Below are 57,671 nucleotides of genomic sequence, written 5' to 3'. Positions count from 1 at the left end.
GCATAGATAATCCAGCCCTACCGTTATACTCTTCTTGCACAGTTCGATTATAGGAATCTGATAATAAAATAAAGACAGGGACATCCGGACCCTTCAACCAATTTTTCAATTTATCATACTCCAGGCTCAACTCTTTCCAAATTTCCTTTTCCTCTAATTCTTTAATTTCCTTTTCCCCACGCATGACCGGACGATACATCCCTTTTGAAATTAAAAAGCGATACAACCTTTCTTTTGGCAACGGAATATACTTCGTAAATTTCTCACAAAGTTTTTCTGGCCGTCCATAATATAAATGTAGCCATTCAGCTGTTTCAATAACCCCCATCTTTATCCCTCCTTTTTTCTTATGTATATGCTACAGGAGAAAAAGACGTAAAAATAAATAAGGAGTTTTTTCGCAATATATTGCGGAAAAACTCCTTATTTCATCTATTATTTATACGATTTAAATACTAACACTGCGTTATGACCACCGAATCCTAATGAGTTACTTAATACTGCATTTACTTCTTGATGTCTCGCTTGATTCGGTACGTAATCTAAGTCACATTCTGGATCTGGTGTCTCATAGTTAATTGTTGGAGGAATTACTCCGTCTGTAATTGATTTAATAGAGAAAATCGCTTCAACAGCACCAGCTGCTCCTAATAAGTGACCTGTCATTGATTTCGTTGAGCTAATTGCTACTTTATACGCGTGCTCACCGAAAGTTTCTTTAATTGCCATCGTTTCATATTTTTCATTCGCATCCGTACTTGTACCATGCGCATTAATGTAATCAATATCTTCTGGCTGTAGGCCTGCATCAGCTAAGGCTTGACGCATTGCACGCACTCCGCCTTCACCACCAGGAGCAGGCATTGTAATATGGAACGCATCTCCAGTTGCACCATAACCAGCAATTTCCGCGTAAATGTGAGCACCGCGTGCTAATGCGTGCTCTAATTCTTCAAGAATTAGAATCCCTGAACCTTCACCCATTACGAAACCGCTACGGTTTTTATCAAATGGACGGCAAGCCGTTGCTGGGTCTTCATTAAATGTTAATGCTTTCGCTGAGCTAAATCCTGCGAATGCCATACTTGTTAGCGGTGCTTCTGCTCCGCCTGTAATCATTGCATCAGCATCACCACGCTGAATTGCTTTAAATGCATCACCAATTGAGTTTGCACCAGATGCACAAGCCGTTACAGAACAAGTGTTAATTCCTTTTGCTCCTGTTGCGATTGATACTTGACCTGCTGCCATATCTGGAATCATCATTGGCACGAAGAATGGGCTCACGCGGCGCGGGCCTTTCTCAGTAAAAATCTTAAATTGTTCTTCGTATGTTTCCATACCGCCAATACCAGATCCAATCCATACACCAATTCGAGGTCCGTTTTCTTCTGTAATTTCAAGCTTTGCATCTGCAACTGCCATTTTCGCTGCTGCTACTGCATATTGTGTAAAGCGGTCCATACGGCGCGCTTCTTTTTTATCAATATATTTCTCGACTTCAAAGTCGTTAATTTCCGCTGCTACTTTTGCTGGAAATAGTTCTGGATCAATTCTTGTAAGTCGCCCGATTCCAGATACACCCTTTTTAATGTTTTCCCATGCTGTTTCAACATCTGTTCCGACCGGTGTAACAGCTCCTAGTCCTGTAATTACGACCCTCTTTTTTTCCATACAAAATACACTCCTTTTTTCTCTCAGTCCTTATTTACCCCAACGAAGAGCGACTGCTCCCCATGTTAATCCGCCGCCAAAACCAACAAGTATAATTAAATCACCGTCTTGAATACGTCCGTTTTGCAATTCCTCTACCATTGCAATCGGAATTGAAGAAGCTGATGTATTACCGAACTTCTCAATTGTCATACTCATTTTTTCTTGTGGTAAATTTAACCTCTCTCTTGCAGATTCCATAATACGAATGTTTGCTTGATGCGGTACTAAGAAATCTACATCTTCTTTCGTAAGACCAGCTTTATCTAAAACGCGAAGACAAGAATCACCAAGTTGACGAACGGCAAATTTAAACACTTCTCTGCCATTCATCATAACATACTCGTCTTGATAAAGGTGCTTGCCGCCACTTCCGTCTGCTCCTAATTCAAAAGATAGAACGCCTTTACCTTCTGAAACAGCTCCCATTACGATAGCACCGGCTCCGTCTCCAAATAGTACTGCTGTATTTCGATCGTTCCAGTCTACAATTTTAGATAGTTTATCACTACCAACTACTAATACATTTTTATAAGTTCCTGTTTGAATAAATTGCTGCGCTGTAATCATTCCGTACATAAAGCCAGCACATGCTGCACTTAAATCCATTGCAGCTGCATGTTTCGCTCCTATTGCTTCTTGAATTACACAAGCAACTGCTGGAAAAGCACGATCTGGTGTTACTGTCGCTACTAAAATCAGATCGATATCCTCTCCGTTAATTCCTGCATCTTCAAGTGCTTTTTTAGAAGCCTCTACGGCCATATATGAAGTATCTATTGTATCATCGGCAATGCGTCTTTCTGCAATTCCCGTTCTCGTACGAATCCATTCATCGGATGTTTCCATTATTTTCTCTAAATCGTGATTTGTGACTACTTTTTCTGGCACATATCTTCCGATCCCTAAAATGCCCACGTTCACATCGCAGCCCTCCGTTTTATATCAATTATTATGACTTGGTACTAATTTTAAAACATAAATGTATTTTTGTCTAGAATATATTTCGCATAAAACAGAAAGCTAACGCATTATCCACTTTATTTTTCATTAAAAGAAACAGAATCATACCTTTTCGTATTTCATTCCAAATAAAAAGGCCCGAACCGCTTCTACTCACGATTCGAGCCTCTCCTCCATCAAAAAAGACGGATTTTATTCTTTATCTGCTTTCCCAAGCTCATAAGCTTCGTTCATAACTTTCATTAACAACTCTAACACCGGCTGTGCCTTCTCCATATCAAGTGCAATTCCGTTATCATCTAAAATTGCCTTTGCTTCTGGTAAATGCTTCATTGCGATTTGTAAAAACTGCATGCTTTTTTCGTTCATATTATACTCTTCCTCTCCATTAAAACTTTCACATACAATAGTGTAACACGCGTGCTACTCTTCGTATAACTCTTTATATTTTTTCATGTGTGCCAGTTGCTTATTTAAACCGTATTCTAACGGAGTATTTCTTTTTATCGAAATGACTTCAATAGCCTCATCTCTTATTTCATTATTATTTTTATTTACTTTATCATCCGCGCGTAAAAGATTCATACCTTTTTCCCATAATGACTGTTTACCACTAAGTAAATTGTATATACCAAGATGCGCCCCGTTCGTTCCATTCTCCCATAAGTATTCACATACATCTTCAATGTAAAGCAAATCACTTCCTTTTTCCTCACTCGTACAACGGCACTCTTTCTCGTCTAATTCTGATAAAATGAGCTGATGATACATCATAAAGGATGGTTGCCACGGTCCATATAATGTAGGAACTCGAAATACACTATATTTTAAATTCCCTTTTTTCAATCCTTCTTCTACTTTCAAAAATAGGCGCTTATTTTCGGATTCACCTGTACTACTTACTTCAATAGAAGAAATTAAATTTAACTTCACTTTTTGTTCTTCACACATTCTTATAATTCGCTTTAAATATTGTAATATGACTCTTTCATTCCGAAATCCACATTGCTGATTTGGCTCATATAAGCAAAAGTAGACAGTATCGAATCTCTCTTCCTCTACCGATCTCCATCCATCTTCATCTCTTATCGAATAATACGTAAATAACGCATTTCGCCCAATTAACAATAACTTCTCTTCATTAATTTTGGTCATACTATCGAATTCATCAAAATCAAGACCATACACTTCTACTTCTTCTGCGATCATTTTATTCACAAGGTGATAACCTACAAACGTAAGTGCACCTATTATCAGCACGCGTTCCATACCACCAACCCTTTCCCTCTGAAGCAAATAGCTCCTCATTTATGTATATGGGAGCTTCACAATTCTTCTTCATATTTTTTAAAGAAATCGGTCGTTTGCCTAACCATTTTATATTTCACATCTTGCAGATGGAACAAGACAGAAGTATCACATTGATTTAATTGCCTCATTTTCTCATATTTACGCAACTGTTGTTTTCTTCCTCTTTTTTCTTGCGTTGATACAAAAATTTTAACAGGTACACAAGATGGAAGAAGCGTAAATGATTTCTTATTTATTTTTAATTCTAATCCTTCTTCTTTGGAATCATACGCCAAACTTAATTCCTTCACGAGTCTCTTGTAAAAAAACTTATGCTCTTTCTCAAAACTCACATATTCTGGTAAATCTAAACACGGATTTAACATAACAACAGAACGAATACATTCAGGATATTTGTTCATCATTTCAAGTGCCACAAGCGCTCCCATACCATCTGCCATAATGTGCATTTTCGCATTTAACGTCTCTTTTCTCAAAACAACATCATATAAACGTTTTGCCAGACGAACAGATTGATCGTTTCCCCAATGTCTTCCGTATAAATTAGAGGAAAAGACCGTGTAGCCTTGCTCAATAAGACCATGTAAGAAATAAGATTTACCCGCATGTTGCGTCCATAAACTTGTACCATTCTCAATAAAGTAGTTATAATCACCGAGGAGCATAACAGAAAATCCATTTGGCTTCTCCGGTAAATAAATAACACATGGTTCTTTTTCTAAGTAAAAAAAACGTTCCGTAATACTCATTTTTCCCCCGCCTTATTTTCTAAACATATAAAACCACTCTTTTATAATGTATGAACGGAATGCAAATTTGCGTTGAAAAATCTACAAATATTTTTCTATATTCTTTTTTCAATTGTGTTACAATAAGGACAGATTGAACGAATAGAGGTGTAAAATATGCGTTTCATTTGGGCATTAATTTGGTCGTTCTTACTTGTACATATGATGAGCTATGTAATCGGCTCTATGACTGGCGGTACATACGACTTTAACCAAGCGTCTATTTTCTCAGTTGTTCTTGCTGTATTAGTACTAGCAATTTCAGCTGCAATTCCAAACGAGCCAGTAGAACAACACTAAAAAAAGAGTCCGGATTTTATCCGAACTCTTTTTATTTTTATTTCACATGAACGACTAATTCGTTATTTTCTACATCAACAACTACGTGACAATTGTCAGTAATTGTTCCTGCAATTAATTCTCTTGCTAATTTCGTTTCCACTTGACGTTGTACGTATCGTTTTAACGGACGAGCTCCGTACATTGGGTCGAAACCAGCTTCTACAACAAATTCTTTTGCTGCATCTGTTAATTCTACTGTAATGTGACGGTCAGCTAGACGACCTTGTAATTCTTTTACAATTTTATCAACAATGCCTTTAATTTCATTCGTTGTAAGAGGTTTGAATAAAATAATTTCATCAACACGGTTTAAAAATTCAGGGCGGAAATGTCCTCTTAATTGCCCCATTACAAGGTCTCTTGATTCCTCTTTAATCGAACCATCTTCTTCTAATCCATCTAGTAAATGAGCAGATCCAATATTTGAAGTCATAATAATAACTGTGTTTTTAAAGTCCACTGTACGACCTTGCGAATCTGTAATGCGTCCATCATCTAACATTTGTAATAAAATATTGAATACTTCTGGATGTGCTTTTTCAATTTCATCTAATAAAATAACGGAATATGGTTTACGTCTTACCGCTTCTGTTAATTGACCGCCTTCTTCATATCCTACATATCCAGGAGGTGCACCAATTAGGCGTGACACTGCGTGTTTCTCCATATACTCAGACATGTCAATACGAATCATTTGCTCTTCACTATCGAATAAAGACTGCGCTAACGTTTTTGCAAGTTCTGTTTTACCAACACCCGTAGGGCCTAAGAAAATGAAGGAACCAATTGGACGATTCGGGTCTTTAATACCAGCGCGAGCACGAAGAACCGCGTCTGATACTAAGCTTACTGCTTCCTCTTGTCCGATGACACGCTCTGATAAGATTTGCTCTAAGCGTAGTAATTTCTCGCGTTCTCCTTCAACAAGTTTAGCAACAGGAATACCAGTCCAGCGTGAAACAATATCTGCAATTTCTTCTTCACTTACTTCCTCACGTAATAAACGATTTTCTTGTTTATTATGCGCGCCCATTTCTTCCGCTTCTTTTAATTCTTTTTCGATTGCAGGAATTTTCCCGTGACGAAGTTCGGCTGCTTTATTTAAATCGTAATTACCTTCTGCTTCTTCTAATTCACGGCGCAAACGTTCTAAATGTTCACGTAAGTCACGAACTTTGTGAATGTCTTCTTTTTCTTTCTCCCATTTCGCTCTCATACCACTTGCAACTTCTTTTAAATCCGATAATTCACGTTGCAATGTTTTTAGGCGCTCTTGGCTACCACGATCCGTTTCTTTTCCAAGAGCTGCTTCCTCAATTTCTAACTGCATAATACGACGCGTTACTTCATCTAATTCTGTCGGCATAGAATCAATTTCTGTACGAATTGTTGCGCATGCTTCGTCAACAAGGTCAATTGCTTTATCCGGTAAGAAGCGATCTGAAATATATCGATCTGATAAAACTGACGCTGCTACAATCGCTCGGTCATGAATATTTACACCGTGATAAATTTCAAAGCGTTCTTTTAATCCACGTAAAATTGAGATTGTATCTTCAACAGTTGGTTCTTCTGCTAATACTTGTTGGAAACGTCTTTCTAGCGCTGGATCTTTTTCAATATATTTACGATATTCATCTAACGTTGTCGCCCCGATACAATGCAGTTCACCACGCGCAAGCATCGGTTTTAACATATTCCCTGCATCCATTGCACCTTCTGTTTTACCAGCACCAACAATTGTATGAAGTTCATCAATGAATAATAAAATGCGTCCTTCACTCTTTTTAATTTCATTTAATACAGCTTGCAGACGCTCTTCGAACTCACCACGGAATTTCGCACCAGCTACGAGCGCACTCATATCTAACGCAAAAATCGTTCTATCTTTCAATCCTTCAGGTACATCCTTTTTCACAATACGCTGTGCTAATCCTTCAACGATTGCTGTTTTACCAACACCTGGCTCCCCAATTAAAACAGGATTGTTTTTCGTTTTACGTGAAAGAATGCGGATAACGCGTCGAATTTCACTATCTCGGCCGATAACAGGATCAATTTTCCCGGCTCTCACTTCTGCCACTAAATCACGGCCATATTTTTCTAACGCTTCATAAGTTGCTTCTGGATTTTGACTAGTCACTCTTTGATTCCCCCGAACTGTCATTAAAGACTGTAATAAGTTATCTTTCGTAATATGCAATGTTGTAAATAATTGATTTATATCGCCTTTTTCTTCAGAAAAAGCAAGCAATACATGTTCTACTGAAATGTAATCATCCTGCAGTTTTTCTGCTTCTTTCCCTGCTCTTACAAGCAGTTGTTGCAGAGCGCTCGTTACATACAATTTTCCAACTTCTGCACCGCTTCCCGTTACAGAAGGTTTCTTTTTAATTAAGCTTTCAGCACCTTGCTTTAACGCTTCTATATCAACATTCATTTTTTGAAATATACGTACCGCTAATCCATCTTGCTCTTCTAATAATGCAAGTAATAGATGAACAGTATCCACCTCTTGGTGATGATGAGATACCGCTAAAGATTGGGCACTCATAATCGCCTCTTGTGTTTTTGTTGTCATTTGATTTAAGTCCATCTTTACAGCCCTCCAAAAGTTTGACTTTCTTTGACCTTTGATTTGATTATACGCCAACTGACTTTTTTATACAATAATTTTGCCTATGTATTTTCAAACTTATTATTGGAAAAAGAAAACAGGAACATTCATTACGCTGCTCAAAACAGTGCGGTAAATGAAATTATAATGTGTCATGACAAAAAAGCCGCAATAAAGATTGCGGCTTCTGTTACGGTTTTCTTTTATATGTCCACTGACGGTTATGATTCGTATTATCTGGAAACTTTTCACCGGCAGTTAATTGTACCATTTGCGGATTTTTCACCATACTTCCCGTTTCACCAATTTCTACATAAACCCCATCATTTGGCGCTTTTTGTCCAGAACGAAACCTGCGATTTTGTCCCATTTTCATTCTCCTTCCATGACGTCTTTGCCTCATTAGTATATCCATTTTAAAAGAAAGCTTTTCTGTCATGTTTAGGAAACAGTACTACATCTCGTTCTTGTACATATATATGAATGACACAAGCGTAAGCAGGGATTTCTTTCCTACTTGTAGAAAAAAAAGAAACCAACCTACTCTAGGCTAGTTTCAAAGGAGAGTCAAACATATACGAGAAGATTACATGTTCATTATAAGTCTCATCACACGGGCAATGTAACCCTTTTCACAATTTGTACATAATGAAAGAAACATTGTTTGAACTTTCTAAAAAGATGTTGACTTTTCTTAATTTCCAACGAGAAATAGTAGACACCGCAGCACTTTGAGACGTAAGATGGATATATAGTGAAATTTTCATCTATGGTCATTTCACCAGGTCTAACCTCTTATTTCTGCATATTAAAGACGGAAATACAGATAGAAATAAAAAAATTATTATAAGAGGTGAAATTATGAACAAACAACATTTAATCGCATTAGACTTAGACGGCACTTTATTAACAGACAACAAAATAATTTCCACTCGAACGAAACATACAATTGCAAAAGCAAAGGAACAAGGACACGTTGTCGTTATTTCAACAGGACGTCCATTCCGCGCTAGTTATGATTACTATAAAGAACTCGGTCTGAATACACCTATCGTAAACTTTAACGGTGCGTACGTACACCATCCTCTTGATTCAAAATGGGGTATACATCACTCCCCTCTTGAGCTAGCAACAGCGCAAGAAATTGTACGAGCTTGCTTTGATTTCGGCGTGAAAAATATATACGCTGAAGTTATGGACGATGTGTATGTTCGTGAAATTGATGAAGATAAAAAACATATTTTCGAATTCGGATCTCCTAAGATTTTTACAGGAGACTTATTAAATATTTTAAACGATCATCCAACCTGCTTATTAATTGATGCACATGACGAGCATTCCACTGCAATTCGTCAACATTTAACGGATATGCACGCGGAAGTAATCGACCATAGAAAATGGGGCGCACCTTGGCCGATTATTGAGATTGTGAAAAGCGGATTAAATAAAGCGGTTGGATTACAAAAAATTTCTAGTCATTACAACATTCCACAAGAGCGAATTATCGCTTTCGGTGATGAGGATAATGATTTTGAAATGATTGAATTTGCTGGTCACGGCATCGCAATGGGAAATGCCATACCTGAATTAAAATCACTCGCAAACCATACGACGTTAACGAATGAAGAAGATGGTATTGCTTTATATTTAGAAGAGGTTCTTGGGTTGTAATCTAAAAATTCCCTACTTATAGTTTCCTGCCAAATGTCCATACTATAAGTAGACGCATGAGACATCGCGTCGATTGTTTTCAGCTAAATAAAGGGGGTTTTTCAAATGGGTAAAAAGAACAAATCAAAACGTTTTATCCAACAAGGAGCCGATGCTGTTATGAAGCATGATGCAAGATTCCCGTACAGAGGTACATTAGCTGAGGCAGAAAAGGCAAGAAGTAACTCTTCTTTTGGAGGGGTTTAAATGGGGAACTTACTATTCCAACAAGCTAGAGATGCTGTTGAAAATGCCGTATCTTGTTCAAGCGGTACTGAGCAACAAGATCTCGTGTATAGAGCAAAAAATGCTTTGCAATCCGCTTACGCAAACTCTTCAACTGCTGAAAAAGTTCAGCTCCGTGAAATGCAAGAGCAATTGCAAAACATTACGAATGTACATTAAAAAAGAGGACCAACTTTGGTCCTCTTTAATCTTTCCGAAACAATCCGAACACCCCAACTGTTTGCAGTATATTTGTAAATGCACTTGGGTCCACTTGTTTAATAATCCTCTCTAATTCGTATAACTCATAACGAGTAATAACCATCATTAACATTTCTTTATTTTCATTCGTATAAGCACCTGTTGCTGGTATCGTTGTAATCCCTCTTACTAATCGCGAGTGAATCGCCTTTCTTACGTTCGCCCCATTCTTCGTAACAATTAATGCTGTAATCTTTACATGACGAGTATGAATCGCATCAATAATTCTCGTTGATACATATAAAGTCACTAACGTATATAACGCTTTTTCCCATCCATATACATAGCCAGCAGCGATAATGATAATTGCATTAAAAAAGAAAAAGTATGTACCGACAGGCTTATCTTTTATTTTCGATAAAATCATGGCGATAATATCTAATCCACCTGTAGAAGCACCCCACTTTAAAGCAATCCCTACTCCAATTGCCGAAATAATCCCGCCAAAAATCGCATTTAATATGATATCATTCGAAACCGCTCTAACAGGGATGATTTCTAGAAACAAAGTCATAAATATAACACAAAGAAAACTAAAAAAGGTGAAGGCCTTTCCAACCTTTTTCCACGCTAAAATAACGACAGGAATATTAAATAAGCTAAACAATACTCCTGTAGATATGTGAATCGATAAAAAATCACCTAATATTTGTGATAATAATTGAGACAATCCAGCAAAGCCACTCGCATACACTTTCGCTGGCGTTAAAAATAAATTCATCCCAATCGCGTTTAATAAACCTGCGATGATTACAACGATTAACTTCTTTATAAGTTCAGTATAATTCAACTTCAAATCCATTTCGAATCCACCTTTACCCTTCATAAATGCACCGCTATACATAGTCTTTACGAAAAAGGAAATGATAAACGTACAACGTTTAGAAATGGAGTTGATACATATGCCACATACGAGTGATAACGACAAAAAAGCACGCGATAATAATGCAAAACGCACACAAAAAAATGAGCAAGAACAAAAAAATATTCAGCAAGGTAAACGTGCATACTCTAAAAAGACCGATCACCTTTGATTCCATCGTACATCAACAATTATGTTGATGTACTTTTTTACATTTTAAAGGAAAAAAACATTAAAAATTCACTTCATGTTCACTTCTATATTCTACAATAGCGATAACATATTCGGATGAGGTGTTGGCATGAGAGGGAAACATATTTTCATTATTACTGCACTAATAAGTATATTGATGCTATCTGCTTGCGGACAAAAAAACGGATCAGCTACAGTGGCCACAGCAACAGACTCGACTGTTACGAAGGACGACTTCGAAAAACAATTGAAAGATCGTTACGGAAAAGACATGCTATACGAAATGATGGCACAAGACGTCATCACAAAAAAATATAAAGTACCTGATGAAGAGGTAAATAAAGAAGTAGAAAAAGTAAAAAAACAATATGGAGATCAATTCAAAAAAGTATTAGAAAACAATCGTTTAAAAGATGAAGAGGATTTCAAAAATCAAATTAAGTTCAAACTTGCTATGAATGAAGCGATTAAGAAAAGCATTACAGAAAAAGACGTAAAAGACCACTATAAGCCAGAAATTAAAGCGAGTCACATTTTAGTAAGTGACGAAAATGAAGCGAAAGAAATAAAGAGTAAACTAGATGCTGGTGCTTCATTTGAAGAATTAGCAAAACAAGAATCACAAGATCTACTATCAAAAGATAAAGGTGGAGACCTTGGATACTTCAATTCAGGTACAATGGCTCCTGAATTCGAAAGCGCTGCCTACAAACTAAATGTTGGACAAATTAGCAATCCCGTAAAATCATCAAACGGTTATCACGTTATTAAATTAACTGATAAAAAAGCTTTAAAGCCTTATGATGAAGTAAAAAACTCTATTCGCAAAAACTTAGAGGAAGAACGTACTGCTGATCCTACATTCAGCCAAAAATTGTTACAAGATGAATTAAAAAAGGCAAATATTAAAATAAATGATAGTGATTTGAAAGATACATTTACTCTTGTTTCACCGCAAGGAAATTAAAAAAAGCACAACCTTATCTTTTTACATAAGGTTGTGCTTTTTAATCTTTCATCAATATTTTCAACTGTTTCTTCAAGCTTTTATAATGCCAATTGATGTGATCTAATTCTATCTCCACTTCAATTAACGCATCTATTAAGTCTTCTTTAGAATGTTTAGAATTAATAATATTTTCAAGCATTTTTTCAAACCTTTCAGCACTCTCATATATATCATGTAAATCAACTGCTGCTATTTCGCGTTCTTTTTCAAGGGATAATACTGAGAGACTCTTTATTAATTGTTCCAGTACATTATCTTGCATTTTCGTACCTCTCTTTCGATATCTCATCTATTCTCTCTCGATCACTTGTAACTAAAAGTATACAAAATACATCAGAAACTATTAAAACATTTCCAGTTTCATGTTATTACACCAAGGGAAAAAATCAATAATCCTGAAATGTAGGCCAAACTTATTTACATATTGTTAATTTTTTTGTGATCCCCGCAATCATACAACTTTTATTGATAAGTTCTCTATCATAAGAAATTATAAGATATACGGCATTATAAAATTTCATATGCTCACCTCTTTGTCAAAGCGTATTACACTCACTTTCGTTTGATAATTCAGATATCTACTTCCAGATAACCTCTAAATATTAGGGCATTCATTCAAGCACATTGCTTATTATCATACTTCCAATTACCTATAAAGTTTCTATTTCACGGATGCTCTCTAGTTTCTTTATATTCATCAATAATATACCCTGAATAAGTAGTAGCCTGCCTCTCATATCCAATTCTCGTTAGTTTTATATCATTAATCCATTGGAAATAATGCGTTAGTTCATGCGCAATAGTAAACAAATATCCTCCCAAAGCATCATCTTTTCCTCTTTTCTCTAGCTCATCACAATAATCTCCTGTCGAAATACGAATATACGGCTCATCATTCCGATTAAATGGTTCAAAGAAAGTACCATAGACCAACTCACCATCCATCGCCTTTATTTTATATGAAGATTTTACATAAATAGGTACTCTAATCGGGAAAAAATATTCTCGGCGTATCCATTTGCAAAACTCTTTAATAGCTCTTCTCACTTCAGGATCAACATCTTTATCGAATTTTAATCGTAGTCCCATGCGATGACTCTTCTCTTCTAAATTATAATATTTCCGCCAATTTGTTAGTGTCCAAATATGCATATAATCATCCTAATTATTTTATATTTTTAATACTGTCAGCGTTGTAAAAATTCAAAACATAGTGTAAAAGCTATCAAGATTTTATACATAAAGTGAAACTTTAATCAGTGAGGATCTTACTGCCCGGTGAATAGCGGGATAAACAGTACAAACACTGCGATAAATCTCTTATGTTCTTATGTTCTTATGTTCTTATGTTCTTATATTCTTTCATCCTTTTTAATGAATCACATAAGAAATACTACAATCAAAATCTTACTTAAAAAACTATATAATAATTAACCATATATTTTTAAAATTTTATAACATACCTCTTCTATAACTTTAGCTTCCATCCTGCCTACTTCTTTCAATGTTTACCTTATAGAGCGAATACATTATTAAAAATAAAAAGAACTATCCCTTCTCTTAAAAATTCAGAGAAAGAATAGTTCTTTTTTCATTTACTTTATTTTTTAAAGTAAGTCCAACCTTCTTCTTGGTAAACTTTTTCTTCTTTCATCAACTTACCAAGTGCGCGCTTAAATGCAGCTTTACTCATGTTAAAGCGTTCTTTAATATCTTCTGGATGGCTCTTATCCCAAAACGGCATTGCTCCGCCTCGTTCTTCCATATATGCATAAATTACTGCCGCATCGTCTTCCATTCCTTCTTCTTTACGAGGAAGAAGTGAAATGTTAATTGTACCATCATCTTTCACGTCAATAATACGGCCCGTTACACGCTCCCCGATGCGGACTTGTTCTTTTCTTTCTGTATGGTGTAAGAAAGCACGGAAATGCTCATCAGTTAGTACGAATGAACCAACTTGAAGCGAACGATATACACGTCCATTTACGTTTTTATTACGCATAGATGGCGTTGCATCTACGATAATTTCTTGCATATCACTGTCTCTTGCCGGAAGAGCAATTAAACGATCACGATTCGTTAATTTTAACGTACAATATAATTCGTCGCCTACTTCTGGCCATACTGGCATATAAATCGGGAACTCATCAGCTGGAATTAGTATATCTTTTGATACACCAATATCAACAAACACACCTAAACTAGGAATGACTTCTACAACCTTTACCCAGTTCCAATCATACGTTGTAATAATTGGCTCCTTCATTGTTGCTGAAATACGATTTTGGTGATCAAGGTATAAGAATACATCAATCGTATCGCCTTCTTCAATTTCTCCAGCTACTTCGTTTTTATGTAGGAAAATTTCTTCTTCTTCATTCCCAACCATATATCCAATTTCCGTTTCGCGTAAAACAGTTACCTGTTCAATCGATCCTATTTGCAAATACATATTTTTTAATTCCCTTCTATATATATAAAATTATCTTTTTTATCATTCCAAACAAAAGTTAATTATAACATGATTTTTCCTGTATTTGTCCAACTGCCCAAAATTCACTATAATAAAGTGAGGTTACATGAATATAAGTATGAAAACACTTAAGTCTAGACTCGTTTTCAGCTATACTTTAGTATGTACAGTACATAACAAGATTAGAAATTTATTTGGAGGTGCTAACTATGGCAAAAGATAGTTCTTTTGACATCGTTTCGAAAGTAGAATTACCTGAAGTAACAAACGCAATTAATATCGCATTAAAAGAAATCCAAAACCGATATGACTTTAAAGGAAGTAAAAGTGATATTAAATTAGAAAAAGAAGTACTAGTTTTAACTTCTGACGACGAGTTCAAATTAGACCAAGTAAAAGACGTTTTAATTTCTAAACTTGTAAAACGTAACGTTCCAATTAAGAACTTAGATTACGGAAAAGTTGAAGCTGCAACTGGCAACACTGTTCGCCAACGCGCAACACTTCAACAAGGTATCGATAAAGATAACGCTAAAAAAATTAACAACATCATTAAAGAAATGAAATTAAAAGTAAAAACACAAGTACAAGACGATCAAGTACGTGTTACAGCGAAAAGCCGTGATGACTTACAAGCCGTAATCGCAGCTGTTCGTAGCGCTGATTTACCAATCGACGTACAGTTCATTAACTACCGCTAAAAAGAAAACTCCTCTTAATTAGAGGAGTTTTCTTTTTAGCCTTGTAGAGACAATATTACAAGAACAAACCATAGAAAAAGGGTATATGCGGTAAAAATTGCTAAGTAAATTGAAAATAAGGAAAAGACACCTTAAGACGTTTTCCCTTCGATTTGAATTAATTTTCTTAGTAATTACATCCTAGGCCAAAGTCATCTTAAAAATTGCTATAACTCATAATTCCTCTCCTCGCCAAAACGTAACAATTTATGAGTATAAGAATATTTCCCAACCTTTAATGTAATGTAAAATTAATAAGTATTTTAAAAAATGTTAATTAAAAAAGAGTTAGAAGTGGTTATTTGAAGAAATTAATATTATGGTTTTTATTGGCCACATTCTCCCTAAATACTGTAGGATGTTCTAATAATACGAATACACTAACGGATAAGTCTAACTGTATCAACAAAGCTTGGTACAAAAAAAATATGTCATGTAATCATTTAAAAAACATTAAATAGTTAATGATAAAGGTCATAAAAAAAAGACACCTCAAAGTGCCTTCCTCCGACTTGAACCATCTCAATTTTAACAATATTTGGATGGAATTAAAAAGAAGCATAAATTGTTAATAAAGATGCAGACTTCAAAATAAAAAGTACACTAAGTAAACTCTTATTCAAAAATTTATATTAAACACTAATATTTTAGAAACAAGTTTATAAGTATAAAACCTACAGGGATTTCCCCTGTAGGTTTTATTATATCTCAAGTGATTTTCAAATGTATTATGAATGACTTTTTTCAGTTTGGTTTTCAAAATATTTTTCTTTAACCACTTTTATCAGATTTTCTTTTTCTGTTAGTTCAAATATAAATAATGCTTTTTTCATGTTATTTGCAATATCTTCTTCATCCTGTTGTTTAAATCTTAATAAATTACATCCTTTTAAATAGTACAGTTCACCTAATAAGTATAAAGTATTTAGATTAATAGCTAATTTGATGCCCTTATCAATGTATTTTACCGCTTCTTCATATTGATAGGTCATACCTAAACATTTCGCTAAATTAAAAATGATTTTTAATTTAATCGCTTTATCTCTCGGAAAATCTAACTTATTAAAATTAGTTAAACATCTTCCTAATATAGTAATACTTTTATCATATTCTTTATTTTCCGCATAAAATATAGACATTGTCTGCATAATATCTATTTCTCTTTCTGATAAAAAATCAACATTGGTTAAAGTTAGTTTTAATGCATTATTTAAAAGCTTTAAAGCAGTTTTTATAGATTTGTTCACCTCAAATACAGCAATTGCTTCATGCCATAGGAGAAATTGTTTATCTTCTTTTGCCTGAAAATTTTTTTCATCTTTCTCTTTTTTCACGATTTCATAAAGTTCTTTATATTGTTTTTGCTTTAAGCAATCTTTTATTACACATTTTACATTTTCTACATATTTTAACTTTTTGTTTTGAGTTAATGCAAATATATTATTTGGGTCAATACCAAGTCTTTCTGATAATTGATATAACAATATACTAGATGGATAAATCATACCTTTTTCTATTTTGCTAATTTGACTTTGCGAACATATTCCATGACATAATTCGGATTGTGATATATTTTTTTTAATTCTAAGCTCTTTAATGGTAATACCCAAATCGTAAAATTCCATTTTCCCACCTACTATTTAGCACTATATTAGTATAAGAGTATTCTCTAACTTTTAATGTAATGTAAAATTAATATAGTTGCAATTATTGTTTGTTTCAAAGGTCTTTCTCTATCCGTATTGACACAAAACAGGCTAGGAAGAAGACTTTCTCCCTAACCTGGCCCCACCGAACAAACTTACAAATCCAATAAGAAGACATGAACATAGAGCGAGTAACTTCTCATCTCATCTACGTTTCCTTTTAACTGCAATTAAAAACGCAATAAATAATACATTCACCCCAACGATTAAGGAGATAAATAACCAATTCACACCTGTTTCTCCGTTAACTTTATACACATTTGATTCTTCACGCTTTAAAACGAGATAAAACTTTCCGTTTTCTTCTCTTATAATTTCATCTTCTAACAATCCTCTTAACTCTTGTTTTTCACCAATCGCACTTGCAGGTAAGGAGACTTTTTGTGTTTCTTTCGTATTATTAATTGCTACTAAAGTTACTTCATCTTTATATTTTCGTTTTAGTATACTCATCCCGCTCTTATCATACAGTAGCTCAAACGTACCGCGTCGTAAAGACGGTCTCGCTTGTCTAAGTTCACCTAGTTTTGTTATGTGCTGCATAAATTTTTCATCTGATTTGAAATCCATTAATCGTCTATTATCGGGTACACTTCCTCCATCTAATGCAATTTCAGTTCCGTAATAAAAATTCGGAATTCCAGGTGATGTTAACAAATATGTAAGCGCCAGTTTTAAACGTGATGGCGGATAATACATATTTTCTTTTGCAATACGAGCATATCTTTTTGTATCTTGGTTATCTAAAAATATAATGGATTCCCCGTCTTTTTTACTCACATCATATAAAGGTTTCACCGATACATCCGCTTTAGAAAACGATTCTACTATTTTTTCGTTATACTCACTATCTTCCTCTGTCATAATACGAAAATCTTTCTTTATTGCTTGCATGTCTTTTTGTACGCCATCCCAAAAAGCATCCGATTTTTTTTCACTATGTATCACATAACTACCATCTAAATCAACTTCTTTGACCCACCATTTCAACGCGTCGATGACTTGCTGTTCGTTTCCCCCAAGTGGAAATTGAAGTACAACTTTCATTCCTTTTGCGTGCGCTTTTTGGATAAGTTCTTTCACATCATTTTCTGTTCCGAAATGTTCATTTACCTTTTGAAAATTTCGCACATCTAACCCATCATACGTTCCACTTTCAAAAAGCGGAGAAAGCATAACAGCGGTAAAACCCATTTCTTTTATGTAATCCAGTCTTTTTATAATCCCTCTTATATCTCCACCCTGATACCCTTCCAAATTGCCAACTTCTAACTGTTTGTCATTTTTCGGTTCTCCATTATTGAAGCGATCAATCATAATGGAATAGATAACTTCGTCTCGCCACTCTCTTTTTTCGTCTGCAAAAGTATGTATTGGTACAAACAAAACAAAAGCTAAGCAAAAATAAATGAATAGTTTCCTAGTCCGTATTTTTCCCACACGCATCCCCCAAGTTTTTTAATTGTAAGAATATTATACCAATTTTCTGAATGAAACGCATATGTCGATTTCAAGCCTCACAAAATAATACATGTTAGGTTTTCTGACATTATGTATATAATTTTCTGAATTTTTAGTTGATTTTTAGTTTAATTTCGAATATGATATGAAACATAACAAAACGATGTTATTTTTTCTAACATTACAGGAGGAGAGCTCATGAATATGGGAGATACGGTTTTTATGTTTGTAACGACAGTAATGGTCATGTTAATGACACCAGGATTGGCACTTTTTTATGGAGGTATGGTTCGCAGCAAAAATGTACTCAGTACAACGATGCATAGTTATAGCGCAATGGCTATCGTTTCGATTCAATGGATTGTTATCGGCTATTCTTTATCATTCGGACCAGATTGGCACGGGATTATCGGTACACTTGATTGGTTCGGGCTAAACGGAGTTACCTACGCACCAAATCCAGACTACTCATCTACTATTCCTCACAATTTATTCATGATGTTTCAACTCATGTTCGCCATTTTAACTCCAGCTTTAATTTCAGGTGCATTCGCTGAAAGAATGCGATTTTCTGCCTTTCTTATTTTTATCCTTCTATGGACAACGATCGTTTACAATCCTGTCGCTCATTGGGTATGGGGCGTCGGCGGGTGGCTAAGGGAACTTGGGGCACTAGACTTCGCTGGCGGAAACGTCGTTCACATCACTTCCGGAGTTGCTGGTCTTGTATTAGCTATTTTCCTTGGAAAACGAAAAAACATAAATGGTTCTTCTCCTCACCATTTGCCATTTACAATGTTAGGCGCAGGCTTATTATGGTTTGGCTGGTTCGGTTTTAACGTCGGCAGCGCATTATCCTTAAACGACGTAGCTTTAACTGCATTTATTAATACAAATATAGCCGCTGCTGCCTCCGCTCTAACTTGGATGCTTTCTGAATGGTTCTTCCAATCAAAACCGACCGCGATGGGAGCTGCTTGCGGAGTTGTTTCTGGTCTAGTCGCTATTACACCAGCTTGCGGGTTCGTTACACCTTTCTCCGCCCTTCTTATCGGAGCAATTGGTGGTATATTATGCTTTGGCGCCGTTTTCTTCTTAAAAACAAAATTCGGGTATGACGATACACTTGATGCCTTTGGATGCCACGGCATCGGAGGAACTTGGGGCGGTATTGCAACAGGACTATTTGCAACTACTACCATAAACGGAGATGGTGCAAACGGATTATTTTACGGAAATTCCGCTTTACTGTTTAAACAATTTATAGCGATCGGTGCAACATATGCATTCACGATCATCATGACGTATGCCATTATTAAAGCGATTAACTTCTTCCTCCCTGTTCGGGTTGATGAGCACCAGGAACACATGGGACTTGATATTTCGATGCATGGCGAGAAGGCTTATGAACATGCAGAACGAGTAAACTAAAAAAGAGATGCAATCTATTAGTAATAGATTGCATCTCTTTTTTGCGTACTAGGCAACATACCCCACCTAGTATAAATGTAAATATATCATCGGTTTTTTGGATATATCAACGATTTTTCAAATATATCGATTGTTTCTTTCAATATATCAACGGTTCGACACAACATATCGATTTACAAACAAATTCCGACATAATTTACAAGCAAAATACCCCACATAACTTTATACAAAAAAGACGACCGAAACCCGGTCGTCTTTCCCTATTTATTTCGGAGCATTTCCTACATATTGCGTAATATCAACATTTAATGCCTGCGCTAAACGCATACCGTATTCTTGATCTGCACGGAAGAAGTTACAAACAGCTAGTAATTTCGTGCGTTCATTTACGTCTTTTAAGTCATTTGTTAAGTTTGCAATTAAGTTATCTTGCTCTTCTTTAGAGAATGAACGGTAACGCTCACCTGCTTGTTTAAAGTCATTTGGTTTCTCGATTTTTTCACGAGATACATAACCTTCTACTTTCATAGTTGAATCGCGGTAAGCCTTATCTTCAACTGGATTTTCAGTATGACGGCTCGGTTCGTAGTTAATTGTAGATGGATTTTGATTCATTTGCATCGCGCCATCACGTTGTTGGTTGTTAACAGCTGCGTACGGGCAGTTTACTGGAATTTGTAAATAATTTGCCCCCAGACGGTAACGCTGTGTATCTGGATAAGAGAATAAACGACCTTGTAATAATTTATCTTCAGATGGTTCAATACCATTTACAGTTGCACTTGGAGAGAACGCCACTTGCTCTACTTCTGCGAAGAAGTTTTTCGGGTTACGATTTAACGTCATCGTCCCTACTTCAATTAATGGGAAGCGATCTTCTGGCCATACTTTCGTTGGGTCTAATGGATCGAAATCTAAAGAATCCGTTTCTTCTAGTTGCATCACTTGTACGTGTAAATCCCACTTCGGATAATTTCCTTTTTCAATTGCATCGAACAAGTCACGAGTTGCATGGTTGAAGTCTTTTCCTTGTACTTCTTGCACTTCTTTTGCGCTTAAGTTACGTACACTTTGCTGTGGTTTCCAGTGATATTTAATGTAGACAATTTTACCTTCTTCATTAATCCATTTAAATGAATGGACACCGAAACCTTCCATTTCGCGATAGCTTGCTGGTGTACCGTAATCAGAAAATACCCATGTCATCATATGTGTAGATTCTGGAGTTAACGTCATGAAATCCCAATAACGATCTGGCGTTTGAATATTTGTATCCGGTGCTGGTTTTAAAGAATGAACCATATCAGGGAATTTAATTGCATCACGAATGAAGAAAACTGGTAAATGATTACCTACGATATCGTAGTTTCCTTCTTCTGTATAAAATTTAACAGCGAACCCACGTGGGTCACGTGCTGTTTCAGGAGAACCTTGACCATGAATAACCGTTGAAAAACGAACAAATACAGGCGTTTCAGTTCCTTCATTTTGTAAAAATGCTGCTTTCGTATATTGCTTCATACTATTTCTCGTTACGAATACACCGTGAGCACCTGCACCACGTGCATGCACAACACGCTCCGGAATACGTTCACGATCAAAGTGCGCAAGTTTTTCTACTAAATGATAGTCTTCTAATAATACCGGTCCACGACGACCAGCTGTACGAGAATTTTGGTTGTCTCCAACTGGAGCACCTTGGTTTGTTGTTAAGCGATTATTTGGATTCATCTAGGGGGATCCTCCTCTTTCTTTCATAGTAATTATTATTTATTTAAAATTATTATAAACTAATTATTATTCAAAACTAAATCTTTGTCAACTATTTCCTTCACTTTTTCGGAAACAATTTCAGCCAAACAGTCGATAAATGCAGATTGTGCATTTGGCATATTCGGTCTAAAATATTTGGCATTTAATTCATCAGTTACAACTTTACACTCATAATCGTTGTCATATAAAACTTCTAAATGCTCCGCCACAAAACCAACTGGACAATATATGAAAGATTCATACCCATGCTCTTCATATAAATCTTTCGTTAAATCTTGCACATCTGGACCAATCCATGGATCTGGAGTATTCCCAGCACTTTGCCAACCAATTGTATAGTTTTGAATATTTGCAGCTTCTGCAATTAAATCTGCAGTATGCTTTAGTTGCTCTACATATGGGTCTCCTGCTGCAATAATTTTTTCTGGCAAACTATGCGCCGAAAAAATTACGACGGCTTTCTCTTTATTTATAATATTAGTAAACGTCTCTTTTATTTGATCTGCCCAATAAGAGATAAATTTTGGTTCGTCGTACCACTGCTCAATCGGTTCAATAACAGGACCTTTTATTTCTTTTGATAGGCAAATTGCGCGCTCATTATACGCTTTAATGCTAAAAGTCGAATAATGCGGCGCTAACACAATACTAATCGCCTGCTCAATTCCATCTCGCTTCATTTCCTCTACAGCATCTTCTATAAATGGCGCAGTATGTTTTAAACCTAAGTAACAAGTAAATTCATACTCTGTAAATATGTTATTCATTGAATCTGTTAATTTATGCGCCTGCTCTTTCGTAATTTTTGCAAGCGGCGAAATTCCACCAATCGCTTTATAGCGCCCAATTAAATCTTCAAGCGCTTCTTCTGACGGCTTACGCCCGTGACGGATATGTGTATAATATGCCTCTACATCGTCTAATGATTCTGGTGTTCCATACGCCATTACGAGTAAACCTATTTTTTTCTTTGTCATCTATATAACACCTCAATTTTATAAATGAGAATCCTTTTCAGAACGTTTGTTTCCAATTATAACAAGCAATAATAAGTACGTCAAAATAATAATTCTAATTAAGTATTATTTATAAGGTGATTTTGAATTTTATATGACAATTTCTTTAATAAAAAGCGACTTACATAATTGTAAGCCGCTTTTCCCTTATTCCTTAATATTTACCCCATATTCTTTAAACCAAACGTGAATTTGTGCTAAATGAGCTAAAAGCTGTGGCCCAGTCATCAATTGACCAAACCATGGTGTTTGAAATGCACTGCCACCAGACTGAATTAATCCGTTCAACTGCTCTTTATCAAACAATTCGTGTAAAATTGAACCTTTATCCATTAATAGATTTTGAAGCCATACTGTTACTGCTTTTGTATAGTGTGGATTGTGCGTTTTCGGATAAGGACTCTTCTTTCTATATAAGATGTCATGTGGAAGTACATCTTCTAACACTTTACGTAATAGACCTTTTTCGCGGTTTTTATACATTTTCATTTCCCAAGGAATATTCCACGCATATTCGACAAGGCGATGATCTGCAAATGGAACACGTACTTCTAAACTTGCCCCCATACTCATGCGGTCTTTTCTGTCTAATAATGTTGTCATAAACCATACCATATTTAAATAAAATAATTGGCGTCTTTTTGCTTCTAGTGGACTTTCTCCCTCTAAAATAGGAACTTCTTGAATCGACTCTTCATAGCGCCTTTGTACATATTGTTGTAAATTTAATTTATTTCTCCATTCTTTCTTTAGCAGTTGTTCACGTGCTTCTGTAGAGCGCATCCACGGAAAGGCACTCGATTGTAAATCATCTTCTCTATAAAACCACGGATATCCACCAAATATTTCATCTGCACATTCCCCAGATAAACCGACGACAAAATCTTGTTTAATTTCACGACAAAACCATAATAATGACGAATCGATATCTGCCATACCAGGCAAATCCCGAACGAGTACTGCTTCAGTTAAATACTCTGCTAATTTTTCATTCGAAATGACGCAGCGATGATGGGTTGTTTGAAATGTCTCAGTCATTAAATTAATAAACGGAGCATCTGAATTTGGCTGGAACGCATTCGCTTTAAAGTATTTGTCATTATCTTCGTAATCAACAGAATATGTGTGTAATTGCCCTTTTCCTGATCTCTCGTATTCTTTCGCTGCAATAGCTGTAATAGCGCTCGAATCTACACCACCTGATAAAAAAGTACATAGCGGTACATCAGAAACAAGCTGCCTTGTAATCGCATCTTGTAATAAAAAGCGTGTTTTCTCTACTGTTTCTTCAAAGGAATCTTCATGTTTTTTGCTTTCCACATTCCAATATCTCCATATGCATAAACCGTTCTTTGAAAATGTCATCGCATGACCTGGACGTAATTCTTTTATACCAGCATAAATACCATGACCAGGTGTCCTCGATGGTCCAAGACCGAATATTTCGGATAACCCTTCTAACGTTACTTCCGCCTTCACATCTGGATGAGCCAGTATCGCTTTTAACTCTGAACCAAATAGCAATCGCCCACTATCATATTTATAAAATAGCGGTTTTACACCTAGTCGATCTCGCGCAATAAATACTTGTTCTTTCTGTTCATCCCATACAGCAAACGCATATATACCGTTTAAATGATCGACACATTCTTCTTTCCATTCAATATAAGAAGCTAATAATACTTCTGTATCAGAATGACCTTTGAACGTATATCCTCTTCTTAATAATTCCTTTCGAATGTCTTCTGTGTTATAAAGTTCACCGTTATAGCAAATGGCGTAATTCGTTTCATCTTTTAAACAAGTCATCGGTTGCTTCCCGCCCTCAGGGTCAACAACGATTAATCGTTTATGCCCAAATGCGACATTGCCTTTAATCCAAACTTTATTATCATCCGGACCACGTTTTGCTAACGTCTCAGCCATTTTCGTAACGACATCTCTTTCTCCTTCTAATGAGCGTTTATAATCCACCCATCCTGTAATCCCGCACATATAAATCATCCTTCCATCTTATTTCTTTTCTTGAACGTGCAGTAATCCCCACCCTAAGAGTGCGGATCAAAAAATGAAAAACTTGACGATAACCTACTATCCACATATGGAATAGCATTCTCACTCAGTAAAACGTGTTTTATTGTATGCCCACCTATGTCTAGATGTGTCTAGTTATAAAGAATGCACGAACTGTCTATAACAGGAATAACTACTTTTCATAAAGGAGAAATCGTGTATGATACAACGTAACCATATTTTATATAACCAGCCCCGCGCTCATACAGTCGGTAATGTAGAATATATAAACAATGAATGGGTATTCTTTGATGATGAAAATGATGAAGCATTTTTATTAGAAGATATTGCCGAAGATGGTTTTGAGATTTTATATAACAGCAACTGGCTACCAGCTCGTTTCTATGAACAAGATATATTACAAATTGCCAACGAACAGCACCACCTGCAAAACGGGGAAATGATACGTATTCGAAAAAAATTACTTCTTAGCTATAATGAATGGCTCGAAGAATTACCTGACTCCGTCTTCACATTATTAACCGAATCATTGCAATCACTTCACTACTCTTTATATGATTGCATGTATTGTCATAATTATTTATCCTTCTTGCCGAAAGAGGAGTCACGCGTAGGAGTAAACATTCTTCTATTTGATAACGAAGAAATGATTTGTACACTGCAGCACCATTTCGTCCGTCACACTACATCCAATAAAAATATGTTTCGTTTTACGAAAGTAAACGGAGAAGAGTTGCATATCGATGCAACTTAAAATAAAAAACCACCTTATCTCCCAAACACTTGAGATTATAAGGTGGTTTTATTTTTATTTAAATACGTACCAGCCAAGCGGTAATTTTAGTCCTAAGTATAATACCGCTACTAACGCAACAATAAATAAGCCCCAAACCGCCCCTGTTGGTTTGTTTTTGCTCATTTTTACAAGAACCATTTCCATTCCACCGATAACTAAAATACCAGCTAACATTTTTAAGCCGTACCACATGTGCATGCTACCTGTTGCTGTCTTTACAATACTCATGTACAACATGAAGCCTGTCACAATAATGAAGATATACACTAGGCGAAGCCCCATATGTACACCTTTACCTTTTCTCCCTGCTGAATAAAGTGAATACGCAACGAAGAATAAAATTAAACCTAACGCCCATGCTGTAATATGCATATGTACCATCGTATCCCTTACCTCCTCTTTTCACACTTTTTCACTCTATATGATAACATGTTCATTTATTTTCAGGAAATGTTTCGCTTTTTTACATTTAAATGCTATAATATTTAGAGTATTTACAAACTTCTTGTAATAACAAAAGGGGGAACAATCATGATTCAAACTAAGGATATTATCGAACTTACAGACACATACGGAGCAAATAACTATCACCCACTTCCAATCGTTATTTCTAAAGCAGAAGGTGTTTGGGTAGAAGATCCTGAAGGAAACCGCTATATGGACTTATTAAGTGCATATTCTGCAGTAAACCAAGGTCATCGTCACCCGAAAATTATTAACGCTTTAATTGACCAAGCTAATCGTGTTACGTTAACTTCTCGTGCTTTCCATAGCGATCAATTAGGTCCTTGGTACGAAAAAGTTGCGAAACTAACTAATAAAGAAATGGTACTTCCAATGAACACAGGTGCTGAAGCTGTTGAAACTGCAATTAAAACAGTTCGTCGCTGGGCTTATGATGTGAAGAAAGTAGAAGCAAACCGTGCTGAAATCATCGTTTGTGAAGATAACTTCCACGGACGTACAATGGGTTCTGTTTCTATGTCTTCAAACGAAGAGTACAAGCGTGGATTCGGTCCAATGCTTCCTGGCATCGTTGTAATTCCTTACGGTGATTTAGAAGCATTAAAAGCCGCAATTACACCAAACACAGCAGCATTCATTTTAGAGCCAATTCAAGGTGAAGCAGGAATTAACATCCCACCAGCTGGTTACTTAAAAGAAGCTCTTGAAGTATGTAAAAAAGAAAACGTTTTATTCGTAGCAGATGAAATTCAAACAGGCTTAGGCCGTACTGGTAAAGTATTCGCTTGTGACTGGGACGATGTAACTCCTGACATGTACATACTTGGTAAAGCACTTGGTGGCGGTGTGTTCCCGATTTCTTGCGTTGCAGCAAACCGCGACATTTTAGGTGTATTTGAGCCAGGTTCTCACGGTTCTACATTCGGTGGTAACCCACTTGCATGTGCTGTGTCTATCGCAGCCCTTGAAGTGTTAGAAGAAGAAAAATTAACAGAGCGTTCTCTTCAATTAGGAGAAAAATTAGTTGGGCAATTAAAAGAAATTGATAACCCAATGATCACTGAAGTTCGCGGTAAAGGTTTATTCATCGGTATCGAATTAAACGAGCCAGCTCGTCCTTACTGTGAACAACTAAAAGCAGCTGGGCTACTATGTAAAGAAACACACGAAAACGTAATTCGTATCGCACCACCTCTAGTAATCTCTGAAGAAGATTTAGAGTGGGCATTCCAAAAAATTAAAGCTGTATTATCGTAATAATAGAGAGGTTGTCCAACATGTTGGGACAACCTCTTTCTTTTTATATTCATTTATATTAAGATGAAATTGTAATTTTCTGTATTTTTGAATTATAAAGGAGGTGCGATATGCTATTAAGATATGGTAAACAGATTAACTATTTAGCTACATCTTTTATTTTAGTTACATTCTTTGGCTTCCTACTTTCCACAACATGGCTTCATTACTCAACTCCTACTACATTCACATTACTGAAAGCATCATTTTGGACTGCTGTTATTCTTACTATCATTGGTTTTGGACGAGAAAAAAGCGCACTTGCGGTTATATTATTTGGCATTTGTACACTTGCATTCATTGGTCTTTACACTTTTGCCGTTATCGATTACCTCTATAATCCGAGACCATAGAAAAGAGCTATCTTTATACAAGATAGCTCTTTTCTTTATTTCACTACATTTCGCAAAGTACCAATTCCTTCTACTGTAATGACCACTTCATCACCAGCATGTAAAAACTTCGGTGGTGTAAAACCTTTTCCGACACCAGCCGGGGTTCCTGTTGCGATAATATCGCCTGGTTCTAAAGTCATTCCTTTGCTTATCGTTGAAATAATTTCTTCTATCGAAAAAATCATTTTATTTGTGTTGGAAGTTTGCCTTACTTCTCCATTTACTACCGTTTCAATGTGTAATTCATTCGGCGCATTAACCACCGATTTATGAATTAAATACGGTCCCATCGGGCAAAATGTATCGAAGCTTTTCCCAAGGAAAAACTGTTTATGTTTTCTTTGAATGTCTCGAGCTGTTACATCATTTATAATCGTATAACCAAAAACATGCTCAAGCGCTTTTTCTTTTTTAATTTGCTTCCCTCGCTTACCAATAATGATAGCTAGTTCTCCTTCGTAATCTAGTTCGTCCGTTGCGTGAGGATGACCATTAATTTGCTCATTTATGCCAATAACTGTTGTTGGTGCTTTCGTAAAGATCATTATATTTTCTGGAATAGACTCTACTCCGCCCATTTCTACCGCATGCTCACGATAGTTTTTTCCAACGCACAAAATATTCTTTCTTGGCCTTGGAATCGGCGCTAATATTTTCACCTCTGTTAACGGATAATACGCCGCTTCCCCGTTCTCTTTTGCCCAATTTACAATTTCACATACTTTCTCAAAGCATTCAGTCCCTCTTTCAATACACTCTAACATTGTAATAGGGATTGTAACCTTTTCCCCTTTTTGTCTTTGCGCTTCTCTTAAGTGTAATACCTTTTCTTCTTCTTCATCCACAATACCTACAAATACCTTTTCTTCTTTCTTCGCCGTTACAAAACGCAATATTTCCACTCTCCATCCTAAAACTCATGCCCTTTAATTGTATTCGCATCCGCAAGAAAAAAACCTTCTCATGCACGCTAATTTTTACAATATTCTTCTCGCACCTTATTCGTTACTTATTCATTATTTAGCATAAAATGTAGAAATTTTACTTTTTTTAGCGAAGGCATTTCTTTTTTATGAATTTTTTGTATAATATGTACTACATATATACTAAAAATTTCATTTAGAGATGGAGCCGATTTCAATGTTTGAGCAAGCTATTGAAAAAAAACGTGAAAAAATGATCTATTTTGCTGAACGCTACGGAATGACTTCTCAAAGAACAGTGGATTGTAGCCAAGAACTGGACAGGCTCTTAAATGTAATTTGTCATGTACATACGGATTTCCACCCTACTCAAACGTTCAACACACACGCGCAATAACGCGTGTGTTTCTTTTATTTCAAAAAAACACACATTTTATTAGAAACGCCCATACAATAGTAGAAAAGAAAATTTTAAAAACGAAAGGTGTTTTGTATGCCAGCTATGGTCGGACATATCCGCATCGTCAATATTGGATCAAGTGGTATTTTTCATATCGGAGATGTATTTGCGATTAGGCCTATTAGTTACTCACGCGCTTTCGCCGGGGCCGGCTCTTTCAACGTTGGAGATAACGTTTCTGTCTACAATTATCAAAGTGCAACGACTGTCAACGATTCAGATGTAATCGATCAAGCGATAATTGGCTCAACTTAAAGGAGGCGATTGCATTGAATTTGTATGTAAACCAAAGTATCATCATCAACAGTATTAAAATTGATAGCATCACAACCTCTTCTGTATTCCAAATTGGTACTGCTGGAAGTATTAAAGCCCTATCTAAATTTTCAAATACGGGCGGATTTACGGAGCCACTTCGCCCATTACAGGCAAAAGGACAAATTATTTCTATCAAACCATCAACTAGTTCTTCTTAAGACATCCTTGTCATAAATATATAGCAGGAATATTTTTACCCTCCCTATTGAAAAGGAGGTTTCACAAATGAATCAAGATATATATACTTACTTACACCAACTTCAACAAGCTCTTCAAACACAACAAGCAGCCATCCTGAATTTAGAAGATCAAGTACGCCAACTCCAAGAAGAGCTTAACGAATTAAAAAATCGCCCGTCCTCTTCTGTAGGAAAAGTGGAATACAAATTCGATCAATTAAAAGTCGAAAATTTAAATGGTACTTTAAATATTGGCTTAAATCCATTTTCAGCAAAAGGACAACAAATTGAAGATTTTCAAGTGGATACAGAAACATTGAAGGTAAATCCTGAAACCGAAACAAACCCAGACTTTTATCAAGGTATCCTCCAAGAAATGCATCGATACTTAGATGAAGAAGCATATAATCGTATTCTACATTTTGAACAAGAAGAGAGAACACCGCTTGATGAAATGTATCGACAAATGATGGTGGATGACATAAAAAAACAGATGGAGCATCGCCTCCCTTATTATTTATCACAAGTTCAATCATATGAAGGTATTTCAACAGATCCAGATTATTTACGAGATATCATTATTCAGGCAATGAAACAAGATATTGACAAAGCCTTTCTCTCCTTTATTCAGCACATACCGGGAAATTTCCGAAAGGAGTAAGTATGTATGAACCTTAACGTTGTAAACCGTGAGTTAAAAGTCGGACAGATTAAAATGAACGGTGTATCGTCGTCCGCACTCTTTTTAATTGGAGATGCCAATCTCCTCATTCTATCTTCTATTCTCGATACACCATTCGAAACTGTTACAGAGGGACCATTTGTACCATTAGTAACAGATGTCCCTCCTACTCCAGGTTAATAAGGAGACTGAGAAATTATGTTGCATCATGTGTCCATTGTCCAAAATGTTTCTATTATTTCTTTAGGGATTACTGCCGTATTTCAAGTTGGAGATGCAAACCAAATGGAATTAAAAAGTAGAGCTCTTGCCGTCCACCGTGAAATTCCTTGTTATATAAGGGGAGAAGGTCGCTTTGATGCTTTTGAAATCTTTACAGATGAACACATTACAATTCCAAAACGAACGACAGATGTAAAATTAAACATTGTAAATGAATGCCCTTTTATTGAAGTTAATAATGTTGAATTGCGGACACTTTTAAATTCTGGTTGCTTTCAAATTGGAAATGTTGATTATGTTTTTAATAACTCTCGTATTATGCAAATCCGCCAATATATTACGGATGAACCTTCCGCACAATAATTCATATAGTAATTAAAAAGCTTAGTAAAGTAGGTGGATGGTATGCCTTCGGTTGTAGGAAATCTCGTCGTTCAAAACAGTAACGGCTCTTTCAACTTAGGAGATTTTTATAACGTGTCTCCGAAAGAAAACACGAAAGCCTATAACGGATCTGGAGCTTCCAATGTTGGGTTTGTTGTGAATACTTTTAGCGGTGTTAGTGCAACAAATACGTTTGATTCTGATGTGGCGGATCAAGATCAGATTGGAACAGCGTAAAAAAAGTAGGAGATATTCTCCTACTTTTTTCTTTTATCTAATTCAAATTATTAAAATGAAATTTTAATAATCAAGAGCTTTACTGTTCACAAATAGTAGTATAAACAAGTAAGTAGTGAAGAGGCACTATTTCATTTTATTTAAATGATAATCCGCTCTCCTCCAAAGCATGTCTAAGCTTCGGCAAAGACGCAGGTCCCATACCATGCAGTTTTAAAATTTCTTTTTCACTATATTTTGAGAGTTCTTCTACAGTTTGAATTCCACGGTGTTCTAATGCCCTTCTTGCTGGCGCTGAAAGAAGAGAGAGAAAACCTTCTTTTGGTTTTCTCTCTTTCTCACAGGTTGGGCAAGTTGGACAATCGCTACTTTTATAGTACTCGTGTCCCTGTTCACAAGTTCTTAACGTTGTCATTTTTTTATAGCCCCTTTCTGTTGTCTATCCTTCAATATTTACAACGTGATTCCCATCAAAGAAGTATAAACATTTCTCTTTCACAGGATGTTGTAAGCTTTTCTCCAGTGCTTTTGCATATAACGAAAGTTGCACTTTATATCGATCTTCTAAAATTGGTTTTGCTTGTTCGAATCCGCCTGGGAATTTCCCTTCAATCGTATCTGTTTTGAAGTCGATTAACGTAATGCCATCTTCCTCTTCAATCATGCAGTCGATAACCCCTTGGACAAGAATCGTTTCTTCACTCTTCCCTTGCCAATCTTGATATGCTTCTTTTGCTGCAAGCATCATCGTAAATGGTACTTCGCGCTCTACACTTTTTGCCGCTAATACCCTTTTACCTAAGTCACTGTCAAAGAATGAAATTACTTTTTCAATCGCTATTTCTTCCGCCTGCTCGAATGTTAATAATTCCTTATTTACCATTCCAGCAATTTGCTCTTGAAGAACTTCAACCGTAATCGGCTTCTTCAAATCAACATGCTGCATAACGGCATGGACTGCTGTTCCACGCTCTGCGTACGTTAACCCTTTTTTCTCCATAAAGCGCGGGCGTGTTTTAATTGGTGCACGTAGTTTTTTAATAAAGGCGTTATCGCTACCTTCTTCAGATTGATAATTTCTCTTTATTTCTGTAACAGACTGCTTCGCACGATGAGATGTCGCATCCTCATATCCGTACTTCCACATTAATCTGTTATACACTTCTTCTTTCCGTTCACTTTCTAATGGAACAGCCTTTTTCTCACGAAGCGCTTCTAACAATTCTTGTTTCTCTTCTTGAACTGGCTCTGGTGCAAGTAGCGTATTACCGTCCACAACTTCTACTTTCCAGCTAGTGTCATACCCGTAAATTTCACTTGGAATACTTCCTTGTCCTAATTCAAGAAGCATTTCACTATCACGATGTCTATATAATGAAGGTGCAATCCAGTCTAAATAACAAGACGCTCCGGCACGTATGTGATCTGGTAATAACCATTCATTATGTTCCCTCGCATCAAGCCATTTTTCCATTTCCTTATTTGCATCCTTAACTGTTCCGATTAAAATTAACTTCTCTTTCGCACGCGTTAACGCTACATATAATACACGCATTTCTTCCGCGATTAATTCCATTTTCATTTTGCGTTTAATTGCAAGTTGCGATAATGTCGTATATTTAATTCGTTTACGCGGATCGATAAATTGTGAACCGAAACCGAAATCTTTATGCAGTAAGAAACGCTTCATTAAGTCTTGTGTATTAAAACGACGACCGAGTCCAGCTACAAATACGACCGGGAACTCTAGCCCTTTACTTTTATGAATCGTCATAATGCGAACAACGTCTTCTTGTTCACCGAGGGCTCTCGCCGTACCCATATCATCACCGCGTTCTAAAATACGTTCAATAAAACGCAAGAAGCGGAATAACCCTCTAAATGATGTTGCTTCATATTGTCTTGCACGGTCATATAGTACGCGTAAGTTTGCCTGTCTTTGCTTTCCTGCTGGTAAACCGCCAACGAAGTCGTAATAACCTGTCTCACCGTACACTTTCCAAATTAAATCAGAAAGTGATTGTTGACGTGCAAATTCACGCCACCCTTGCAGTAAATTATAAAACCACTCTAATTTATCATGAAGTTCTTGCTCTTCTTCAAGCGGTGCTCCTTTTAAGAACGAGCTCATTACTTCATAAAATGACCCTTTCTTCCCATGAGCACGAAGCGTCGCAAGGTCTTCATCATTTAGTCCCACAATCGGTGAACGAAGTACAGCTGCAAGCGGAATATCTTGCATCGGATTATCAATAACGCGGAATACGTTCATCATAATATTTACTTCTGTCGCTTCAAAATAACCAGTCGCAAGGTCAGCATATACTGGAATTCCTTGCAATTTTAACTCTTCCATAATTTGCGGCGCCCACGGCATCGAGCGGAGTAAAATAACGAAATCACGGTATTGTACAGGGCGCATACTATCATTTTTACGATCATACACTTCATAACCTGAATCAACCATCGCTTTAATACGCTGCGCCATAAGACGAGCTTCTAGCTGTGCTTTTTCGACTTCTGCACCTTCTTCTCCATCCATTACTTCTTCTTCCGTTTGCTGAATACATAATAGCTCTGCCGCTACATCTTCACCTTCTGGATAGCTAGCACCTAGCTTTAATTCAGCATCAGCATCGTAGTCAATCTCCCCAACTTCTTCGCCCATAATTTGTTTGAAAATAAAGTTCGTACCTGCTAGTACTTCATGACGACTACGGAAGTTTTTCGCTAAGTCAATCTTCATTCCGCCGCCCGACCCTTCTTGTGTGAAGCGTTTATACTTTCCTAGGAATAGTCCTGGTTCGGCTAGTCGGAAACGATAAATCGACTGCTTTACATCACCAACCATGAACAAGTTTCCTTCACTCTCAGAATCTTTCGTTACGAATTTAATAATGGATTCCTGTACAAAGTTCGTATCTTGATATTCATCGACTAACACTTCAGCAAATTTATTACGATATTGAAGCGCTACTGCTGAAGGATTCATTTCACCATTTTCACTTTGTTCACTTAAAATTTGTAAACAGAAATGCTCTAAATCTGTGAAATCGACCATTCCTTTATCTCGCTTCATCGCTTGGAAACGCTCTGTAAATACTTTTACAAGTTGAACAAGCTTTTCTAATACAGGGTGCATATCTTGAAAATCTCGTAAGAAACTTTCAGGTTTGCGGCTAAATAACTCTTCTTGTAATTTCTTTACTTCATCTTTCGCTTTATTACGAAGAGAGTCTACTTGTTTTACAACATCTTCATTGTAATCACTTTTCTTAATACGCTTTAATGTTTGCCACGATACGTTTTGCATCGCTTCATACAATCTTGTCCACGACTCACGAGCAGCTGATGATAGCGTTCCAAGTAAAGCTACATCTGCTTGCAGGGTTTCAACGCGAGGAGCAGGACCGTCAGGAAGCATTGCGAGTTCAGTTGCCTTACGAATATGCTGTTCCGCTGTTTCAAGCTGGAATTTCACATCTTCTAATAAGTAAGAAGCATATACTAAATCTTCAATAGTCTTTCCTTCTACGTCATATGCTTCTACTAATTTATCAAGCCATTTTCCCGGATTTGGATGCGCTCTTGACTCTGTATGAAGCGCTAAAATCATACGTTGTAAGTCATCATCACTACGGTCACTCGTATAACGATCAACAAGTTCAAAGAAGATTGTATTATCTTCGATTCCGTACTCTTCTTCTAATATGTCATCTAGCACTTCTTCTTTTAACAATTCATTTTCTGTTTGATTCGCGATACGGAAACGAGGATCAACATCAAGCATGTAGTAATATCCTCTAATGACTTGTAAACAAAATGAATGAATTGTTGAAATGGAAGCTTTATTTAATAGGCTCAGCTGCTTTCTTACGTGCTGAGATCCTGGTTCATCAATTAATACCTTTTCTAACGCTTCCCCAATTCGGTTTTTCATCTCTTGCGCTGCTGCATTCGTAAAGGTTACAACGAGCAGGCGGTCGACATCGACTGGATTTTCTTCATTAATAATCTTCTTGATAATACGTTCAACTAATACTGCTGTTTTACCTGACCCAGCTGCAGCCGCAACTAAAATATCACGTCCGTTCGCTACAACAGCTTTCCACTGGTCATCCGTCCATTGACTACCTTCTGGTTTTTTAGGCCAATTTTCTATCATTCTCCGCCAACCTCCTCTCTTATTTTCTCCATCGCTTCACTATCTTTCATATCTTTTAACGATCGGAACTGATTATCTTCAAGTGACTCATCAAACTGACAAACAGATTTAAAGTTACAGAACGTACATGCTGCTTTATTTCCCATTTTATAAGGAGCAATATCAATAACACCTTCTGTAATGTCTTTTCCGATATTTTCAAACGTATGGTGTACATATTTCTGTAGTACGTTAAACTCTTGCTCGCTTGCAATACTTGAACGCGCACTAAAGCTACCGTCTTTTTTCAGGCCAGCAGAAATAATATCTGAACTTCCTGTTGAAAGTTTGTTATCCATTAAACGAACAACGTCAGCATCTCCTAGTACGAGTCCTTTCATTTTAAATTTCTTTAATATTTCCTTTTCAATCTCAGCTTCAGATGCGTCACCTTTCATCTCAACAATTGGGTTATGAATATGGAAGTACAGTACACCAGCTGGTGATGCTGCGTGGCCTTTTTTCATCCACGTCTGTGCATTTGAAGTAACAACGTCTAAATACGTTAACATTTGAAGTGCTAATCCGTAATACACTTCCGTTAAATCTAACGCTTTTGAACTTGATTTATAATCAATAATACGTAAGAACGTCCCGTTTTCATCTTCTGCCTTATCAACACGGTCAATACGGCCGACAACTTCCATCTTCACACCATTTGGTAATGAGAATTCCATCGGCGGAAGCGATCCTGTACCACCCATACCGAACGGCACCTCTAAATCAACTGGTACGAATCCGCTCGACTTCGCATGTTCACGAAGAATGATTGACGTACGGAAAATGATTTGTTGTAGTTTTTGTTTTAAATAGAAATGACGGTTTGAACTTAATAAAATTTGTCGTTGTAATAACGGTGCGATTTCTTCTATTACTAAAACAGAAAGATGTTCACACTCTTTTATGGATAAATCCGCCCAAGTGCGGTTTTCACGCAATAACTTGTCCGCAATTTTCTTTAATGCCGCATGGAATAATTCGCCTATGTCTGGCGCATCAAGCTTGAAAATATCACGCTCTCTAAGCGATAAACCGTGCTGCGCAAAATGAGCATATGCACAACGGTTAAATAGTTCCATACGAGAGACGCTTCCTTTAATTGTATCTCCGTATAAATCTCTACTTACTGCTGTACTTAGTTTCTGCGCACGATTTCGATAGAATAAACTTGATAAGACGCGGCTACTTTTTTGTTTCCATTCATCTGAAGTTACGTAGAAATTATATACGTCCCACCAAAAGTCTAAATTCCCTTCAAATCCGTATCGCTTCCACGTTTGTAGTTGCTGCATAACGTAAGATAACGTTACTTCTGGCGTTGCTACATATGAAATTTGTTCTGAACGTGATAAATCGTTTACGTCATTCGTAATAAATGAATCTTTCACATTAGGGAACATTCTTTTTATTTTCTTAATAAAGCTAGACGCAAGTAACGTCTTTCCTTCTTCATCTGCAAGCGGGCATGAAATGTATAACTTCTCAGACGCTCTCGTTACCATTTGATACATAACGAACTGTTCTTCTAACAAAGTTTGTCTTGTCGTTGGCGCTAATTCAATCCCTGCCGCACCAAGAACTTCTCTTTCCTCATCAGAAAGCATCCCTTCGTCCATAGGTGCTGCTGGAATGACACCCTCATTTACACCTATAATAAACGTTGCTTTCACGTCAGATAACCTGGAGTGATCAATATTAGCAATTAACACTTGGTCTAATGACGGCGGAATGTTAGCAAATTGAAGTGCCTCAAGACCTGTCGACATAACGTCAGTAAACATAGAAAGAGACATTTTCTCTTCCCCAAGCATCTCTACAAATGTATCAAGAAGGCTCATTACTTCTTCCCATACTTGTTCATGATCTGTCGCAAATAAGAAATCTCCACTTTCTTCTGCACGTATACGTAATTCTTCTAGTTTCTTCGGAACATCCAGTTCTTCTAAAAACAAGTAAACTGCTTCACACATTTGCATAACTGTCCCTGCACGCTTTAACCTTTTTTGCATGCGAATAACAGGTGTTCTTACAACGTCACGTAGCCTATTTATTTTCTCTTCCATTTCACGTTCACTGTCTGTAATCATCCCGTTCGTATCATCAAGAGAACGATAACGGCGATACATCCATGGATCTTCAGCAGTCCATCTCTTTCCTTGTACACCGTACGCTAAACAGTAATTTTCAAATTCATCCATTTCTTCACGCATCGCTTCTTTTCTTATGTCTAATGGATATAAAAGCTCTGTTTTCACGCAACGGAACACCGCATCATAACGCCAATTCCCACTAATAATCTCGAGTGCAGAACGAATACATTCTACTAATGGGTGGTGTGACATCGGGCGTTTTTCATCGATGAAGTGCGGGATATTATAATCTGTAAATAACGTTCGCATCACATCGTAATAACTTTCCCCATTACGAAGAAGCACTGCAATATCTCGATAACGATATTTTTCATCCGCGACAAGTTTACGAATTTCACGAGCAACACCTTCTACCTCCGCTCGTAAATTCGCAGCTGTACTAATCGTTACACTCGCTTCACCGTTAAATTTCTCATTCGGACGCGCTTCATAATGAGCTTCTAAATGCGCTAATGCCGGAGAATGAAAACGCGGCTGTTCTATAAGTGGAATTGTTTTTTCAATTTCTATTTTCTCTTCACGCGCTACTTGTTTTATTTTTTCATACGTTAACGTCGTTTCATAAAATAAATCGAGTTCATTTACTGGCTGCGCTAACGTTTTTTCATCTATCGTTAACGTGATCGTCACTCTCGCTCCACAAATCATAAGCTGCCTTAAAATCTCTAACTCTTGCGGGGAGAATGAATGAAATCCATCTATATAAATTTCCGCACCATTTACATATTCAGACTGCGGAAGCTTTTCCACTAGCAATTGCAGGTAGTCTTCTGAATCTAAGTATTTTCCAATTAAAGCACGCTCAAAATCATCATATAGTAACTGTAAATCATACACTTTATTCGCTAGTAACTTTTGTTCGGCACTGCTACTATGCGCATCTAATTGTTGCCACATTTCATATACGTTAGATGGCGTTACATTGTAACGTTTAAACTCTGCAATCATACTGCCAAGATGTTCAAAGAAACCGTTTTGCTCCGCTGCTTTTTGGAACACCGATAATCCATCTTTACGAGACTCTACAATTTTACGGAGTAACATATGTACACCAGCTTCATCAATATGAAGACGACTTGCTCCGCCAACTTCTTGCAGCACCTTCCACGCTAATCGTGAAAAACTAAAAACTTGTGCCCGAATAGAACCTCTTACATCCTCACTTCCAATTAACGCCTGCTGCGTCTGGAATGTCATCTGTTCTGGCACAAGATATAATATTGTTTTCCCTCTCGGGCGCTGTTTTAACTCTTCTTGCACTTCGCGTAAACAAAGTGTACTTTTTCCACTTCCCGCTCTACCAATCACAAATCGAAGTGACATGTAACCCCACCTTTCACTTACATAACGAACGTTAGTTTGCTACTATAATTGTATTATAGTACACGAAAAAAGACAAACTGAGTTGTTTGTCTTTTCTATACTTCTACTTCATTATATCAACCTTTTGAAAAATTCGTTTGCACCTCTTGAATTGGCCAATATCGCAAATCAACTTTCCCGACGACTGTATCAGCTTTTACAAAGCCAAAGTGTCTACTATCCCAGCTCCCGAGCCGGTTATCACCTACTACAAAAATAAACCCGGGTGGCACCAGCTTTTCTTTCGTTAACTCTTCTAATTTAAAATCGCCTGTTAGTTGCCTTCCATTTATCTCTTTCTTATACTTCTCTAAATACGGCTCATCAATAAATTGTCCGTTTATATATAATTTATCATGCCTATATTCAATATGATCTCCAGGTAAACCGATAATTCGCTTTACATAGTCCTCTTTTTTATTCGCATGAAACACCACAACGTCAAATCTGTTCAAGTCCCCAACTTGATAACTCACCTTATTTACAACGAGCATATTGCCATCTTGCAAGGTCGGCATCATTGACTTCCCCTCTACAACATACGTTGAAAAGAAAAACGTTCGAAAAAATACAGCTAATAATACACCAATTAAAATTGTTCGTATCCACTCTATGCCTTCTTTTTTCAAAGTTTTCTTCATCTGCTTCTCCCCTTATCCTTTAATAATGAAGCCTACACTTATAAAGAAGACTATTCTTACTGTAATTCTAACTTTACTTCAATTTTCTTACCGACATACCATAAAATAAAAATACCAATCGCTACAATGACTGATTTCACTGGATTATGAATAAATGACATTAAATCATGACCGATATACGTTAAAATAAAAATCATCACAAGCTTTCCGAATGCTAACGCTAGCCCAAACTGTTTTACACTAATTCGGGATAAACCAGCGACAACATTTATTAGCGCTGACGGTGTAAACGGAAAACAAAATATAACAAAAATCGGTGCGAATCCTTTCCTTTCAATCCACCCCATTGCTTTTCGTACTCTCTCATGCTTATTTACAAACGAAAAGAAACGACTGCGACCAAAATGGCGGATGATGAAAAAGACAAGTAAGGCACCCATTACTGATCCAAGCCATGAATAAAGAAAACCGAGCCAAAAGCCAAATGCAACAGCATTCGCCAGTACAAATACAATAAGCGGTAATGCTGGAATCAACGCCTCTATCATCGGTAAACCAATACCAAGAAGTGGTCCGAACGCTTTATAACTCTCAACAATATGATCCATATTTTCTGGTGAAAAATACTCTTTGATTGTCTGAAAATCCATTCTACACTTTACCCCTTTACTCTAAATACTATCCCTACTGTATCATCGCTTATATGAAAGAGGAAATGGTAGATACGACATATGGAGATGTATTTATTAAAGTTTCCATATCTTTCATAAGAATTCCTTCATTATTTAGCTATGATAATCTATCAATATTCGACAGGACGTGTCGTTCGTTTTGTTATTTAGATGGTTTTCCGATATTTTTATCGGCACATGAAATTACACTGTTGATTTTCTAAACATATTAATTACAACTCATTTTTTCTAATATATCGCCTTATCGACAAAGACTGATAAATAAAAAAAGAATGGGGATTCCCCCATCCTTTCACACTTCGCCTTCCTTAACAAAATACACTCTCTCATAAGCGGGTCTTAATGTTGATTCCTCTTTTTTATCAATCTCTTTAAAGCAAGGGCTCCCTTGTTTTTTCCTACGATCTTCATATTCAGTACGTAATTTCGCTGTACGATTTTGTTGATTTTCAAAACTAGTTTTTGATATTTCTAATTTCACAGCAAAGCCATTTATAAATCTAATAATAAGATTTCCATCTTTTAATTCTTTATTACTTTCAATATAAAAATGAGACAACCACGCGCACTCTTTTCTAGAGTAAGAATAGGTAGGGAAAAAATAAAGTTGATCTGTAGGACTAATCGCAATTGGTGCTTTATGTGTAATATTAGTTAACTCTTTCGTTCCTTCTTTTCTGCCTAAGAAACTCGAGCCATGCTTTCGGCAACTTCTTTCTATAATATCTAGAGGTTTTTGAAATACGAAAAAAGAATCATTCATTTCAACGACTCGCGTAACAATTTTCTTTTCACTGAGAATAATAGGAAGTAATGCCATCGTATTTTTCGTTACAACATAATTTTCAACATAGCGTTCCACTTTACTTTCCATACTCTATTATCTCCTTTTTCCATTTATATTAGCAGCTGCATGTATAATTTTAGCACCTATGAAAAGGAAATGGTCTGTACATTCCACTATTTTACATTATTTTATCATTTATCAAACATTCTTTAAATTAAAAAATAAGTATATAATAATAAAAAGATAATATTATGCACAAAAAAGCATTTATACTACTATAAATATTTGAAATCACTTCTTCATTTCACATCATTACAACAATTAACTTTGCTATAATTAAAATGTAAATCCAATATACGGAGGGCCACTATGGAAGAAAAAGAGATTCAACCATCGATTCAAATGAAAAATAGTAGCGTCATTATCGTGAAAAACTCAGCTAGTATTATATTCGGTTTATTTTTTATTCTGCTATTCTTTGCCAAACCGTTTCGTAAATCAAAATGTCCCGAATGCAAAAAACGTGAGAAGAAAAAAGTGGCGAAAGAAGAATAAAAGGCTTTCCTTTTTGGAAAGCCTTTTATTCTTCTTCATATTCATATATTTTCGCGTATGCTTTTATCTCTTCAATCGTATATATCAAGTACAACTTCACTTGTATATTTTTCAATCATACCTACTCCCGTCCCCTCTTCCTTCCCCTTGTCCTTATCACTCATATATCTAGACAACAAAAAAAGGATGGCATAAGCCATCCTTTTTTCCATCATCAACTATAAAATTATAGTTTGATTACGTTTTTAGCTTGAGGTCCACGGTTACCTTCTTCGATTTCGAAGCTAACTTTTTGGCCTTCTTCTAGAGATTTGAAACCTTCAGTTTCGATTGCAGAGAAGTGTACGAATACGTCGTTTTCGCCTGGAACTTCGATGAAACCGAAGCCTTTTTCGTTGTTAAACCATTTTACTTGTCCTGTTACTGCCATGATTATTTCCTCCTAAGAAAATACAAATTTAATTTTTTTAGTCTTCCTGTCTAAAAAAAGAATCCACACATTATCAAATACGAAACATAAACTAGTTCTCACATACTTTTTCTCGTTCGTTTTCAGCACTTGATAACATATGGATTGCTTAATTTAACTATTCAACTGACATCATCATAGCACATTAAAATAAAATGTACAATCTTTTTCTAAAATGGAATTTCTAATTTTTAGTATTTCTTATAAAATATAATTATCTCTATTCCAAATAAGGAGGAATTTATGAACAACAAAATTCCTAGAAAAACATTAAAAAGAATCGAAGAGGATATTGAAAATAATAATCTTGGAAAAGCAAGAGATAGATTGCATGGCCTCATCTTTACATACCCAAATGAATTACATCTTCGAAAACAACTCGGAGATATTTATTATACATTACAATATCCAGAAATGGCTGGACGTTACTGGTATCTAGAGAAACATAAAACAGACATTATGCATGAATCATGTTTATTATTTGAAAAATCAATGGGAAATAATCCTCATCATATTGCACGTGCTTTAAAGTTTAAAGGCGATTCTAACCATTTAAAAGGTTTGTATAAAGATCAACCTTTATCTTCAGTGCAGAAGAAAGTAGCAGAGGAGTTAATTTATGAGTATAAAGAAACATGGCAAGATAAGCTAGTTCCTTTTGGCTGTCTAGCATTCCTTGCTTGCCTTCTCTTTTCTGCCATTGTTGGTCTATTCACTATTTGGAATTGGATTTTTTAATTATAGGGGGAATTTTCACATGTCAAACTACGATAACGAAGAAAAGCTAACAGGCGGAAACGTTTCGAACGTATATCGTTCTGAAAATACTGTTCGTCGAGAATTAAAGCCAGATAGCGCAAAGATCCATAAGCTATTACAACACTTAGAAAACAAAGGATTTCATTATGCTCCAAAGTTTTTAGGTGTAGATGAAAAAGATAGAGAGATTTTATCCTTTATTGAAGGAGAAGCTGGCAATTATCCTTTAAAAGAATATATGCGATCTAATGATGTATTAAAAGAAATCGCAAAGATGCTCCGCCTTTACCATGATGCTGTAAGTGATTTTCCGTTATTAGATGATTGGAAACCGATGAATCACACGCCAAATAACATTGAGGTTTTATGTCACAATGATTTTGCCATATATAACATTATTTTCAATAATGAGAAACCAGTAGGGATTATTGATTTCGATGTTGCTGCTCCTGGTCCAAGACTATGGGATATCGCTTATACACTTTATACTTGTGTGCCTTTAAGTAGAGTGTATTATACAGAATCTGGTGAAGCCATTCATTATGAATCATCGCAACATGCAGATCGTATTAAAGAAAAAGTGAAGTTGTTTGTTCAATCCTATGGTAAAAATATGGGTGAAGATTACTTAGGAATGGTGTTGCTTCGTTTAGAAGGGTTATGTACATATATGAAAAGAAAAGCTCAAGAGGGCGATATTAACTTCCAAAGAATGATTGATGAAGGACATCTAGAGCATTATGAAAAAGATATAAAGTTTATTCGCGAGCATAGAGGGGATTGGATCTGATAAACATATGACGATATTGTCATTTCGTGTCGGTAAGTTAGTATAATTTCCTTTACTCTCGCATCAATTACAAAATAACAAGGGGCACCCTTCAAAAAGGTGCCCTTCCTTTTATTTCGTAAACTGTGCTTCTTCTGTAGATCCTTTTAACGCTGTCGTTGATGAAGTTCCGCCTGTAATTACTTGTGCAACTTCATCAAAGTAACCTGTTCCTACTTCGCGTTGATGACGTGTTGCAGAGTAGCCATGTTTTTCAGCTGCGAATTCTGCTTGTTGTAGTTCAGAGTATGCTGCCATGCCGCGCTCTTTATAGCCACGTGCTAGTTCAAACATACCGTAATTTAATGAATGGAATCCAGCAAGCGTTACGAATTGGAACTTATAACCGTAAGATGCGATTTCCTTTTGGAAGCTCGCAATTGTTTTTTCATCTAGTTTTTGTTTCCAGTTAAATGATGGAGAGCAGTTGTAAGCAAGTAGCTTTCCCGGATGCTCCTTATGAATTGCGTCCGCAAATCGTTTTGCATCTTCTAAATTTGGTTCCGACGTTTCACACCAAACGAGGTCTGCATACGGTGCATACGCTAAACCGCGCGCAATTGCTTGATCAAGACCTGCATTCGTACGGTAAAATCCTTCTGGTGTTCTTTCTCCTGTAATAAATGCTTTATCAACAGGATCGATATCGCTCGTAATTAAATCAGCTGCATCTGCATCTGTTCTTGCAACGATAATTGTCGGCACTCCCATTACATCTGCTGCAAGGCGTGCAGAAATTAAATTGCGTACTGCTGTTTGCGTTGGTAGTAGTACTTTTCCGCCTAAATGGCCACATTTTTTCTCTGAAGATAATTGATCTTCAAAATGCACACCTGATGCACCTGCTTCAATCATACCTTTCATCAGTTCGAATACGTTTAATTGTCCACCAAATCCAGCTTCTGCATCTGCTACAATCGGTACGAAATAGTCTGTATCATCGCTTCCTTCCATATGCTGAATTTGATCCGCACGTTGAAGTGTTTGATTAATTCGTTTCACTACAGCAGGTACGCTGTTCGCTGGATATAAACTTTGGTCTGGATACATATGTCCAGAAAGGTTTGCATCAGCTGCTACTTGCCAACCACTTAAGTAAATCGCTTTTAACCCAGCTTTCACTTGTTGCATCGCTTGGTTTCCTGTTAATGCGCCAAGTGCGTTAATATAGTCTTCTGTATGAAGCGATGTCCAAAGCTTCTCAGCACCGCGGCGCGCTAATGTATGTTCAATATCAATCGATCCGCGCAGGCGAATTACATCTTCTGCCGAATATGGACGTGTGATCCCTTTCCAACGCTCATCTAATTCCCAGCTCTCTTGTAATTTCTCGATTCTTTCGTTTTTCATTTGTTCCATCCCCTTTTCATTTTTTATAAAATTTCATAACCCGGTAATGTTAAAAATGGTACGAATTCATCATTTCGAACGAGATTTGTAAACAACGTTGTCGCTTCTTGGAATCTCCCTTTCTTAAAGGCTTCCTTACCAATCTCTCTTTCTATTTTTGCTAATTCTTCTTCTTTTAGCTCTTCCATTAATTCAAGCGTAATATTACGACCATCATTTAGTTTTCCACCTTCATGACGAATCCATTGCCATACTTGTGCTCTTGAAATTTCAGCAGTTGCCGCATCTTCCATTAAGTTATAAATGGGTGCTGCTCCCCGTCCGCTTAACCAAGATGCAATATATTGAATACCTACGCTAATATTCATGCGAAGGCCCTCTTCTGTAATCGTTCCCATCGGTACCTCTAGTAAATTGTTTTCTGTTACACATATTTCTTCACGTTTTCTAAAAATTTGATTCGGTGTTTTCATAATGTGATTAAATACTTCCATTGCAACCGGTACAAGTCCAGGGTGGGCAACCCAAGTCCCGTCATGACCATCTAAAGCTTCGCGCTCCTTATCAGCACGCACTTTTTCAAAAGCTGCTTCATTTGCTTCTGGATTATTTTTAATCGGAATTTGTGCCGCCATTCCTCCAATTGCTGGTGCATTACGACGGTGACATGTTTGAATTACTTTCAAAGAATACGAACGCATAAATGGCGCCGTCATCGTAACTTGCGCTCTATCTGGTAGTAAGAATTTATTATGATTACGGAAACTCTTTAAAAAGCTAAAAATATAATCCCATCTTCCGCAGTTTAAGCCAGCAGAATGATCTTTTAGCTCATACAAAATTTCATCCATTTCAAACGAAGCGTGAATCGTTTCCAGTAACACAGTTGCTTTAATCGTTCCATTTGGAATGCCGATATATTTTTGAGCAAATACGAATACATCATTCCATAATCTCGCTTCTAAATAACTTTCCATTTTTGGTAAGTAAAAGTATGGGCCGCTCCCTTTTGCTAAAAGAGCTTTCGCATTATGGAAAAAGTACAAGCCAAAATCTACTAAGCTACCCGATATATTTTTCCCATCAACTTGCATATGCTTTTCCTCTAAATGCCATCCTCTTGGACGTACAATGAGTACAGCTGTTTTCTCATTTAATCTATATTCTTTCCCTTTATCATTTTCATGTGAAATCGTTCCCTTTACTGCATCTCGTAAGTTGATTTGACCTTCAACTGCATTTTCCCAAGTTGGTGAATTCGAATCTTCAAAATCCGCCATAAAAAGATGCGCTCCTGAATTTAAAGCGTTAATGACCATCTTTCTATCTACCGGTCCAGTAATCTCTACGCGGCGATCCTCTAAGTCTTTTGGCAGCTTGGCAATTGTCCAATCCGCTTCACGTATGTGTTTTGTTTCTTCTAGAAACTTCGGAAACTCCCCTGCATCAATTCTCTTTTGTTTTTCTACACGTTTTTGTAAAAGTTCTATGCGGCGCTCATTAAAATTCTCATGTAGTTCCTTCAAAAAACTAAGCACCTCAGGTGTCAATATTTCGTTGTACGCTGGTAACATTTCTCCAACGAGTGTAACCCGTGAAGTTTGCGTCGACATATTAGCATCCCCTTCTTAAACTGTTTTATAACAGATTTAATTTCATGTTTTATATTATATAACAAATCTTCAGAAAAGGAAGTTTTTTTTGAAAATTCATTTCATTTTTTTCAAAATGCCATTCTTTCGCGCTTTACTTCATACAAAAAAGGTCGCTGTTATACAACAACGACCTTTTTTGTATTATTTTTAAATTTCACTTTGACTAGTTAAACTTTATTACTGCCCTTGTTCCATATCATGCAATATTGCTCTATGTAAAAACTGTGCGTATTGTTCTCTCGTTACCTTCATAGACGGACCGAATTTACCTTCTCCGATTCCCATTGTAATACCATTTGTTTGTATTGCACTAATTGCATTGGTTGCCCATGAATTTGCTGAAACATCATTAAAGTTATGAGATCCCTTCGCCTGTAAGTCAAAAGCATTCGTAAGAACTTGTGCCATTTCCGCACGCGTTAACGTCGCCTTCGGTCTAAAGTTTCCATTCTCGTCTCCCTGGAAAATTCCGATTTCCGTTAAAGCCAATATCTCCTCGATAAAGCTTGTTGAATTTTCATCGATATCTCCATATGGGTTTTCATATTCATCTTGTTCTTCCATATCAAACACACGGTAAATTAAAGCTGCAACTTGCTCACGTGTTACATTATCCCCAAAACCAAATATTCCATCGCCATATCCCAAAATAATTTCTTGTTCCGCTAATTCATGAATTGCCTCATATGCCCAATGTCCTTTTGGTACATCTTTAAATACAATTGTATTTGTTTTTTGCAACGGTGCACTTTCCGCTTTTACACTGTTACTCTCTGCTGAGAATAACACCCCACCCATAATTGTTAATGCTGTAGCTGTTTTTAATAATTTTTTGCTCATCAAATTATCTCCCCAATATGTATATGTTTTTTTAAAAATATACAGAATAAATGGTATAGTGACAATATATTTTCCGACACATTTCGTGACGGTTTTGTGAATCATATTACACATCATGTCTTTTTCATCGGATTGATTATAAAGCTTGTGTATAACCATAAAAATACATAAATACGAATAATAATTCTTTTTTAAACAAACAAAAAAGCACAAATATTTCTATTTGTGCTTTCATATTTCACTCTACTTCCAATCCTCTTTCAAATGATAATTAATAATCGCATTATTAATAAACTGAGCATATTGTTCTCTAGGTACAGGGCGATTTAATTCATACATGCCATTCCCAGTTCCTCTCACAACATTATTAGATTGTAACGCACTAATTGCATCTTCTGCCCAGTGGCCTTTTGGAATATCTTTAAATGTATGTTTTTGTTTCGTTTCAAAATTAAATGCTCGTTTTAAAATGACAGCCATTTCCGCTCTAGAGATTGGTGCTTTCGGCCTAAAATCCCCTTGGCCATCCCCTGTAAAAACACCACGTTTTGTTAACGCCAAAATTTCCTTTTTAAAAGTTGTTGTACTATCAGAAACATCTTTATATGGATTCGCTACTGGCCCTTCTTCTTTTATCTCAAGTGTTCTGTAAATAGTCCCAGCTACTTGTTCACGTGTTATAAGATCGCCAACACCATACTTCCCGTTTCCATACCCTAATATAATTTTATGATATGCTAAATCCATAATAGCGTCATATGCCCAAAATCCGTATGGAACATCTTCAAACACAATCATTTGTGGATACTCTTCCGCTTTTACAGGCGTCACATTCGTCCCTGCAAATATACCTCCTGCCATTGTCGCAATCATCATTACACCCAATATTTTTTTCTTCATTGTCCTCTCTCCCTATTTCATTCAAATAAAATGAATTTCATTGTTTCAGGAGTACTCTTTTTTGGTGAATGTAAGATAAAATGCAAATCTTCTAGAAGAAATATTTCCACTACCTTTCTGCTTTATGCCTCCTTCTTTCTTTTTCAAAAAGGAAGTTGTCACATCTAAGGTGTTATATACTAAAACATTCTACAATTTCTTTATAAACTCCTTTTCACTTTACAACTTCCCTTTATTGGCGCGTAAAGGAGATACCTAATGACGGTTACTATATTCATGATCTATATTTCAGAGGTAGCATTCCCCTTCACTGATAACTCGCCTTCTCTTCCCTTGCGAAAAGTTAGTGCCATCCCTACAAATATAAGGATAATCCCTATTACTTGCATCTAAATCCGGTCTAATAGTTTGGCAACAGCAGGATCTAAAAACACTAATACAGAAATAATTCTCGTCGATAAACCTCTTAAACTGTCAAAAAACAAGTAATATACAAATCTAGTATGTATAAGTCCTGTAGCTGTAATCATCGCCTTGAAAATGCCGGAAATCTACGAATAGTAGTAATAAAAAAAGCATCCTTTTTATTAAAAGAGGATGCTTTTTTTATATTTATTAACACTCAAATATGCTACTACTTTTGAAGAGTAAATTGGGCAACTATTTGTTTTAATTTTCCTGCTGCGCTATGCATATGTTCAATTGAAACCGAAATCTCTTGAACAGATTTTTCTTGCTGTTGAATAGACTCTTTTACCCTATCAGTTCGATCAGATGATCTTTGGGAAATTTGAGCCATGTCTTCTGCAGAAGCCGAGATTTCCTCACTACTCGCTGCAATTTCATCTGTAGACATAGATACCGTTTGAATTTGCTCAGATACTTGCTGTACTTTTTCTGTAATTGTTCCAAATACTTTTTCTGTATGCATTACTACTTGTGTACCTGCCTGTACCTCATTATCTACTTTCCCCATCATATCTACTGTATGGTTCGTTGTTCCCATAACTTGAGTAATAAGATTCTCAATTTGTTTTGCAGAATCACTAGATTGTTCTGCTAATTTCCGCACTTCATCTGCCACAATTGCAAATCCTCTACCACTTTCTCCAGCACGCGCAGCCTCAATTGCGGCGTTTAATGCTAATAAGTTAATCTGAGAGGTAATGCCTTGCATAACATCAATGATTTTAACAATTTCTTCTGATTGTTCTTTCATAGTCTCTACTTGTTTAACACCACTATGTACCGAATTTTGGATTGTATCCATCTGTTGAATCATTTGTTTCATTAATTTGTTACCACTCTCTGCATCTAATGCTGATTGAGCAGACAATTCATTTACAGAGGATGATGTATTCACTATACTCTGCATTCCTTGTGTCAACTCTTCCATCGCACCCGCAGTTTGCTCCATTGCTTGCATTTGACTCTCTGCGCCATTTGCAACTTCTTCAATATCTATAGTGATTTTCTTCGCTGCACTACTAGATACTTCTGATGCAGATACTACTCCGTCTGCATGTTGGAATAAAAGCTGAATATTATTATCTACCTCTTTCATATTCGTTCTTAACCCTGTAATCATTTCATTAAAATCACTTACTAATACACCTAATTCATCTTTAGCAGTATAATCACCATGTACGGTTAAATCTCCTTCTTTCGCACTTTCCATCATACGACTAACCGTTTGTAAAGGAGCAACTATAAGCTTGCTAATAATATAACTTACTATACATATAACGATTGTAGTAACTACTACAAGAATGATAAAGGTAATAACGGATCGATCAATCATTTTTTGAGAATCTTTAAACACTTGATCAGCTAAGTTTGAAACATACGATTCTAGATCCACTGCATAACCAGCCAACTCTATTCCCTTCGGTTTTAATTCCTTCTGAAATTCATTTACCATTTGTGGCTCGTTTGTTGCCTTCGCCTTTTCAAACAATTTTTTATATGTATCTTTATAACTTGGCAAAGATTTCTTCATCTTTTGAAACAACTCATCCTCTTGCTTACTTAAATTAACGCCATCATCATATTCTTTTAATAAAGAATCATATTTTTTAAGATCCTTTTCAATATTATCAATTATCCCCTCTTTATTTGCTACTTCATTTTGGGACGCCGTAATTAATTCTAGTAAGTTATATTCTAGTGAATTTTGCGTACGAAGCATTCCTTCTAATAAAATTGCGGAATTTTGATAATCATCTACTACAACCTCTGTATCGTGCTTAATCTTATTAATGGAATTAATTGCTACACTGCTCATAATTACCATACCTAAAACTGCTAATGAAATAAGCGATAATAGTTTATATTTCACTTTTAAATTTTGTAAAAAATACATTTTTTCACCTTTATTCCTTTATATATAGATTTTTAGAATTTTATAGCTTATTATTTACAAAATCGCAATAAAAAGCAATGATAAATATTCCCAATATAAAACTTATATTTCTATAAAAAAAAGTAGCATAATAGCTACTCCTTTTTTCTTTGTTTCTCATATTGTTCAAACGCATGAATTCTTTCAAAAATTGGTGGGTGCGTGTATAAGAAAAACTTCACTAACGCAGGCGGATTTACTTGGCTTAAACTTGTTTTTGATAAATATTGAAAAGTTTTCACACCAGATTTCCCGTCCTTCGTCATATTTAAAGCATATTGATCTGCCGCTCTTTCTTCTATACGTGAAACGTAGTTTGTTGCTGGTTGTGCTGCAAAAGAGAGTACAGAAGAAATTAAGAAAAATAAAGGTAAAATGGAGAAACATGCTACTTTTGAAATTTGCAATGTATCTCCCCATTTGCGAATACACATATTTATAATACGACTAATTAAAAACATACCTATAAACGATAGCAATACATAACTTGCAACGCCAAAATATATATGCTTCATAACATAATGCCCCATTTCATGGGCCATGATAAATAAAATCTCTTTATCTTTTAACTGCTTAAGCGTTGTATCCCACATTACAATACGGGCGTTAGGGCCAATTCCTGTTACGTAAGCATTTAATGCATTCGTTTTTTCTGACATATTTACTTCATATACGTGTTTAGCAGGAATATCCGCTTTGTCTGCTATCGCTAAAATTTTCGTTTCTAATTCTTTATTTTTCAGCGTCGAAAAGTCGTTATACAGTGGGTCAATAACGACAGGCTGTATGAATGTTAAAAAGATTGTAAATGGAACAGAGAGCGCCCACCCTGCTAGCCACCATCTCTTCGGAAATTTACGGATAAGCCATAATAGAACGGTCACTACAATTAACATAGTCGCATAACTTTCCCAAAAACCGATAACATGATCTTTAATCCAGCTTTGTGTGCTTTGCGTTGAAATGCCGTAATCAACGGACACTTTCCGGCCAATCCATTGCATCGGTAAGGCAAGCACTGTTGTCAGTAATGATAAATAAAAGAAATAAATCGCAACTTGCAAGACACTTATTTTAGTCGTTTCCTTCGACCATTTCTCAAACTTTCTTGAAATACCTAGCACAAGTACAAACAATAAAATAATCCATTCAAGAGGCGTCGCTAAAAAGTATAGTAAATTTTTCACGCGCGAATAATCTTGGCTTAGCGTAAGCTCTCTCGCACTCATAAACGTTTCTGGATCTGCACTTGTTCCTTTATACATGTCCGGAATAAGTTCATGATTCCATCCAAATAAATACCAATATATAAGTAACGCAAATCCAACATACAAAAAAAGCGACCAACCAATAACCTTCCTCACGCTATTCCCTCCTCTATGCTGCCTGTCTATTATTATTGTAAGTTCGTACACGCTAAATTAGAACAAGCTTATTATGCGAATTGCTCGAGATCCTTTTATTTACATAAAAAAACTCTTCTACACAAGAAGAGTTTTACCTATCTTTAAACACTTTCTTTAGTTCATAATCCGGAATAAGGATCGCACGTACAAACCAACACACGTACCCTACTTGCTTTTTAGATAACATAAAAAGCCTCTTTAAGGAAGTACATCTATTAATAAATTAAAATCTTGTAAAGAGAAAGAACTATATTTCATAATACCCTGTACAGCTAAAAGTAAAACAAGACCGATCACACACATATAATTAACGCTTTCTTCATTCTTTTTTTCAGTAACCACTCCACCACTTATACATAAAATCCCTAGCAAATGAAGCGCTAAATACATGAAAAAGTAAGCTTCCTCCCAGCGCAAAATAACATTCACTGTCGTTATTAACACTAGACTAAGTAAAATCAAATAAAAAAACTTATTTGATGATATCGTTTCATTCATATAATTTTATACATCCCTTTCAAATTTCGAATTAATGATGTTTCAAAGCTATAAAGTAAATGATTGTTTTTATACCATAAAACAAAAGGAAAGCCACCATTACTTTCTCGAATACTTTATGAATCCACATATACTTCTCTTCATTCTTTCTGAAGATGCGCTTCATCATTTCTTCTACAATTAGACCAAATATTAGTAAAACCCCGAACACAATAAGAAGAGAAATAATATTTTCTTTTAAATGAGTACTAGAAAATAAGTAATACTCTGGAAACACAATCGTATCTACTACAGGTTGAAGCCAATGACAAACGCTTTTATCACACATATCTGTAATAGACGTAGCATCTATAATCTCTTTTAATATTTTTTCAACCATCTTCTTCATCTCATTTACTCCCCACTATATCTGAAAAGCTCTTTTCCTGCTCTGCATATATAACTGGCACTTCTTTACTCCAATATTTACGATTAACAAATAAAAAGATAAGTACTAAGTTTAATCCTGTTATAAAAATAATAAGTCCAGGAAAGAATGTCGTATAATTTGAGAAATCGGCAAAACTCATAATTTTTTCTCTACTTATTAAAAAAGACGCACCCATTACAAATGCATTGTTTAACATATGTATTGCAATTGGCATGAGTAAACTTTTCGTACGAATATATACGATTGATAATACGATGCTGAATATGGCTGCACCGAGGAAATCAACATGTAACAACGCAAACAATATTGCTACCACGATGGTCGCTATGCTCGTTCCCCATTTTGTTGCAAAACGTTGAAGTAAAAATCCGCGAAAAACAAACTCCCCGATAATTGGTGCGATGAATACGATCCTAATGACTTGATATACATATCCGCCAGTACTATCTATAATCGGTTCATGCAATGCATTCATAATAAAGTCCGGTGTAATCCATGCAAAACTATACATATACAAAATAAGATACCCGTAACTAAACATGCACAACATAACCGTAATGTATAAAACTTGCACCAAGTTAAATGTTTCATTTTTATTAACAAACAATGAAAATGAAATGCGATGCTTTCTATACTCATAAAAAATCCATACCATCGGAAGGATATAGAATATAAGGATATTTATAAAAGAAGAATTTTGTATATGAAATATACTTGTTAGCAAATCGCCACTACTTCTCGCTATTAAAATTAATAGTGCAAATACAATTAAAAAATATCTAGCTCGCATCACTTGAAACGGATTCACACTCATCTCCTCCCCTATGTTACTTTTATCATATCATTTGATTCTTAATTTTTTGAGAAAGAAAACCTTAAAATTTCCTTAAAAATTCCATAAGTTACAAAATGATGATATGATATTCGAGAAAATTAGGAGGGATTTTTATGTACCAAGCAAATATTTTACTTGTTGATGATGAAACAGCAATTTTACAATTACTAACTACCATTCTTGAAAAAGAAGGTTTTTCTCATATTACAACTGCAACATCAGCTGAAATAGCTTTATCTCTAACTAAGCAAAACAATTACGATTTAATTATTTTAGATGTAATGCTTCCTGGACAATCTGGTTTTGATATTTGTCCAATCATTCGCCAACAAACAGATTGTCCAATTTTCTTCCTATCAGCAAAAGCATCTGATTTAGATAAAATATCCGGATTTTCATACGGTGCGGATGATTATATTACGAAGCCCTTTAATCCATTAGAAGTAGTAGCACGTATGAAAGCACAGCTTCGGAGACATATGAAACAAGCAGTACCGCACGAACAAAAATCACACTCTATTTCATTTGAAAGATTTGAAATTGATCAACACTCTGCAGAACTGACAGTGGATGGGCACATTGTCGAATGTTCCGCTCAACTCTTTCAACTACTACTCTTCTTTTGCGAGAATCCGAACTACGTATTTTCGAAAGAGGAAATATACGAAAAAGTTTGGGGAGCACCTGCCTATAATGGCGATGACAACACTGTTATGGTCCACATTCGAAAACTACGTGAAAAAATTGAACACGATCCAAGTAAACCAGAATATATAAAAACCGTTCGCGGGCTTGGTTATAAGTTCGTTACAAAGTAGGGTGACGATATGAATTTTAATAAACGACTTATTATTCAATTTATCATGCAACACGTTTTTGTTTTAGTTACATTACTTATCGCTGTAGTTGCTGCTTTTACTTATTTAATTTTTCTTCTTACTAGTACTTTATATGAACCTAATATTCCAGATTCTGATAGTTTTACAATTTCAAGATACATCTCTTCAGAAGATGGGCATATTTCGTTACAATCTGAAGTGCAAGATTTAATAAAGGAGAAAAATGATTGGCTCCAAGTTGTAGATGAAAACGGAAAAATCCTCTACCACTTTAATACACCAAATGATGTTCCGAATGCTTATACGAAGACATCTTTAGTCGCATATATACAACATCATATCGAAAGTAATTATAAATTTACATATTGGGAAATTGAATTAGAAGAAAAGAAAGTACTTGTTATTTATGGTGGTATGTTAAAAAGCAATGCGTTACTGACAGCAATTCAAAAGGATCACTCCTCTTTAACGATGGATTCGTTCACATTAACAGATCAAGAAAAACAGTTACTGTCTAAAGAAAAAGCAGCACTTCAAATATTTAATCAAAATGGCGAAGAGGTTTTTGCCTATCCAGCTGGAAAGAAAAAAACATTTTCAGCAATACAAATCGCCCTTAATGAAAAAGAACCGTGGAATCATAAAGAAAACACGTCTAGCTTTTACGATGCAAATAGTGGCAACCTTCTCGTTGTGACTGCGAAAAATGATCACTACTATCCAGATGACGAAATTGAAGATGTATTTACTAAGAAGTTTCTCATCGGATGCGGATTAATCCTTCTTATCGTATTTGTTTATTTAGTCATTCTTTCTATTTGGTATGGTAATAAATTTGGGAAACCGTTATTACATGCGATGCGCTGGCTTAAAAATATCGCTGGCGGAAAGTATGAAGAACCTATCAGTAAAAAAGGAAAACCTGTCAGGTTCCGGCGATCTGGTAAAGAAAAATGGTCATTCCGTTTGTTTAGAGATGTGACAAGTTCACTAGAACACCTTTCTATTACACTCAAAAAAAATGATGCGATGAGGCAAGTACTTCAGCAAACACGAGAAGAATGGATTACCGGTCTAACACACGACTTAAAAACACCACTTAGCTCTATATATGGATACGCATTATTACTCGAATCGGATCAATATAACTGGACTGATCGTGATATTCAGCAATTTGGTAGTGTTATGAAAGAGAAATCTCAATATATGACTACATTAATTGATGATTTAAGCTTAACGTATCAATTAAAAAATAACAGCCTTCCTGCACAGCACGTAAACGTTGAAATCAATCAGTTCGTCCAAAAAGTATTATTGCAATTTATTAATAATCCAACACTTCAAAATCAAAATATTGAATTCGTACCGAGCTCAAATAAAATTCAATATTTCATTGAAGAAAAATGGTTCCAGCGTATTATCGAAAACTTACTCGTAAATGCTGTAAAACATAATAACGAAACAACTACTGTCATCGTAAAATTATCACAAAACGCTAATTCCTTTACACTCTCCATTTCAGATGACGGAAAAGGAATGGATGAAAAAACAAAAGAACTTCTATTTGAACGATATTACCGCGGAACAAACACAGAAGAAAGCAACATCGGAACTGGACTTGGCCTAGCCATTACAAAACAGCTCGTTCATGCTCATAACGGGACAATTTCCGTTGATAGTGCACTCGGAAAAGGAACAACGATTATCCTTGTATTTCCGTTTCGTTCGTAGGAAAGACGCTATGTGGCGTCTTTTTTTCTTTTCTGGGAGAGTTTTTCGGTAATTGAAATTATGCGGATCGTTTTTTCGAGGTGTTTTAGCGGTATATGAAATTATATCGGCGATTTTTTGAATATATCGGCGCAATTCAAAATATATCGACTTACCGACAAAAATTTACAATACTAACCTACTTCCTCTACTACTATACAAAGTAAAAATAACCTTTCATAACTCACTATGAAAGGTCACTCCATATTTGAGCTATTTCCCTACTAACACAAACACATTCTCATCAGGTGCTTCCATTACTGCAACATGTCCTGATTCTGTTGGAAATGGTTCGCGAATCCACTTTACATCTTTATTATCTTTTAAACTTTCATACGTTTGTTGTACATCTTCTACTAATACTTCGACTTCCGTAAAATTAATATCCGGATGATTGCTTATTACTAACTCCGAACTTTTCTCATCTGGAAACTTCAATCCTATTAACGTCCAAATAACCCCTTCTTCTAATTCTCTTTCTATCATCCAGTTTTGCTTCATTCCCATTTCTTTATAGAAAGAAACTGATTTTTCTATATCTTTCGTATGTATAGATACACATTCTAGTTTTTTGAACATTTTCCTATTTCCCCCTTCATGAAAAAGCGAACCATCTCCCAATGATTCGCTCTTACCCTATTATTTTTTCTTCACCGGTATCCAAAGCTCTACTTGGGCGAACTCACTCTTATCTTCGTGGCAACGCTCATCGTACAGTTCAAACTCTGTAACGCCGCAATGTTCATAGCCTGAATGCGGGAACCATTCTGAGAATACTGCATTCCAAGTTTGGTGAATAGACGATACCATTTCTTCATGAGGAACTTTCGGCGTTGTAAATACTGCATATGTTGCTGCCGGGAAAGTACGCTTCGCAATTTCATTTGGTACATTTTCAAAGTCTGTAACTTCCATTCCGATAATATAAGTGAAGTCCCCTGTTTCTAAATTAAAATCAGTACATAATCCAAGCTCTACCCATTGACTCGTATCTTTACGATTCGGAATCGTCGTTCCAAGATCTTTTTGTAAATATTCTTGCCAAAATACTGGAATGTCTTGATGGTTTTTCCCTTCTTTACTTGTCGTCTTCAGTTCATAACCCGCCACTAAAAATTCTGGTTTATTTACAATACGATATTCCATTTGTATGCCTCCTAAATACGGATTTAATTTTCTTTGCTTTACATTCACTCGGTAATACATCGGTGTTTCGATTTCTTGTTTTCGATATTCACTCGGTGTCATTTGAAATAATTTTTTAAAGGCTCTCGTGAACGTTTCGTGAGATTGAAAGCCATGTTCAAACGCG

General features: G+C 35.9%; 60 protein-coding genes and 1 pseudogene (2 of these 61 cut by a window edge). 23 read left to right on the top strand and 38 right to left on the bottom strand.

Annotated features, from left to right (window positions below; translation table 11 throughout):
* From RT27_RS15945 to RT27_RS15920, 6 genes are all read right to left on the bottom strand, one after another.
* Positions 1-328, bottom strand: partial view of a DUF2268 domain-containing putative Zn-dependent protease gene (locus RT27_RS15945; RefSeq protein ID WP_016082475.1) — the start only. 461 nt of this gene lie to the left of the window's left edge; 328 of the gene's 789 nt are visible here — the first part of the coding sequence; the start codon lies at positions 326-328; its stop codon lies off the left edge, out of view.
* Between the two features lie 107 nt (positions 329-435).
* Complete coding sequence (fabF, locus tag RT27_RS15940) at positions 436-1,674, bottom strand: beta-ketoacyl-ACP synthase II (RefSeq protein ID WP_000412656.1); 1,239 nt, start codon at positions 1,672-1,674, stop codon at positions 436-438.
* Between the two features lie 30 nt (positions 1,675-1,704).
* Positions 1,705-2,637 (bottom strand): beta-ketoacyl-ACP synthase III, encoded by a 933-nt coding sequence (gene fabH, locus RT27_RS15935; RefSeq protein ID WP_016082476.1) that lies wholly within the window; start codon positions 2,635-2,637, stop codon positions 1,705-1,707.
* Between the two features lie 231 nt (positions 2,638-2,868).
* Positions 2,869-3,045 carry a ComZ family protein gene (locus RT27_RS15930; protein WP_001986215.1) on the bottom strand — a complete coding sequence of 59 codons (177 nt, stop codon included), beginning with the start codon at positions 3,043-3,045 and terminating at the stop codon, positions 2,869-2,871.
* A gap of 54 nt (positions 3,046-3,099) precedes the next feature.
* Positions 3,100-3,972, bottom strand: a complete 873-nt coding sequence (locus RT27_RS15925; protein ID WP_016082477.1) for an NAD(P)-dependent oxidoreductase — start codon at positions 3,970-3,972, stop codon at positions 3,100-3,102.
* Between the two features lie 29 nt (positions 3,973-4,001).
* Positions 4,002-4,736 (bottom strand): hydrolase, encoded by a 735-nt coding sequence (locus RT27_RS15920; protein ID WP_043936631.1) that lies wholly within the window; start codon positions 4,734-4,736, stop codon positions 4,002-4,004.
* Between the two features lie 156 nt (positions 4,737-4,892).
* On the opposite strand from RT27_RS15920, the gene RT27_RS15915 reads away from it, so the two are divergent.
* Positions 4,893-5,075 carry a YjzD family protein gene (locus RT27_RS15915; protein ID WP_001211116.1) on the top strand — a complete coding sequence of 61 codons (183 nt, stop codon included), beginning with the start codon at positions 4,893-4,895 and terminating at the stop codon, positions 5,073-5,075.
* Positions 5,076-5,112: 37 nt separating this feature from the next.
* Here RT27_RS15915 and clpB read toward each other — a convergent pair whose 3' ends face one another.
* Positions 5,113-7,713, bottom strand: coding sequence for an ATP-dependent chaperone ClpB (clpB, locus tag RT27_RS15910; protein WP_043936630.1), 2,601 nt, complete (start codon positions 7,711-7,713; stop codon positions 5,113-5,115).
* A 211-nt stretch (positions 7,714-7,924) separates the two neighbouring features.
* Positions 7,925-8,104, bottom strand: a complete 180-nt coding sequence (locus RT27_RS15905; RefSeq protein WP_016082481.1) for a YjzC family protein — start codon at positions 8,102-8,104, stop codon at positions 7,925-7,927.
* Positions 8,105-8,595: 491 nt separating this feature from the next.
* Here RT27_RS15905 and RT27_RS15900 point away from each other — a divergent pair, with 491 nt between their 5' ends.
* From RT27_RS15900 to RT27_RS15890, 3 genes are all read left to right on the top strand, one after another.
* Positions 8,596-9,405, top strand: coding sequence for a Cof-type HAD-IIB family hydrolase (locus tag RT27_RS15900; protein WP_043936629.1), 810 nt, complete (start codon positions 8,596-8,598; stop codon positions 9,403-9,405).
* A 105-nt stretch (positions 9,406-9,510) separates the two neighbouring features.
* The gene (locus tag RT27_RS15895) at positions 9,511-9,651 is read left to right on the top strand and encodes a hypothetical protein (protein ID WP_000516816.1); all 141 of its coding nucleotides are present in this window, start codon (positions 9,511-9,513) and stop codon (positions 9,649-9,651) included.
* A complete protein-coding gene (locus tag RT27_RS15890; RefSeq protein WP_000527408.1) occupies positions 9,652-9,849 on the top strand; it encodes a DUF3813 domain-containing protein in 198 nt (65 codons plus the stop codon).
* Between the two features lie 25 nt (positions 9,850-9,874).
* Here RT27_RS15890 and RT27_RS15885 read toward each other — a convergent pair whose 3' ends face one another.
* Entirely contained in the window at positions 9,875-10,732 is an 858-nt protein-coding gene (locus tag RT27_RS15885) for a YitT family protein (RefSeq protein ID WP_029442132.1), read from the bottom strand.
* A gap of 100 nt (positions 10,733-10,832) precedes the next feature.
* On the opposite strand from RT27_RS15885, the gene RT27_RS33535 reads away from it, so the two are divergent.
* Positions 10,833-10,964 (top strand): DUF3941 domain-containing protein, encoded by a 132-nt coding sequence (locus RT27_RS33535; RefSeq protein WP_001120851.1) that lies wholly within the window; start codon positions 10,833-10,835, stop codon positions 10,962-10,964.
* 129 nt (positions 10,965-11,093) lie between these two features.
* Positions 11,094-11,951, top strand: a complete 858-nt coding sequence (gene prsA, locus RT27_RS15880) for a peptidylprolyl isomerase PrsA (protein WP_043936628.1) — start codon at positions 11,094-11,096, stop codon at positions 11,949-11,951.
* Between the two features lie 40 nt (positions 11,952-11,991).
* On the opposite strand, the gene RT27_RS15875 is transcribed toward prsA, so the two are convergent.
* The 3 genes from RT27_RS15875 to RT27_RS15865 all read right to left on the bottom strand — a co-directional run bounded on the left by RT27_RS15875 (position 11,992) and on the right by RT27_RS15865 (position 14,448).
* Positions 11,992-12,255, bottom strand: coding sequence for a hypothetical protein (locus RT27_RS15875; protein WP_043936627.1), 264 nt, complete (start codon positions 12,253-12,255; stop codon positions 11,992-11,994).
* Between the two features lie 404 nt (positions 12,256-12,659).
* Complete coding sequence (locus RT27_RS15870) at positions 12,660-13,145, bottom strand: hypothetical protein (RefSeq protein WP_029442129.1); 486 nt, start codon at positions 13,143-13,145, stop codon at positions 12,660-12,662.
* Positions 13,146-13,593: 448 nt separating this feature from the next.
* Entirely contained in the window at positions 13,594-14,448 is an 855-nt protein-coding gene (locus RT27_RS15865) for a S1-like domain-containing RNA-binding protein (RefSeq protein WP_000281261.1), read from the bottom strand.
* A 230-nt stretch (positions 14,449-14,678) separates the two neighbouring features.
* Between RT27_RS15865 and RT27_RS15860 the strand changes: the two genes are divergently transcribed.
* The gene (locus RT27_RS15860) at positions 14,679-15,170 is read left to right on the top strand and encodes a YajQ family cyclic di-GMP-binding protein (RefSeq protein ID WP_001040146.1); all 492 of its coding nucleotides are present in this window, start codon (positions 14,679-14,681) and stop codon (positions 15,168-15,170) included.
* Between the two features lie 767 nt (positions 15,171-15,937).
* On the opposite strand, the gene RT27_RS15855 is transcribed toward RT27_RS15860, so the two are convergent.
* Together RT27_RS15855 and RT27_RS15850 are read right to left on the bottom strand one after the other, a co-directional pair.
* Positions 15,938-16,834 carry a helix-turn-helix domain-containing protein gene (locus tag RT27_RS15855; protein WP_043936626.1) on the bottom strand — a complete coding sequence of 299 codons (897 nt, stop codon included), beginning with the start codon at positions 16,832-16,834 and terminating at the stop codon, positions 15,938-15,940.
* 225 nt (positions 16,835-17,059) lie between these two features.
* Positions 17,060-18,355, bottom strand: coding sequence for an alpha-amylase family glycosyl hydrolase (locus RT27_RS15850; RefSeq protein ID WP_043936625.1), 1,296 nt, complete (start codon positions 18,353-18,355; stop codon positions 17,060-17,062).
* A gap of 219 nt (positions 18,356-18,574) precedes the next feature.
* On the opposite strand from RT27_RS15850, the gene RT27_RS15845 reads away from it, so the two are divergent.
* Positions 18,575-19,807, top strand: coding sequence for an ammonium transporter (locus RT27_RS15845; protein WP_043936624.1), 1,233 nt, complete (start codon positions 18,575-18,577; stop codon positions 19,805-19,807).
* A gap of 264 nt (positions 19,808-20,071) precedes the next feature.
* Here the strand turns inward: RT27_RS15845 and katB are convergent, their stop codons facing one another.
* The 3 genes from katB to asnB all read right to left on the bottom strand — a co-directional run bounded on the left by katB (position 20,072) and on the right by asnB (position 24,591).
* Positions 20,072-21,538, bottom strand: a complete 1,467-nt coding sequence (gene katB, locus RT27_RS15840; RefSeq protein WP_043936623.1) for a catalase KatB — start codon at positions 21,536-21,538, stop codon at positions 20,072-20,074.
* 59 nt (positions 21,539-21,597) lie between these two features.
* The gene (gene hemH / locus RT27_RS15835; RefSeq protein ID WP_043936622.1) at positions 21,598-22,557 is read right to left on the bottom strand and encodes a ferrochelatase; all 960 of its coding nucleotides are present in this window, start codon (positions 22,555-22,557) and stop codon (positions 21,598-21,600) included.
* A 186-nt stretch (positions 22,558-22,743) separates the two neighbouring features.
* A complete protein-coding gene (asnB, locus tag RT27_RS15830) occupies positions 22,744-24,591 on the bottom strand; it encodes an asparagine synthase (glutamine-hydrolyzing) (RefSeq protein WP_043936621.1) in 1,848 nt (615 codons plus the stop codon).
* Positions 24,592-24,829: 238 nt separating this feature from the next.
* Between asnB and RT27_RS15825 the strand changes: the two genes are divergently transcribed.
* Positions 24,830-25,384 (top strand): DUF2777 domain-containing protein, encoded by a 555-nt coding sequence (locus RT27_RS15825; protein WP_016082494.1) that lies wholly within the window; start codon positions 24,830-24,832, stop codon positions 25,382-25,384.
* A 54-nt stretch (positions 25,385-25,438) separates the two neighbouring features.
* Here RT27_RS15825 and RT27_RS15820 read toward each other — a convergent pair whose 3' ends face one another.
* Positions 25,439-25,807 (bottom strand): YisL family protein, encoded by a 369-nt coding sequence (locus tag RT27_RS15820; RefSeq protein WP_016082495.1) that lies wholly within the window; start codon positions 25,805-25,807, stop codon positions 25,439-25,441.
* A 150-nt stretch (positions 25,808-25,957) separates the two neighbouring features.
* Here RT27_RS15820 and rocD point away from each other — a divergent pair, with 150 nt between their 5' ends.
* Together rocD and RT27_RS15810 are read left to right on the top strand one after the other, a co-directional pair.
* Positions 25,958-27,148 (top strand): ornithine aminotransferase, encoded by a 1,191-nt coding sequence (gene rocD / locus RT27_RS15815; RefSeq protein WP_000616660.1) that lies wholly within the window; start codon positions 25,958-25,960, stop codon positions 27,146-27,148.
* A 110-nt stretch (positions 27,149-27,258) separates the two neighbouring features.
* Positions 27,259-27,540: a hypothetical protein gene (locus tag RT27_RS15810; RefSeq protein ID WP_016082496.1), complete on the top strand. Its 282-nt coding sequence runs from the start codon at positions 27,259-27,261 to the stop codon at positions 27,538-27,540.
* Between the two features lie 35 nt (positions 27,541-27,575).
* On the opposite strand, the gene RT27_RS15805 is transcribed toward RT27_RS15810, so the two are convergent.
* Positions 27,576-28,475 (bottom strand): fumarylacetoacetate hydrolase family protein, encoded by a 900-nt coding sequence (locus RT27_RS15805; protein ID WP_029442121.1) that lies wholly within the window; start codon positions 28,473-28,475, stop codon positions 27,576-27,578.
* A 247-nt stretch (positions 28,476-28,722) separates the two neighbouring features.
* Here RT27_RS15805 and RT27_RS15800 point away from each other — a divergent pair, with 247 nt between their 5' ends.
* The 7 genes from RT27_RS15800 to gerPF all read left to right on the top strand — a co-directional run bounded on the left by RT27_RS15800 (position 28,723) and on the right by gerPF (position 30,987).
* Positions 28,723-28,902, top strand: a complete 180-nt coding sequence (locus tag RT27_RS15800) for an aspartyl-phosphate phosphatase Spo0E family protein (protein WP_016082498.1) — start codon at positions 28,723-28,725, stop codon at positions 28,900-28,902.
* A gap of 96 nt (positions 28,903-28,998) precedes the next feature.
* Positions 28,999-29,220, top strand: a complete 222-nt coding sequence (gerPA, locus tag RT27_RS15795) for a spore germination protein GerPA (RefSeq protein ID WP_001111187.1) — start codon at positions 28,999-29,001, stop codon at positions 29,218-29,220.
* Between the two features lie 14 nt (positions 29,221-29,234).
* Positions 29,235-29,441 (top strand): spore germination protein GerPB, encoded by a 207-nt coding sequence (gene gerPB / locus RT27_RS15790; RefSeq protein ID WP_001055456.1) that lies wholly within the window; start codon positions 29,235-29,237, stop codon positions 29,439-29,441.
* Between the two features lie 67 nt (positions 29,442-29,508).
* Positions 29,509-30,123 (top strand): spore germination protein GerPC, encoded by a 615-nt coding sequence (gene gerPC, locus RT27_RS15785; RefSeq protein WP_001070761.1) that lies wholly within the window; start codon positions 29,509-29,511, stop codon positions 30,121-30,123.
* 6 nt (positions 30,124-30,129) lie between these two features.
* The gene (gene gerPD, locus RT27_RS15780) at positions 30,130-30,324 is read left to right on the top strand and encodes a spore germination protein GerPD (RefSeq protein ID WP_001052807.1); all 195 of its coding nucleotides are present in this window, start codon (positions 30,130-30,132) and stop codon (positions 30,322-30,324) included.
* An 18-nt stretch (positions 30,325-30,342) separates the two neighbouring features.
* Entirely contained in the window at positions 30,343-30,729 is a 387-nt protein-coding gene (locus RT27_RS15775) for a spore germination protein GerPE (protein WP_016082499.1), read from the top strand.
* A 42-nt stretch (positions 30,730-30,771) separates the two neighbouring features.
* Positions 30,772-30,987 carry a spore germination protein GerPF gene (gerPF, locus tag RT27_RS15770; protein WP_001141570.1) on the top strand — a complete coding sequence of 72 codons (216 nt, stop codon included), beginning with the start codon at positions 30,772-30,774 and terminating at the stop codon, positions 30,985-30,987.
* Between the two features lie 136 nt (positions 30,988-31,123).
* Here gerPF and RT27_RS15765 read toward each other — a convergent pair whose 3' ends face one another.
* From RT27_RS15765 to RT27_RS15740, 6 genes are all read right to left on the bottom strand, one after another.
* Positions 31,124-31,402: an RNA polymerase alpha subunit C-terminal domain-containing protein gene (locus RT27_RS15765; protein ID WP_016082500.1), complete on the bottom strand. Its 279-nt coding sequence runs from the start codon at positions 31,400-31,402 to the stop codon at positions 31,124-31,126.
* A 24-nt stretch (positions 31,403-31,426) separates the two neighbouring features.
* Positions 31,427-35,152, bottom strand: a complete 3,726-nt coding sequence (gene addA, locus RT27_RS15760) for a helicase-exonuclease AddAB subunit AddA (protein ID WP_029442119.1) — start codon at positions 35,150-35,152, stop codon at positions 31,427-31,429.
* Complete coding sequence (gene addB / locus RT27_RS15755) at positions 35,149-38,664, bottom strand: helicase-exonuclease AddAB subunit AddB (RefSeq protein WP_043936620.1); 3,516 nt, start codon at positions 38,662-38,664, stop codon at positions 35,149-35,151. The genes addA and addB overlap by 4 nt, the downstream gene beginning before the upstream one ends.
* 116 nt (positions 38,665-38,780) lie before the next feature.
* Positions 38,781-39,344, bottom strand: coding sequence for a signal peptidase I (gene lepB / locus RT27_RS15750; protein WP_016082503.1), 564 nt, complete (start codon positions 39,342-39,344; stop codon positions 38,781-38,783).
* A 56-nt stretch (positions 39,345-39,400) separates the two neighbouring features.
* Positions 39,401-39,994: a TVP38/TMEM64 family protein gene (locus tag RT27_RS15745; RefSeq protein ID WP_043936619.1), complete on the bottom strand. Its 594-nt coding sequence runs from the start codon at positions 39,992-39,994 to the stop codon at positions 39,401-39,403.
* A 334-nt stretch (positions 39,995-40,328) separates the two neighbouring features.
* On the bottom strand, positions 40,329-40,910 hold the full coding sequence (locus RT27_RS15740; protein WP_043936618.1) for a competence protein ComK: 582 nt from the start codon (positions 40,908-40,910) through the stop codon (positions 40,329-40,331).
* A 282-nt stretch (positions 40,911-41,192) separates the two neighbouring features.
* Here RT27_RS15740 and RT27_RS15735 point away from each other — a divergent pair, with 282 nt between their 5' ends.
* Positions 41,193-41,378: a hypothetical protein gene (locus RT27_RS15735; RefSeq protein WP_016082506.1), complete on the top strand. Its 186-nt coding sequence runs from the start codon at positions 41,193-41,195 to the stop codon at positions 41,376-41,378.
* A 226-nt stretch (positions 41,379-41,604) separates the two neighbouring features.
* Here RT27_RS15735 and cspA read toward each other — a convergent pair whose 3' ends face one another.
* Positions 41,605-41,808, bottom strand: coding sequence for an RNA chaperone/antiterminator CspA (gene cspA / locus RT27_RS15730; RefSeq protein WP_000301522.1), 204 nt, complete (start codon positions 41,806-41,808; stop codon positions 41,605-41,607).
* Between the two features lie 282 nt (positions 41,809-42,090).
* On the opposite strand from cspA, the gene RT27_RS15725 reads away from it, so the two are divergent.
* Positions 42,091-42,585: a DUF6584 family protein gene (locus tag RT27_RS15725; RefSeq protein WP_043936617.1), complete on the top strand. Its 495-nt coding sequence runs from the start codon at positions 42,091-42,093 to the stop codon at positions 42,583-42,585.
* A 19-nt stretch (positions 42,586-42,604) separates the two neighbouring features.
* Positions 42,605-43,396, top strand: a complete 792-nt coding sequence (locus RT27_RS15720) for a phosphotransferase (RefSeq protein ID WP_029442115.1) — start codon at positions 42,605-42,607, stop codon at positions 43,394-43,396.
* A gap of 111 nt (positions 43,397-43,507) precedes the next feature.
* Here RT27_RS15720 and aceA read toward each other — a convergent pair whose 3' ends face one another.
* The 10 genes and pseudogenes from aceA to RT27_RS15675 all read right to left on the bottom strand — a co-directional run bounded on the left by aceA (position 43,508) and on the right by RT27_RS15675 (position 53,723).
* Positions 43,508-44,785: an isocitrate lyase gene (aceA, locus tag RT27_RS15715; RefSeq protein WP_000787346.1), complete on the bottom strand. Its 1,278-nt coding sequence runs from the start codon at positions 44,783-44,785 to the stop codon at positions 43,508-43,510.
* A 23-nt stretch (positions 44,786-44,808) separates the two neighbouring features.
* Positions 44,809-46,398: a malate synthase A gene (aceB, locus tag RT27_RS15710; RefSeq protein ID WP_043936616.1), complete on the bottom strand. Its 1,590-nt coding sequence runs from the start codon at positions 46,396-46,398 to the stop codon at positions 44,809-44,811.
* A 219-nt stretch (positions 46,399-46,617) separates the two neighbouring features.
* Positions 46,618-47,385 carry an S-layer homology domain-containing protein gene (locus tag RT27_RS15705; protein ID WP_072939738.1) on the bottom strand — a complete coding sequence of 256 codons (768 nt, stop codon included), beginning with the start codon at positions 47,383-47,385 and terminating at the stop codon, positions 46,618-46,620.
* A 138-nt stretch (positions 47,386-47,523) separates the two neighbouring features.
* A complete protein-coding gene (locus RT27_RS15700) occupies positions 47,524-48,180 on the bottom strand; it encodes an S-layer homology domain-containing protein (protein ID WP_016082513.1) in 657 nt (218 codons plus the stop codon).
* Between the two features lie 281 nt (positions 48,181-48,461).
* A pseudogene (locus RT27_RS35805) lies at positions 48,462-48,756 on the bottom strand (EamA family transporter); the annotation flags it as partial.
* 58 nt (positions 48,757-48,814) lie between these two features.
* The gene (locus RT27_RS15695) at positions 48,815-50,542 is read right to left on the bottom strand and encodes a methyl-accepting chemotaxis protein (RefSeq protein WP_043936614.1); all 1,728 of its coding nucleotides are present in this window, start codon (positions 50,540-50,542) and stop codon (positions 48,815-48,817) included.
* 134 nt (positions 50,543-50,676) lie between these two features.
* Positions 50,677-51,945 (bottom strand): M48 family metallopeptidase, encoded by a 1,269-nt coding sequence (locus tag RT27_RS15690; protein ID WP_043936613.1) that lies wholly within the window; start codon positions 51,943-51,945, stop codon positions 50,677-50,679.
* A 240-nt stretch (positions 51,946-52,185) separates the two neighbouring features.
* Positions 52,186-52,485 carry a DUF2101 family protein gene (locus tag RT27_RS15685; RefSeq protein WP_016082517.1) on the bottom strand — a complete coding sequence of 100 codons (300 nt, stop codon included), beginning with the start codon at positions 52,483-52,485 and terminating at the stop codon, positions 52,186-52,188.
* 31 nt (positions 52,486-52,516) lie between these two features.
* Positions 52,517-52,873 carry a hypothetical protein gene (locus RT27_RS15680; protein WP_043936612.1) on the bottom strand — a complete coding sequence of 119 codons (357 nt, stop codon included), beginning with the start codon at positions 52,871-52,873 and terminating at the stop codon, positions 52,517-52,519.
* A 1-nt stretch (position 52,874) separates the two neighbouring features.
* A complete protein-coding gene (locus RT27_RS15675) occupies positions 52,875-53,723 on the bottom strand; it encodes a type II CAAX endopeptidase family protein (protein ID WP_043936611.1) in 849 nt (282 codons plus the stop codon).
* Positions 53,724-53,863: 140 nt separating this feature from the next.
* On the opposite strand from RT27_RS15675, the gene RT27_RS15670 reads away from it, so the two are divergent.
* Both RT27_RS15670 and RT27_RS15665 read left to right on the top strand, forming a co-directional pair.
* Positions 53,864-54,568: a response regulator transcription factor gene (locus RT27_RS15670; RefSeq protein WP_043936610.1), complete on the top strand. Its 705-nt coding sequence runs from the start codon at positions 53,864-53,866 to the stop codon at positions 54,566-54,568.
* Between the two features lie 9 nt (positions 54,569-54,577).
* Positions 54,578-56,320: a HAMP domain-containing sensor histidine kinase gene (locus RT27_RS15665; protein ID WP_043936609.1), complete on the top strand. Its 1,743-nt coding sequence runs from the start codon at positions 54,578-54,580 to the stop codon at positions 56,318-56,320.
* A 252-nt stretch (positions 56,321-56,572) separates the two neighbouring features.
* Here the strand turns inward: RT27_RS15665 and RT27_RS15660 are convergent, their stop codons facing one another.
* Positions 56,573-56,938 carry a VOC family protein gene (locus tag RT27_RS15660; protein ID WP_016082522.1) on the bottom strand — a complete coding sequence of 122 codons (366 nt, stop codon included), beginning with the start codon at positions 56,936-56,938 and terminating at the stop codon, positions 56,573-56,575.
* Positions 56,939-56,998: 60 nt separating this feature from the next.
* Positions 56,999-57,671: the 3' portion of an AraC family transcriptional regulator gene (locus RT27_RS15655; RefSeq protein ID WP_000446842.1), read on the bottom strand. The gene runs 230 nt beyond the window's last position; 673 of the gene's 903 nt are visible here — the last part of the coding sequence; the start codon falls outside the window, past its right edge; its stop codon occupies positions 56,999-57,001.

Source organism: Bacillus sp. L_1B0_5, assembly GCF_000836715.1.
In the GTDB taxonomy this organism is placed as follows: domain Bacteria; phylum Bacillota; class Bacilli; order Bacillales; family Bacillaceae_G; genus Bacillus_A; species Bacillus_A thuringiensis_S.
The sequence above is the reverse complement of the archived record's forward strand: the minus strand, read 5'-3'. Positions and strand labels throughout refer to the sequence as shown.

Bases quoted from the DNA above. Each gene is read 5' to 3' on its own strand.
- RT27_RS15800 (WP_016082498.1), top strand. From the start codon at position 28,723: ATGTTTGAGCAAGCTATTGAAAAAAAACGTGAAAAAATGATCTATTTT.
- RT27_RS15825 (WP_016082494.1), top strand. From the start codon at position 24,830: ATGATACAACGTAACCATATTTTATATAACCAGCCCCGCGCTCATACA.
- RT27_RS15745 (WP_043936619.1), bottom strand. From the start codon at position 39,994: ATGGATTTTCAGACAATCAAAGAGTATTTTTCACCAGAAAATATGGAT.
- RT27_RS15735 (WP_016082506.1), top strand. From the start codon at position 41,193: ATGGAAGAAAAAGAGATTCAACCATCGATTCAAATGAAAAATAGTAGC.
- RT27_RS15895 (WP_000516816.1), top strand. From the start codon at position 9,511: ATGGGTAAAAAGAACAAATCAAAACGTTTTATCCAACAAGGAGCCGAT.
- clpB (WP_043936630.1), bottom strand. From the start codon at position 7,713: ATGGACTTAAATCAAATGACAACAAAAACACAAGAGGCGATTATGAGT.
- RT27_RS15720 (WP_029442115.1), top strand. From the start codon at position 42,605: ATGTCAAACTACGATAACGAAGAAAAGCTAACAGGCGGAAACGTTTCG.
- lepB (WP_016082503.1), bottom strand. From the start codon at position 39,344: ATGAAGAAAACTTTGAAAAAAGAAGGCATAGAGTGGATACGAACAATT.
- gerPC (WP_001070761.1), top strand. From the start codon at position 29,509: ATGAATCAAGATATATATACTTACTTACACCAACTTCAACAAGCTCTT.
- RT27_RS15855 (WP_043936626.1), bottom strand. From the start codon at position 16,834: ATGGAATTTTACGATTTGGGTATTACCATTAAAGAGCTTAGAATTAAA.
- aceA (WP_000787346.1), bottom strand. From the start codon at position 44,785: ATGAAAAACGAAAGAATCGAGAAATTACAAGAGAGCTGGGAATTAGAT.
- hemH (WP_043936622.1), bottom strand. From the start codon at position 22,557: ATGACAAAGAAAAAAATAGGTTTACTCGTAATGGCGTATGGAACACCA.
- RT27_RS15700 (WP_016082513.1), bottom strand. From the start codon at position 48,180: ATGAAGAAAAAAATATTGGGTGTAATGATGATTGCGACAATGGCAGGA.
- gerPF (WP_001141570.1), top strand. From the start codon at position 30,772: ATGCCTTCGGTTGTAGGAAATCTCGTCGTTCAAAACAGTAACGGCTCT.
- katB (WP_043936623.1), bottom strand. From the start codon at position 21,538: ATGAATCCAAATAATCGCTTAACAACAAACCAAGGTGCTCCAGTTGGA.
- RT27_RS15890 (WP_000527408.1), top strand. From the start codon at position 9,652: ATGGGGAACTTACTATTCCAACAAGCTAGAGATGCTGTTGAAAATGCC.
- RT27_RS15930 (WP_001986215.1), bottom strand. From the start codon at position 3,045: ATGAACGAAAAAAGCATGCAGTTTTTACAAATCGCAATGAAGCATTTA.
- gerPD (WP_001052807.1), top strand. From the start codon at position 30,130: ATGAACCTTAACGTTGTAAACCGTGAGTTAAAAGTCGGACAGATTAAA.
- addB (WP_043936620.1), bottom strand. From the start codon at position 38,664: ATGTCACTTCGATTTGTGATTGGTAGAGCGGGAAGTGGAAAAAGTACA.
- RT27_RS15905 (WP_016082481.1), bottom strand. From the start codon at position 8,104: ATGGGACAAAATCGCAGGTTTCGTTCTGGACAAAAAGCGCCAAATGAT.
- RT27_RS15665 (WP_043936609.1), top strand. From the start codon at position 54,578: ATGAATTTTAATAAACGACTTATTATTCAATTTATCATGCAACACGTT.
- RT27_RS15725 (WP_043936617.1), top strand. From the start codon at position 42,091: ATGAACAACAAAATTCCTAGAAAAACATTAAAAAGAATCGAAGAGGAT.
- RT27_RS15820 (WP_016082495.1), bottom strand. From the start codon at position 25,807: ATGGTACATATGCATATTACAGCATGGGCGTTAGGTTTAATTTTATTC.
- gerPA (WP_001111187.1), top strand. From the start codon at position 28,999: ATGCCAGCTATGGTCGGACATATCCGCATCGTCAATATTGGATCAAGT.
- aceB (WP_043936616.1), bottom strand. From the start codon at position 46,398: ATGTCGACGCAAACTTCACGGGTTACACTCGTTGGAGAAATGTTACCA.
- RT27_RS33535 (WP_001120851.1), top strand. From the start codon at position 10,833: ATGCCACATACGAGTGATAACGACAAAAAAGCACGCGATAATAATGCA.
- RT27_RS15695 (WP_043936614.1), bottom strand. From the start codon at position 50,542: ATGTATTTTTTACAAAATTTAAAAGTGAAATATAAACTATTATCGCTT.
- RT27_RS15875 (WP_043936627.1), bottom strand. From the start codon at position 12,255: ATGCAAGATAATGTACTGGAACAATTAATAAAGAGTCTCTCAGTATTA.
- fabF (WP_000412656.1), bottom strand. From the start codon at position 1,674: ATGGAAAAAAAGAGGGTCGTAATTACAGGACTAGGAGCTGTTACACCG.
- RT27_RS15810 (WP_016082496.1), top strand. From the start codon at position 27,259: ATGCTATTAAGATATGGTAAACAGATTAACTATTTAGCTACATCTTTT.
- RT27_RS15680 (WP_043936612.1), bottom strand. From the start codon at position 52,873: ATGAAGAAGATGGTTGAAAAAATATTAAAAGAGATTATAGATGCTACG.
- RT27_RS15900 (WP_043936629.1), top strand. From the start codon at position 8,596: ATGAACAAACAACATTTAATCGCATTAGACTTAGACGGCACTTTATTA.
- RT27_RS15705 (WP_072939738.1), bottom strand. From the start codon at position 47,385: ATGATTCACAAAACCGTCACGAAATGTGTCGGAAAATATATTGTCACT.
- RT27_RS15740 (WP_043936618.1), bottom strand. From the start codon at position 40,910: ATGGAAAGTAAAGTGGAACGCTATGTTGAAAATTATGTTGTAACGAAA.
- RT27_RS15765 (WP_016082500.1), bottom strand. From the start codon at position 31,402: ATGACAACGTTAAGAACTTGTGAACAGGGACACGAGTACTATAAAAGT.
- RT27_RS15915 (WP_001211116.1), top strand. From the start codon at position 4,893: ATGCGTTTCATTTGGGCATTAATTTGGTCGTTCTTACTTGTACATATG.
- RT27_RS15660 (WP_016082522.1), bottom strand. From the start codon at position 56,938: ATGTTCAAAAAACTAGAATGTGTATCTATACATACGAAAGATATAGAA.
- RT27_RS15865 (WP_000281261.1), bottom strand. From the start codon at position 14,448: ATGTATTTGCAAATAGGATCGATTGAACAGGTAACTGTTTTACGCGAA.
- RT27_RS15685 (WP_016082517.1), bottom strand. From the start codon at position 52,485: ATGAATGAAACGATATCATCAAATAAGTTTTTTTATTTGATTTTACTT.
- RT27_RS15670 (WP_043936610.1), top strand. From the start codon at position 53,864: ATGTACCAAGCAAATATTTTACTTGTTGATGATGAAACAGCAATTTTA.
- addA (WP_029442119.1), bottom strand. From the start codon at position 35,152: ATGATAGAAAATTGGCCTAAAAAACCAGAAGGTAGTCAATGGACGGAT.
- prsA (WP_043936628.1), top strand. From the start codon at position 11,094: ATGAGAGGGAAACATATTTTCATTATTACTGCACTAATAAGTATATTG.
- cspA (WP_000301522.1), bottom strand. From the start codon at position 41,808: ATGGCAGTAACAGGACAAGTAAAATGGTTTAACAACGAAAAAGGCTTC.
- RT27_RS15920 (WP_043936631.1), bottom strand. From the start codon at position 4,736: ATGAGTATTACGGAACGTTTTTTTTACTTAGAAAAAGAACCATGTGTT.
- RT27_RS15885 (WP_029442132.1), bottom strand. From the start codon at position 10,732: ATGGATTTGAAGTTGAATTATACTGAACTTATAAAGAAGTTAATCGTT.
- RT27_RS15845 (WP_043936624.1), top strand. From the start codon at position 18,575: ATGAATATGGGAGATACGGTTTTTATGTTTGTAACGACAGTAATGGTC.
- asnB (WP_043936621.1), bottom strand. From the start codon at position 24,591: ATGTGCGGGATTACAGGATGGGTGGATTATAAACGCTCATTAGAAGGA.
- rocD (WP_000616660.1), top strand. From the start codon at position 25,958: ATGATTCAAACTAAGGATATTATCGAACTTACAGACACATACGGAGCA.
- RT27_RS15860 (WP_001040146.1), top strand. From the start codon at position 14,679: ATGGCAAAAGATAGTTCTTTTGACATCGTTTCGAAAGTAGAATTACCT.
- RT27_RS15870 (WP_029442129.1), bottom strand. From the start codon at position 13,145: ATGCATATTTGGACACTAACAAATTGGCGGAAATATTATAATTTAGAA.
- RT27_RS15775 (WP_016082499.1), top strand. From the start codon at position 30,343: ATGTTGCATCATGTGTCCATTGTCCAAAATGTTTCTATTATTTCTTTA.